Below are 56394 nucleotides of genomic sequence, written 5' to 3'. Positions count from 1 at the left end.
CGAGGCGGTCGACGCGGCCGGGCAGCCAGAGCCCCCGGTTGCTGGCGACCAGTACGCCGTCGTTGCCGCCCTCACCGGTGCCGGCGGCGGCCCAGGCGAGCACCCGCTCGTCGGCGGCCAGCGGCGGCCGGTCGGCCGAGGGCAGTTTCGGCCGGCGGTTGAACAGACCCATCACAAACCTCCGGCGGCCTGCTCGCGCAGTGCCCGTGCGTGCTGTTCCAGCGAGAGCAGTTCCCCGAACAGGGCGAAGTACTCGTCCTTGTTGCTCACCGGATTGATCCGCTGGATCTTCGACTTCAGGTCACGGATGCGGCCGGTGACCGAACTCCACTGGAGCCGGGCCATGGTGATCGAGACGTACCGCGGGTCGGGCTCGCCGTCGATGCGCAGCGGTTCCACCGCCAGCTCACCGACCAATGCCTGCCCGGCCAGGTCGTCGCAGGCGTCGCGGACCCGCTCGATCCAGACCGCGCCGCCGGTGGCGCCGGACGCCCCGCCGGCCGCGGCCACCGCGGCGCGTACCGCGACGTGCACCGGGTGCTGGTAGTCGGTCGCCTCGACCGCGTCGAACATCGGGCCGGCCAGGACCGGCTCCTGCAACGCCAGCTTCAGCGCCTCCCGCTCCACCATGGACCGGGGGCTGTCCACCGAGGGCACCCCCGGGCGAGCGGGCGCTGCGTGCGCACCGGCCGCCGGCTGCCCGTTCCCGGCGGCGAGCACCGCGCGCTGCACCGGCTCGATCTCCATGCCGAGGTCGCCGGCGAGTTTGCGCACGTACTCCGGGCGCTTCTCCCGGTCCTTGATCTTCGCGACCAGAGGCGCGGCGCGGCGCATGGCCTCGACCCGGCCGTCGACGGTGTCCAGGTCGAACCGGTTGATCACGTGCCGGAGCGCGAAGTCGACGAGCGGCTCACGGCGGGCCACCAGGTCGCGCACGGCCAGGTCGCCCTTTGCCAGGCGCAGGTCACACGGGTCCATGTTGTCGGGGCTGACCGCGATGAAGGTACGCCCCACGAAGCGCTGGTCGTCCTCGAAGGCGCGCAGCGCGGCCTTCTGCCCGGCCGCGTCGCCGTCGAAGGTGAAGATGATCTCCCCGGCCCGCTCGTCGCTGTCGAACAGCACTCGGCGCAGCACCGAGATGTGGTCGCCGCCGAACGCGGTGCCGCAGGTCGCCACCGCTGTCGGCACGTCGGCGAGGTGGCAGGCCATCACGTCGGTGTAGCCCTCGACCACCACCACCTTGCCCTGCTTGGCGATCTCCCGCTTGGCCTGGTCGATGCCGTAGAGCACGTGTGACTTCTTGTAGATCGGCGTCTCGGGGGTGTTCAGGTATTTCGGGCCGTCGTCGTCGTCGAAGAGCTTGCGGGCGCCGAAGCCGATCACGTCGCCGGTGATGTCCCGGATCGGCCACATCAGGCGCCGGCGGAACCGGTCGATCAGCGAGCCGGAGCGGGCCGGGCGGGACAGGCCGGCGGTGACCAGTTCGTCGTGGGTGAAACCATGCTGGCGCAGGTGCTTGGTGAGCAGGTCCCACCCGTCGGGGGCGAAGCCGCAGGCGTACCGCTCGGCGGCGGCCCGGTCGAAGCCGCGCCCGGCGAGGAACTCCCGGGCCGGGCGGGCGCCGGCGGTGGTGAGCTGGGCCCGGTAGAACTCGACGGCGGCGGCGTGCGCGGCCACCAGGCGCTGCCGCTGCCCCTGCTGCGGGCGGGGACGCGGCGCGGACCTGTCGTCCTCGACGTAGCGCAACTGGATGCCGGCGCGGGCGGCGAGCCGCTCGACGGACTCGACGAAGCTGAGGTGCTCGGCGTCCATCAGGAACTTGATCGCGTCGCCGCCGACCCCGCAGCCGAAGCAGTAGAACACGTTGCGGGCGGGCGAGACGTTGAACGACGGGCTCTTCTCGTCGTGGAACGGGCAGAGCCCCTTGAGGTTGCCGCCGCCGGCCGACTTGAGCGTCACCACCTCGGAGATGACGTCCGCGATGGCGGTGCGCTCGCGGACCAGCGCGATGTCCTCGTCCCGGATCCGCCCCGCCATGACCGCCACCCCCTCGGCGTACATCCTGCCCTGCCGGACCGACGTTGCGGCGGCCGGGGGGACGGGCGTGTGGCCGGCCACGCCCGTCCCCGCCGGCTCAGGCCGAGCGGGCCGTCGCGGGGTCGCCGATGCGCGGGAACGGCTCGATGGAGAAGACCACCTCGACCGGCACCTCGAAGTACGCGGCGATGCGCAGCGCCAGGTGCAGGCTGGGCCGGAACTCGCCGCGCTCCAGGTAGCCGACGGTCTGGTAGTGCACACCGAGCGCGTCGGCCAGTTGCCGCCGGGAGATGCCCCGTTCGGCGCGCAGCACCGCGATGCGGTTGTGCACGGTCTCGCTCATCGACGCCCTCTCATCCGACCCGCTGCATGGCCCGCTCCCGCCGGGCCGCGACCCGCGAGCCGGACTCCCGGCGGGCCATCCGGCGCAGCACCACCGGGGCCAGCACCAGCCCGAGCACCGCCCAGGCGCCGAGCACGCCGACCGTCTCCAGGTGCCTCCAGGAGCCGCCCAGTTCGACCGCCGCCAGATCGCCCGGGAGCAGCGCCGAACGCATGCCCAAGCCTAGCCAGTAGAGCGGGAAGACCTGGGCGACGCCCTGGAGCCAGCCGGGCAGGCCGTTGATCGGGTAGAAGATGCCGGACAGCGCGATCAGACCGAAGATCGGCATCACCACCAGGCCCATGTTGCGCGGGTTCTCCACCAGCGAGCCGATCACCGCGCCCAGCGGCAGCGTCGCCACCAGCCCGAGCGGCACCACCCAGGCCAGCGTGAGCCAGGCGCCGGGGTCGCCGAGCCGCAGGCCGTCGAGGAAGAACAGCCCGGGCGTGAGCTGGATGACCACGCCGATCAGCGCCACCGCCGACACCAGCACGATCTTGCCGACCAGGTAGCCGAGCATGCCGTCCGGGATCGCCTTGGCGCGCAGCAGCGTGCCGTCCTCCCGGTCGATGACGAGCTGGTTGGCCAGGCCGAGCAGCCCGCCGAAGAGCAGGCCCATGCCGAGGGCGCTGGGCAGCGTACGGGCGCCGAGGGAGAAGTCGGTGCCGGGGACCGTCGAGCCGCGCATCCAGAACACGGCGATCAGCAGCACCACGGTGGGGAAGAAGTAGGTCCAGAGATCCTGGCCGTTGGTGAACGTGGCGCGCAGCTCGATCGCGCCGCGCCGCAGCCCGGCCCGCAGCGCGTTGGTGGTCGGGTTCATCGGTTCGCCTCCTGCTGCCACACCCGCTCGGCCCGGCCGGTACGGATGCCGGTCTCCTCCTCGTGCACCAGCGCCAGGTACGCGTCCTCCAGGCTGGCCCGGCGTACCTCCAGCTCGCGTATCCGGTCGCCGTGCTCACGGAGCAGGTCGCGCAGGAAGGCGGTGGCGTCGGCGGTGGCGTGCACGTACCGCTCGCCGTCGCGGGCCCAGCGCACCTCGGCGTCCCCCGCCACACGCCGGGCGAGCTGGTCGGGCGACCCCTCGGCGATGATCCGGCCGCCGGCCAGGATGAGGATGCGGTCGGCCAGCTTCTCCGCCTCGGCCAGGTCGTGCGTGGTCAGCACGATGGTGGTCTCGTCCAGGTCGGCCAGCCGGTGCACCAGCTCGTGGAACTCGCGCCGGGCGGCCGGGTCGAACCCGACTGTGGGCTCGTCCAGGAACAGCAGTTCCGGCCGGCCGACGATGCCGACCGCGACGTCGAGCCGGCGGCGCTGGCCGCCGGAGAGCCGGGCCACCCGGCTGCCGGCGTGCGCGCTCAGCCCCACCGTCTCCAGCAGCTCGTCGACCGGCCACGGGCGCGGGATCCGGTCGGTGGCGTACGGCGCGTAGAAGTCGCCGAGGTGGGCCAGCAGCTCCCGCACCCGCCACTTGCCGTGGTCGCGCCAGGACTGGAGCACCACGCCCAGCCGCGCGCGCCAGCGCTCGTCGCCCCGGGCCGGGTCGGTGCCGAGCACGCGCACCGTGCCGGCCGAGGGCAGCCGGAAGCCTTCGAGGATCTCGATGGTGGTGGTCTTGCCCGCGCCGTTGGGCCCGAGCAGTGCCACCACCTCGCCCCGCCGGGCGGTCAGGTCGACGCCGCGCAGCACGTCGACGGCGCCGTAGCGCATGCGCAGATCCCGCACGTCGAGGACGAGATCCTCGTCGGGAGGTCGGGGGGACGCGGCGGCCCCCGGAAGTTCGACCACAGTCATACCGCGAAATGTAGCATCCCTACTACGAAATGAGGTACCCCCGCTCAGGGGCGAGGGCGATGGAACCAGCGCGTGACGGGAGCCGGATCCTCCTCCTCGTACGACCGCGCCGCGTTCACCGCGGCGGCCAGGCCGGAACGGCGGGGCCGGGGCCCGGCGCGCAGCATCGGATCGGCCGCCATCTCCCGGAGCACCGCGACGGCCAGGCCCAGCATCACCACGACGAACGGCAGCGCGACCAGGATGGTCGCCTGCTGCAGTGCGGCCAGGCCACCGGCCAGCAGCAGCGCGGCCGCGACCGCGCCGATCAGCACGCCCCAGAGCACCACCACCCCGCGATGTGGCCGTAGCGCGCCGCGCGAGCAGAGCGAGCCGAGCACCAGCGACGCCGAGTCCGCGCTGGTGACGAAGTAGAGCGCGATCAGCACCATGGTGAGCACGCTCGTCAGCGTGGCCAGGGGCAGCGCGTCGAGCAGCCCGAACAGCGCCTGCTCGGAACCGGCGCCCACGTCCGCCACCAGGTCCCGGGTGCCAGTGGTCTGCGTACGCAGGGCGGTCCCGCCCATCACCGCGAACCAGACGGTGCTCGCGCCGCTGGGTATCAGCAGCACCCCGACGAGGAACTGACGGATCGTACGGCCGCGCGAGATGCGGGCGATGAACGTGCCCACGAACGGCGCCCAGGAGATCCACCACGCCCAGTAGAAGACGGTCCACGAGCCCAGCCAGGCCGGGTCGGAGAACGCCCCGGTACGCGTCGACATGCGCACCAGGCCGCTCAGATAGTCACCGACCGAGGCCGGCAGCACCTCCAGCGTGTAGACGGTCGGACCGACCACGAACACGAACAGCATCAGCGCGACGGCGATCAGCACGTTCGTGGTGGACAGCCACTTGACGCCCCGGTGCAGTCCGGAGAAGGCGGACACGACGAAGGCGAGCGTGAGCGCGCCGATGATCGTCAACTCGACGGTCCGGCTGTCCGGCACCCCGACCACCAGGTCGAGACCGGCCGCCACCTGGAGCGCACCCAGCCCCAGACTCGTGGCGGAGCCGAACACGGTGGCGAAGACGGCGAGCAGGTCGATCCCACGGCCGAGCGGGCCGTCGGTCCGGTCCCCGAGCAGCGGCGCGAACGCGGACGAGATCCGGTTGCCCCGCCCCTTGCGGAACGTCGAGTACGCCAGGGCCAGCGCCGCGATCGCATAGATGCCCCACGGGTGCAGCGTCCAGTGGAACAGCGTGTACTGCATGGCCGCCGAGGCGGCGGCGCCGGTCTGCGGCTCGACACCGGAGGCCGGCGGCGGCGTGGCGTAGTGCTGCATCGGTTCGGCGACGGCGAAGAACACCAGGCCGATGCCCATGCCGGCGCTGAACATCATGGCGACCCAGGCCAGGGTGTTGAACTCCGGCCCGTCGTCGTCGGCGCCCAGCCGGATCCGGCCGAACCGGGAGGCGGCCACGACGACCGCCAGCACCAGGAAGGCGTCGGCCGCGACCACGAAGAACCAGCCGAACGTGCTCACGGCCCAGGCCAGGCCGGACTCGCCGAACCGGGCCAGTGAACCCCGGGCGAACACGCCCCACAGCACCACCGCCAGCACACCGGCGACCCCGGCGCCGAGCACCACCCGGTCGACCTGCTGGGCCACGGCCCGCCGCCCCGATTGTCCCGTCATGCCCCCATCGTCGGCGGGCCGGGCGCACCGCCGGGCCGGAATGCCGCAGGAACCGCGTCAGGACACGACGGCGGCTGCCTCCTCGGCCTCCACCGCGGCGTTCCAGGCCGGCTTGGTGGACCGCCAGCCCTCGTCGTCCATGCCGCGCCGCCAGTAGCCGGAGATGGACAGATCACCCCGAGGCACGCCCCGCTCGACGCGCAGCAGCCGCCGCAGTTCCTTCATCGCGCCGGCCTCCCCGTGCACGAACGCGTGCACCCGGCCGGGCGGGAACTCCAGCGCCCGGACCGCCTCGACCAGCGGCTCGCCGAACGGGCGCCCGTCGCGGTGCAGCCAGCACACCTCGACCACACCCGCGCTGGTCAGGGGCAGCTCGTCGGCCGGGCCGCCGACCTCGACGTACACCTTGGCGGGCGCTCCCGCCGGCAGCCGTTCCAGGGCGGCGGCGATGGCCGGCAGCGCGCTCTCGTCGCCCGCCAGCAGGTGCCAGTCGGCGGCCGGGTCCGGCGCGTACGCGCCGCCCGGCCCGGCGAACAACACCCGGTCGCCGGGACGCAGCGCCGCCGCCCACGGCCCGGCCACGCCCTCGTCGCCGTGGTGCACCACGTCCACGGTCATCTCACCGGCAGCGGCGTCCCAGGCCCTGATCGTGTACGCGCGCAGGCGCGGCCACTGCTCCGCCGGGAACTCGAGCTTGATCGTGGCCAGGTCGACCGGGTACGGGTAGGTCACCCCGGCCGGCGGGAAGACGAACTTCACGTAGTGGTCGGTGTACGCGCCCACCGGCAGCCCGGCCAGCTCGGCGCCGCCCAGGACCAGGCGGATCAGGTGTGGGGTGGGCCGCGCGGTCCGGACGACCGTGGCGGCGGTGAACGTCTTCGGGCGATCCGTCATGCCGCTTAGGCTAGCCTAAGCTCCGCACGAGTGATCCGGTCAGTTCGGCGACACCAGCCGGGCGTGCCAGGCCAGCGCGGCCGGATCGGTGAGCGAGGCGACCTGGTCGATCACCACGCGCAGCCGCGTGGCGTCGTCCCCCGCGTCCCGCCACAGCGGCGCGAACACCGGGTCCAGCGCGTCCGGCGCCCGGTCCAGCAGCGCCGCGACCAGCCCGCACAGGACGTCGCGCTGCCGCGCGTACCGGTCCTGGGCGCCTGGGCGGCGCATCACGTACCGCAGCGCGATGCCCTTGAGCAGCGCGCACTGCGCCCGGATCCGGCGCGGCACCACCAGGTCGGCGTCGTAGCGGCGGTGCGGACCGGGACCGTGACGCTGCTCGGTCGCGGCCACCACCCCGGCGGCGAACCGGCCGGTGAACACGCTCGTGGTGGTCTTCAACGCGGCGAGCGCGCGATGGCTGCCGTCGTACGCGGCCAGCGGAGCGAGCACCGGGTCGGCCAGCAGGTCGGCGAGCACCTCGCCCAGGTCCTCCGGCGCCTCACCCGAGTAGGCGGCGGCCACGTCCGCGCAGAGTGCCCGCCGCTCGTCCGCGTCGACCAGCAGCGGACGCAGGTCGACGTACCCGCCGTGGATGCCGTCCTCGACGTCGTGCACCGAGTACGCCACGTCGTCGGCCCAGTCCATCACCTGGGCCTCCAGGCAGCGCCGGGCACCGGGCGGGGCGCCCGCGCGCAGCCAGTCGAAGACCGGGCGGTCGTCGGCGTACACGCCGAACTTGCGCTCGCCGGGCCGGCGCGGCCACGGGTACTTGCTGACCGCGTCCAGCGCGGCCCGGGTCAGGTTCAGCCCGGCCGAGCGCCCGTCCGGGGTGAACACCTTCGCCTCCAGCCGGGTGAGCACCCGCAGCGTCTGCGCGTTGCCCTCGAAACCGCCGCAGTCGGCGGCCAGCTCGTCCAGGGCGTACTCGCCGTTGTGCCCGAACGGCGGGTGCCCCAGGTCGTGGGCCAGCCCGGCGGTGTCCACCACGTCGGGGTCGCAGCCCAGCCGGGCACCCATCTCGCGGGCGATCTGCGCGACCTCCAGCGAGTGGGTCAGCCGGGTACGCAGGAAGTCGTTCGTCCCGGCGGTGTGCACCTGCGTCTTAGCCGCGAGCCGGCGGAACGCCGCCGAGTGCAGGACCCGGGCCCGGTCCCGCTCGAACGGCGACCGGCCGTACCCGGTGTCCTTCGGTGCCTCGTCGACGAGCCGGGCCGCCGCGTCAGCCCCGGTCACCGTTGCCGCGTTGGCGCAATGGCCGGAGGTCACGACTGCGGGGCTCGCAAGACCGGCTCACTCCTCGCGCTCCCGGAGAACGCAGAACTCGTTGCCCTCCGGGTCGGCCAGCACCGTCCACTCCACGTCCCCCTGCCCGATGTCGACGTGCCGGGCACCCATGTCGACCAGGCGCTCCACCTCGGCCTCCAGGTCGGCCGGGCGCAGGTCGATGTGCAACCGGTTCTTTCCCTTCTTCGGCCCGGCGACCGGGACGAAGACGAGACCGGGCCTCGTGTCGGGGGTCCGGCGGATCTCCACCTCGTCCAGCTTGTCGGTGATCACCTGGTAGCCGAGCGCCTCCGCCCACCAACTGGCGAGCCGGGACGGATCCCGGGCGTCGATGGTCAGGTTCTCCCAGACGGCGGTCATGCGGCCACCCCTCCTGATCGACACGTGGCGGAAGCTCAGGTTACGCCGGGAAGGCCGGAAAGGCGCGCCGGGCGGGCGCGGGGCCGCCGGTGTCCACCGGCGGCCCCGCGCCCGCTCAGCGGGAGTCCGAACCGGTGGTGGTGATGGCCGCCCGGCCGGCCTCCAGCCGGGCCACCGGCACCCGGAACGGCGAGCAGGAGACGTAGTCCAGTCCGACGGAGTGGAAGAAGTGCACCGAGTCCGGGTCGCCGCCGTGCTCGCCGCAGACGCCGAGCTTCAGCCCCGGGCGGGCCGCCCGGCCCTCCTCGGCGGCGATGCGGATCAGCCGGCCGACGCCGTCGGTGTCGATCGACTCGAACGGCGAGATGCCGAAGATGCCCAGCTCCAGGTAACGCCAGAAGAACGCGCCCTCCACGTCGTCGCGGGAGAAGCCCCAGCCCATCTGGGTCAGGTCGTTGGTGCCGAAGGAGAAGAACTCGGCCGCCTCGGCGATCTGCCCGGCGGTCAGCGCCGCCCGGGGCACCTCGATCATCGTGCCGATCAGCACCTCGACGCCGCTGTCCCCGACCACCTCGGCGATGATCCGCTCGGCCTCGGCGCGTACCGTCTCCAGCTCCTGCACGGCCCCCACCAGCGGCACCATGATCTCCGGGCAGGCGGTGCCGCCGTCGCGGACGACCGCGACGGCGGCCTCCGCGATCGCGCGGACCTGCATGGCGAACAGGCCGGGGATGACCAGACCGAGCCGGACGCCGCGCAGGCCCAGCATCGGGTTCTCCTCGTGCATCCGCCGAACGGCGGCGAGCAGCGCCTCCTCCTTCGCCACGTCCTCGCCGCGTTCCTGGGCCACCGCGACGTTGACCGCGAGCTGCTCCAGCGGGGGCAGGAACTCGTGCAGCGGCGGGTCGATCAGCCGCACGGTGACCGGCAGGCCGTCCATCTCCCGGAAGATCTCGATGAAGTCGGCCCGCTGCAGCGGCAGCAGCGCGGCGAGCGCGTCCTCCCGCTCCCGTTCGCCGGAGGCGAGGATGAGCCGCTCGACCAGCTCCCGGCGGTCACCGAGGAACATGTGTTCGGTGCGGCACAGGCCGATGCCCTCGGCACCGAAGCGCCGCGCCCGGGCCGCGTCCGCGCCGGTGTCGGCGTTCGTGCGTACCCGCAGCCGCCGCGCCGCGTCGGCGTGCGTCATGATCCGGTGTACGGCCCGGACCAGCGCGTCGTCGGTGGTCTCCGGATCGAGTTCGCCCTCGAAGTACTGCACCACCTCGGACGGCATGACCGGCACCTCGCCGAGGTAGACCTTGCCGGTGGTGCCGTCGATCGAGACCACGTCGCCCTCGTTCACCACGTGGTCGCCCACGGTGAACCTCTTCGCCGGCACGTTAACGTCCAGCTCGTCGGCGCCGGAGACGCAGGTCTTGCCCATGCCGCGGGCCACCACCGCGGCGTGGCTGGTCTTGCCGCCCCGGGAGGTGAGGATGCCCCTGGCGGCGATCATGCCGTTGAGGTCGTCCGGGTTGGTCTCCCGGCGGACCAGGATCACCGCCTCGCCCTCGGCGGCCAGCTCGACCGCCCGGGCCGAGGTGAAGACGACCTTGCCGGACGCGGCGCCCGGCGAGGCGCCGATGCCCTTGGCCACCGCCTCGAACTCGTGGTCGAGCTGGAAGCGGGGGAACATCAGCTGGGCGAGCTGCGCACCGTTCACCCGGTGCAGCGCCTCGTCGAGGTCGATCAGCCCCTCGTCGACGAGTTGCCCGGCGATGACGAACGCGGCGGCGGCGGTGCGCTTGCCGACGCGGGTCTGCAGCATCCAGAGCTTGCCGCGCTCGATGGTGAACTCGATGTCGCAGAGGTCCTTGTAGTGCTCCTCCAGCCGGGCCATGATGCCGAGCAGCTGGTCGTAGGAGGTCTTGTCGAGCTGCTCCAGCTCCTGCAACGGCACCGTGTTGCGGATGCCCGCGACCACGTCCTCGCCCTGGGCGTTGGCGAGGTAGTCGCCGTAGATGCCCTGCGCGCCGCTGCCCGGGTCGCGGGTGAACGCGACTCCGGTACCGGAGTCGGGCCCGAGGTTGCCGAAGACCATGGCCACCACGTTGACGGCGGTGCCCAGGTCGGCCGGGATGCGCTCCTGGCGGCGGTAGAGCACCGCCCGCTCCGCGTTCCACGAGTCGAAGACCGCGCGGATGGCGAGGTCGAGCTGCTCGCGCGGCTCCTGCGGGAACTCGCGGCCGGTGTGCTTGGCGAAGATCTTCTTGTACGCGCCGACCAGCCCGCGCAGGTCGTCGGCGTCCAGGTCGAGGTCGTCGTGCGTACCCTTGGCGCGCTTGATCTCGTCGAGCGCGTGCTCGAACTCCTCGCCCGGCACCTCGCAGACGGTCTTGCCGAACATCTGGATCAGCCGCCGGTAGGAGTCCCAGGCGAACCGGTCGTTCCGACCGGCCTGGGCGCTCAGGCCGACCACGCTGCGGTCGTTGAGACCCACGTTGAGGACGGTCTCCATCATGCCCGGCATGGAGAACTTGGCGCCGGAGCGCACCGAGACCAGCAGCGGGTCGTCCGGGTCGCCGAGGCGCCGGCCCATCTCGCGCTCCAGGGACTCAAGGTGCGCCTCGATCTGCGCGGCCAGGCCGTCCGGCTCGCGCCCGGTCGTCAGGTATGCCTTGCAGGCCTCCGTGGTGATCGTGAAGCCGGGCGGAACCGGTAGACCGAGATTCGTCATCTCGGCCAGGTTGGCCCCCTTGCCGCCGAGCAGATCCTTGAGATCCTTGTTGCCCTCGGCGAAGTCGTAGACGTACTTCCGCTCGACCGAATCGTGCGCTGCCACCAGAGCCTCCCACGCGCGCCATTGACACTTAACGAAGGTTCAATTCGGACATACCCCGGTAGCGACCACCGGCAATCCCGGCTCGTCAGCGTCGGTGGGCCGAAGGCTAGGCGAACTTCGCGAAACCTGGGAGCGTTCGGTGACTTTCGGCACAACAGCCACCACGATCCGCGTTCGTACGGGTCTCTGGGAACGCTTCCACGAGCACGATCACGCAAGTCGGATTCCCCTCGTACCCTTGACGTCACTGCATCTCGCGGAACCTGACCTTTGCCATATCCCGCGCGAATACACCCCTCGGAGCGTCGCCGTGCCGACCAACCCCGCCGCCCCGGAGACCGGGCCGCAGCCGTCCGACACCCGTTCCACCAGCCCTTCCCGCCACGTACCCGCCGTGCCACTGCCCGGCGTGCCGGCACCCGCCGCCGAACTGGCCCGGGCCGCGGAGGGCCGGGCCGCCGGGACGCTGGCCGGACCGGCGCCGGTCCGGCTGGGCGACCTGGTGCCGGCGCCCGAGCAGGTACGCCCGGACCCGGCCGGTGACTTCACGCTGAGCGCGGACGCGGTGCTGCGGGTCAGCCCCACCGGGCGGGACGTGGCCGAACAACTCGCCGGCTGGCTGCGCCCGGCCACCGGCTTCCCGCTCCCGGTCACCGACACCACCGAGGACGGCCCGCTGACGCTCACGCTCTCCCCGGCGGACGTCGCCGGGCCGGCGGACGCCGTTCCGGCCGCCACCTCCGGCGCGGCGGACGGTGCGCGCCTCGGGGACGAGGGCTACCGCCTCGACGTGACCACCGGCGGCGTCCGGGTCACCGCCCTCACCCCGGCCGGGCTGTTCCACGGCGCGCAGACGCTGCGGCAGCTGCTGCCCGCGCCGATCGAGAGCCCGACCGCCGTCGCCGCGCGCTGGGCGGTGCCCGGCGGCACGATCGTCGACCGGCCGCGCTTCGCCTACCGGGGCGCGATGCTCGACGTCGCCCGCCACTTCTTCGCGGTCGAGGACGTGCTGCGGGTGGTCGACCACCTGGCCCGCTACAAGCTCAACCACCTGCACCTGCACCTCACCGACGACCAGGGCTGGCGGATCGCCGTGGACTCCTGGCCCCGGCTCACCGAGGCCGGCGGCGCGACGGAGGTCGGCGGCGGCCCGGGCGGCTGGTACACCCGTGACGACTACCGCCGCATCGTCACGTACGCCGCCCGCCGCCACGTGACAGTGGTGCCCGAGATCGACCTGCCCGGCCACACCAACGCGGCGCTCGTCGCGTACCCCGAACTGGCACCCACCAAGATCGCGCCGCCGCCCTACACCGGCACCGAGGTCGGGTTCAGCTTCGTCGACCCCGCCGACGAGCGGACGTACGCCTTCGTCGCGGACGTGGTCGGCGAGGTGGCGGCGCTGACCCCCGGACCCTGGCTGCACCTCGGCGGCGACGAGGCGTTCAAGGTGCCGGCCGGCAGCTACCGCGCGTTCGTGGAGCGGGCGCAGCGGCTGGTCGCCGCCACCGGCAAGACCGTCGTCGGCTGGCACCAGCTCGCCCCGGCCGCACACGTCGACGGGCGCGTCCTGCAGTGGTGGGGCACCGACGGTGACGACCCGCAGACCGCCGACGCGGTACGCCGGGGCGCCCGGCTGATCCTCTCCCCCGGCAACCACGCGTACCTGGACATGAAGTACGCCCCGGACACCCCGATCGGGCACGACTGGGCCGGTCTGATCGACGTACGCCGGGCGTACGAGTGGGATCCGGGCAGCCACGTGCGGGGCGTGCCGGCCGAGGCGGTGCTGGGGGTGGAGGCCCCGCTGTGGACCGAATCGGTCACGACGCTCACCGAGGTCGAGTACATGTTCTTCCCACGCCTGCCCGCCGTCGCCGAACTCGGTTGGTCGCCGCGCGAGACGCACGACTGGTCCGGGTTCCGCAGCCGGCTGGCCGCCCACGGCCCGCGCTGGACCACCGCCGGCATCAGCTTCCACCCCTCCCCGGAGATCCCCTGGCCCCACAAGAACCCAGGCATCCCCACCCAGCCCACCCCCCACACGCGCCGTACCACCCCCACCCCCTGACCGTGGTTTGGGTGGGGTCGATGTCCGGAATCGGGGTGGCCGGGGTCACCGGTGGGGTGGAATCGGGGGCGGGCGCGGGGCGTTGTACATGGCAGACCGCGCCGCACCCGCCGACCGCCCGCCCCGTGGGCCGGGAATCAGGCCGCGACGCCGGTCGTTACATCCCCCGGAGCCGCCGAGCAGGCCAACCCCCTGGCCGCCCGAGCGAGCCGCCGGCCCGACGCACATCCCGGGCCACCTGATCTTTCTCCGCGGCATCCCCCATCGCCGCGAACCCCCGACAGAGAGGCAACTGATCATGGCTACCACTCTGCTGCGCAAGACCGCTCTGACCGTCGCCGGCATCGCCGCCACCGCCGGCGGCATCGCCGGCCCCGCCATCGCCGCCCAGGCCACCCCGGCCGAGCGCGCCGCCCAGGTCGTCACCACCGATCGCGAGCACGGCGAGCGGGAGCTGGACGTGCGCTACGAGGCGCAGCCCAACTTCTACTTCTGCGGCCCGGCCGCGGCCCGTAACGCGCTGAGCGTGCAGGGCAAGAACATCGACGTGCACGCCATGGCCGAGGAGATGGGCACGACCGAGGCCGGCACCAACTCCATCAACGACATCACGCCAGTGCTGAACAAGGAGACCGGCAAGGACGTCTACAAGTCGACCGAGATCCCGGTGGACGAGGTCGGCGACAAGGTGGAGAAGCTGCGCGCCGACGTGGTGCGCACGGTGGACGACGGCCGGGCCGTGGTGGCGAACATCGCCGGCACCGCGACCGACACCGACGGCAACACCCACGCGTTCGAGGGTGGCCACTACATCAGCGTGGTCGGCTACCGCGACGGCGGCAAGGTCGTGACGATCGCCGACTCGGCGAACCCGGACCAGGCCTCCTACCGGATGGACGTGGACGAGCTCGCCCGCTGGATCGCCAGCCGCGGCTACAGCTCCTGACCGAACACCGAAGGGCCCGACCCCACTGCGGGGGTCGGGCCCTTCGGCGTGTCCGGGGTCAGGCGTGTCCGGGATCAGCCGCCGGAGTCGTCCAGTTCGGCGCCGTCGGGCGGGGTGTCGTCGTCGCGGCTGGCCAGCCAGCCGTCGGGCAGGAAGACCTTGCCCGGGGAGTTGGTGCGGCCACGCGGCTGCCCGAGGTTCTCCACCGGGAACGGTACGGCCGGATCCAGCTTGCCGAGCAGGTCGTCGAGCTGCGCCAGGCTCTCGATCATGGCGAGCGAGCGGCGCAGCTCGCTGCCGATCGGGAAGCCCTTCAGATACCAGGCGACGTGCTTGCGGAAGTCGGTGCAGCCGTCCCGCTCCCCCCGGGCCGGGTTGCGGGCACCCGCCACGAACTGCTCCACCAGCAGCTCGGCGTGCCGGCGCATGGTCACCGCCACCTCACCCAGGCTCGGCAGCCACCGCTCGGGTCTCCCGTTGAACGCGGCCTCCAGGTCGGCGAACAGCCACGGCCGGCCCAGGCAGCCGCGCCCGATCACCACGCCGTCCACGCCGGTGTGCGCGACCATCCGCAGCGCGTCGTCGGCCTCCCAGATGTCGCCGTTGCCGAGCACCGGCACGTCGAGCGCCGACTTGAGCGTGGCGATCGCGTCCCAGTCGGCGGTGCCGGAGTAACGCTGCGCGGCCGTACGCCCGTGCAGGGCGACCGCCGCCACGCCCGCGTCCTGGGCCGCCAGCCCCGCCTCGACGTACGTCAGATGGTCGTCGTCGATGCCCTTGCGCATCTTGACGGTGACCGGCACCCCGGCGGGCGACGCGGCGTCCACGGCGGCCTTTACCAGCCGGGCGAACAGGCGGCGGCGCCACGGCAGGGCCGAGCCGCCGCCCCGGCGGGTCACCTTGGGCACCGGGCAGCCGAAGTTGAGGTCGATGTGGTCGGCCAGGTCACGCTCGACCACGATCCGCACCGCGGCGGCGGTGATCTCCGGGTCGGTGCCGTAGAGCTGGAGGCTGCGGGGCTGCTCCTCGACGCCGAAGGCGATCATGCGTAGCGTCTTCGGGTTCCGCTCGACGAGCGCCCGGGTGGTGATCATCTCGCACACGTAGATGCCACCGCCCTGCTCACGGCAGAGCCGGCGGAAACCCACGTTGGTGATCCCGGCCATCGGCGCGAGCACCACCGGTGGCCAGACCTGGTGCGGCCCGATGGTCAACGCGGGCAGGGTCGGGGCAGTCACCGCCCAAGTGTAAGGAAGGGCCCCCTCTTAACGTCTCCGGTAGAGCAGGGGCCCCTTTTTAACAGGGCACATATCACAGCCGGCCCGCCACGCGGACGTTCTCCACAACGGGGTCCGCTGTCCACAGGCCGGGCCGGCGGGCAGGAAGGGGACGGGCCGAGCGCGCAGGCTGCCCGGCATGCGCGAACAACCACCCGAACTCAGCGACCTGGCGGAACGCCAGCAGCAGATCGTCACCCGGACGCAGCTTCTCGGCGTCGGATACGACGACATGTACCTGTACCGGCAGACCCGGCGCGGCCTGTGGCAGCGCGTCCTGCCGGCGACGTACGCGCTCGTCACCGGCACCCTCACCGACGAGCAGCGACGCATCTCGGCGGCGCTCTACGCGGGCGCCGACGCGCAGCTCACCGGTCTCGCCGCCTTGATCTGGTACGGCTTCCGGCACAGCCCGCGCACCGCTGACGTACACCTGATCCTGCCGCACCACGTGCGGCGCCGATCGGCCGGTCACGCGGTGATCGCGCGGGCCCTGGAGCTTGATCCGCGGGCCCGGCGGACCGCGCTGTACCCGGTGTGCTCGCCGGCCCGGGCGGTGGTGGACGCCGCTCGCGACCTGCGCCGGCTACGGCCGGTACGGGCGACGGTGGCCGAGGCCGTGCAGCGCGGGTTCACCGACCTGGACGCCCTGGACGCGGAGATCCGCCGGGCCCGGCGTAGCCGCACCGCCCTGATCCGGAAGGCGTTCGCGGAGATCACCGACGGGGTCCGCTCGGCGCCGGAGACGGAGCTGCGGGAGTGTCTGAGCAGCAGCGGGGTGCTCGGCGGAATCCTGTGGAACCCACGGCTGTCGGCGGCCGACGGCGCCCGGCTGCCGACGCCGGACGGCTACCTCGCCGACTGCGCGGTGGCGCTGGAGGTCGACTCGCGGGAGTACCACCTCAGCCCGGACGACTGGGCGCGGACGCTGGACCGGCACAACGAGCTGAGCCGGCACGGGGTGCTCATCCTGCACTTCACGCCGGCGCAGATCCGCCGGGAGCCGGGCCGCGTGCGGCGCACGGTGGAGGACGCGTACGAGGCCCGGCGCGGGCTGGGCGCCGCGACCGGCGTACGGGCGGAGCCGATCTCCCCCGGCGACGGGTGTTAATAAGGGGCCCCTTCTCTACGCGAGACGTTAAGAAGGGGCCCTTCCTTACATCGAGTCAGCAGCCGGGGAGGCGCTCGATCAGGTAGCGCTCGACCTGGTCCAGCGAGACGCGCTCCTGGGCCATGGTGTCCCGGTTCCGGACCGTGACGGCGTTGTCGTCGAGCGTGTCGAAGTCGACGGTGACGCAGAACGGCGTGCCGATCTCGTCCTGCCGGCGGTAGCGGCGGCCGATCGCCTGCGAGTCGTCGAACTCGACCACCCAGCGCTTACGCAGGTCGGCGGCGAGCTGCTTGGCCTTCGGCGACAGCGCCTCGTTGCGCGACAGCGGCAGCACGGCGACCTTGACCGGGGCCAGCCGCGGGTCGAAGCGCATCACGGTGCGCTTGTCCACGCCGCCCTTTGTGTTCGGCGCCTCGTCCTCGTCGTACGCCTCGAGCAGGAACGCCAGCACCGCGCGGGTGAGGCCGGCGGCCGGCTCGATCACGTACGGGATCCAGCGCTCGCCCTTGCCCTGGTCGAAGTACGACAGGTCGACGCCGGAGTGCTTGCTGTGCGTGGACAGGTCGAAGTCGGTGCGGTTGGCGATGCCCTCCAGCTCGGCGAACTCGCTGCCACCGAACCGGAACCGGTACTCGATGTCGACGGTGCGCTTCGAGTAGTGGGAGAGCTTCTCCTTGGGGTGCTCGTAGAAGCGCAGGTTCTCCTCGGACAGGCCCAGGTCGAGGTACCAGTTCCAGCGCTCGGAGAGCCAGTACTCGTGCCACTGCTCGTCGGTGCCCGGCTCGACGAAGAACTCCATCTCCATCTGCTCGAACTCACGGGTCCGGAAGATGAAGTTGCCCGGGGTGATCTCGTTGCGGAACGACTTGCCGGTCTGCGCGATGCCGAACGGCGGCTTCTTCCGGGCGACCGTCTCCACGTTCTTGTAGTTGACGAAGATGCCCTGGGCGGTCTCCGGGCGCAGGTAGTGCATGCCCTCGTCGCTCTCCACCGGGCCCAGGTAGGTCTTCATCAGGCCGTTGAACATCTTCGGCTCGGTGAAGGTGCCCTTGTTGCCGCAGTTGGTGCAGTTCAGTTCGGTCAGCGACGTCAGCGGCTTGCCGTGCTTGGCCTCGTACGCCTCTTCCAGGTGGTCGGCCCGGAACCGCTTGTGGCAGGACTGGCACTCGGTGAGCGGGTCGACGAACTCGGCGATGTGGCCGCTGGCCTCCCAGACCTTGCGGGCCAGGATGACCGCCGAGTCGAGGCCGACGACGTCGTCGCGCTGCTGCACCATGGTCCGCCACCACTGCCGGCGGACGTTCTCCTTCAGCTCGACGCCGAGCGGACCGTAGTCCCACGCCGACCGGGTGCCCCCGTAGATCTCGCTGGAGGGAAAGACGAAACCCCGGCGCTTGGCGAGGCTGGTGACGGCGTCGATACGGTCGGCTGGCATGTTTCCTCCTACGCCGGCTGGCGGTCGGCGCGGTCGAGATGGATGGAACCGGGCTGTTCGGGACAACGGTACGGTCGTGTCCGTCCCGAGCCCAGCAGAATACCGGGGCCCGGTCAGCTCACCCCGCAGACCTCCACGCCGCCCGTCTGCTGGTCCGGCGCGAGCGTCACGGTCTGCGCCTCCCGCCGGCCGCCGGCGAGCGTGACGTCCACCGGCACGGTGAGCGTGGCGAGGTCGACATCGCCCACCCGGTAGCCGGAGACCTGCGGCTCGGTGGCCACCCGCCGCTCGAACTCCCGCCGGGGCTCACGCCGGCGGAGGTCGTCGCAGAGCGTGTCGTACGCCTTCGACCACTCCCGGGCCACGAGCGCCTGGTAGTAGTCGTTCGTGACCGCCCGGCCCTGCTCGCCGATCGCCTGGGCGTTGCTCACCGCCAGGCCGACCACCGCCGTGCCGCCCCCGCCGCAGCAGATCAGCACGGCGAGGGCACCCGCGCCGAGGCCGAGCCAGAGCCGGGTCCGCCCACCCTCGGTGGGTGGGGCGGCGAACGGCGGCGCGGCGCCGGGCCCCTGCGGCGGCGCGGGCACCCCGGGTTCCGCCGGCAGCGCGGGCGGAACTGATGACGGGGGCGGCGCGGCCGGTCCGGGAGCGGTCATACGCGCCAGGGTAGTGCCCCGGCACTCAGCGGTACGGACCTGCGGCACGATCGCTGGCGGCGACGACGATCTCACCGTCGGGGGCGGCGCTGGCGAGTGTCTCGTACGCCGACGGCTCGTCCATCGATCGGGCGAGCAGCGGCACGGCGGTGACCTTGACGTCGAACCCGCCGAGTGCCCGCCGGTACGCCCCGACCGACTCCCACTCGGTGACCAGGAGCCAGTGGTCCGGGTCGTCGAGCGCCCGCAGCAGTTCACCGCGCAGGTAGCCGGGGCGGGCGGCGAGCGCGGCCAGCGCGTCGTGCGCCGCACGGGTGAACTCGTCCACCGTTTCGGCTTCCACCACGAAGCGGTTGGTGACCAGCACGGGGTTCCTCCTCGTAGAGTCTGTGGCATGCAGCGTACGCAGAGTCCCGGGCTGGCCCGGTTGGCACGGCTCAACCCGACGGTGGTGTTCCTGGCCGCGCTGGCCCTGGTGCTCGTCGGCCTGTTCGCGCCCGGCCCGGCGGGTGGCGGCCTGCTGCTCGTGCTGGCCGGCGGGCTGGTCTGGCTGATGTCGGTCACCTGGCCGGTGCAGGCCCCGGCGACCCGGATGCTCCGGCTGGTGATGCTCACCTTGTTGGTCGCGGTGGCGCTGGCGAAGCTCACGGTCGGCTGAGGCGCGGACGGATCTCATCTGCGCTGACATGCAATCATGCGTTTTTGACAATAATTTTCGTTGTCACGGACAGTTGAGTCCATGACCGTACGCACATCCCGCCGCATCCTGACCACCACAGCCGCCGCCCTACTCGCCGCCGCCGGCCTGACCGCCTGTGCGGACGACTCAGGCGACGTGAGCCAGCCGGGCGAGGTCGGCGTGGTGGCCGCGTTCTACCCGCTCCAGTTCCTCGCCGAGCGGATCGGCGGCGACGCGGTCACGGTCAGCAACCTGACCAAACCCGGCGCCGAGCCGCACGACCTGGAACTCAACCCACGACAGGTCGGCGAGGTCGTCGACGCCGACCTGGTCGTCTACCTCAGCGGCTTCCAGCCGGCGGTGGACGAGGCGGTGGAGCAGAACGGCGGCGACCACGCGTTCGACGTGGCGGGCGTGACGCCGCTGCGGGACGCCGCCGCCGGTGACCACGACCACGACCATGAGGGCGAGGGCGAGGGCGAGCACGCCGAGGACGAGCACGCCGAGGACGAGCACGCCGAGGACGAGCACGCCGAGGACGAGGGCGGCAAGGACCCGCACGTCTGGCTCGATCCGACCCGGCTGGCCACGATCGGCGACAAGCTCGCCGAACGCCTGGGCAAGGCCGACCCGGACCACGCCGCCGACTACACCGCGCGGGCCGGCGCGCTGCGCACCGAGCTGACGAAGCTGGACACCGAGTACGCCGACGGCCTGCGCACCTGCCAGCGCCGGGAGATCGTCACCAGCCACGCCGCGTTCGGCTACCTGACCGACCGCTACAAGCTGGAGCAGATCGGCATCAGCGGGCTCACCCCGGAGGCCGAGCCGTCTCCGCAGCGGCTCGCCGAGGTCGCCGAGGAGGCCCGGGAACACCAGGCCGGCACGATCTTCTTCGAGACGCTGGTCAGCCCGAAGGTCGCCGAGACCATCGCGCGTGAGGTCGGGGCGAAGACGGCCGTCCTGGACCCGCTGGAGGGCCCGCCCGCCGACGGCGACTACCTCTCCGCGATGCGCACCAACCTGCAGACCCTGCGAACCGCGCTGGGCTGTTCGTGACCCCACCCGTGATCGAGATCGCGCACGCCACCGTCGGCTACGACGGCCGCCCGGTGCTGCGTGACGTCTCGTTGACGGTGACCGCTGCGGAGGTGGTCGCCGTGCTCGGCGCCAACGGCTCCGGCAAGTCGACCCTCGTGCGCGCCGCACTCGGCCTGGTGCCGGTCGGCGCCGGGTCGGTCGCCCTGTTCGGCACGCCGCAGCGCCGCTTCCGGCAGTGGCACCGCATCGGGTACGTGCCGCAGCGGCTCGGCGCGGGCAGCGGGGTGCCCGCCACGGTGCGCGAGGTGGTGGCGTCCGGGCGGCTGGCCCGCCGGGGCGTGCTGCGGCCCGCCGGCCGGGCGGACCGGGAGGCGGTGGCGGCGGCGCTGGACGCGGTCGGGCTCACCGACCGTGCCGGTGACCCGGTGTCGACGCTCTCCGGCGGCCAGCAGCAGCGCACCCTGATCGCCCGCGCGCTGGCCGGCGGGCCAGAGCTGCTGGTGCTCGACGAGCCGACCGCCGGGGTGGACGCGGCCAGCCAGGAGGCGTTCTCCTCGGCGCTGCGCGCGTTCCGCGACGGCGGGGGCACGGTGCTGCTCGTCGCGCACGAGCTGGGCCCGCTGCGCCCGCTGATCAGCCGGGCCGTGGTGGTGCACCAGGGCGGGATCGCCCACGACGGTGCGGTGCCCGAACCGGCCGGCCACCACGCCGACCCGGGCCACGAGCACGTGCACCCGCACTGCGACGAGGAGCCGGCCCGGCTCTGGACAGGCATCTGAGATGGACCTCTTCCAGTACGACTTCATGCTCCGCGCCCTGGTCGGCGCGCTGATCATCGGGCTGGCCGCCCCGGCGCTCGGCATCTACCTGGTGCAGCGCCGGCTGGCGTTGATCGGCGACGGGCTCGGGCACGTGGCGCTCACCGGCGTCGGCGCGGGACTGCTGCTCAACCACTCCCCCGTGCTGGTGGCGGTGATCGCCGCGACGCTCGGCGCGGTGCTTATCGAGTTGGTCCGCGCGTACGGGCGCACCTCCGGTGACCTGGCGCTGGCGTTGCTGTTCTACGGCGGCATCGCCGGTGGCGTGATGCTGGTCGGGCTCTCCGACGCCAGCACCGGGTCGCTCAACGCGTACCTGTTCGGGTCGCTGACCACCACCTCCCGCACCGACCTGATCACCATCGGCGTGCTCGGCGTGGTGCTGCTGGTGACCATGCTGGTGCTGCGCCCGGCCCTGTTCGCGGTGTGCCACGACGAGGAGTACGCCCGGGTGTCCGGCCTGCCGGTGCGGGCGCTGAACCTGCTCATCGCGGTCGGCACCGCGGTCACGGTGACCATCGCCATGCGGGCCGTCGGGGTGCTGCTGATCAGCGCGCTGATGGTGGTGCCGGTGGCCACCGCGCAGCAGGTGACCCGGGGCTTCCGGTCGACCATGACGGCGGCCATGGCGCTGGGCCTGTTCGCCGCCGGCACCGGGGTCTGGGTGGCCGCCACCGCCGACACCGCGCCCGGCGCGTCGGTGGTGCTCGTGGCGATCGGCTCGTTCCTGCTGGTCGCGCTCGCGGCGGCGGGCCTGCGGGCGCTGCGGCGGCGGACCCGGACCGACCGGGCGACGCCGCCGGCCGAGCCGGCCGAGCACGAGGTGCTGCTGCGATGAGGCCCTAGCCGCCGACGCGCCTGGGATTGGTTACCGTTACGGGGTGACGACCGGCACGAACGGGTACGACGCCTTCGAGGGCGCGGGCGACCTGCTGCGCGCGCTCTCGGCCCCGATCCGGCTCGCGATCGTGAGCGAGCTGGCCGCGGGGGAACGCTGCGTACACGAACTGGTCGAGAAGCTCGGCGCGCCGCAGCCGCTGGTCTCCCAGCACCTGCGGGTGCTGCGCGGCGCCGGCGTGGTGCGCGGGTCGCGGCGCGGCCGGGAGATCGCGTACGCCCTGGTCGACGACCACGTCGCGCACATCGTGGCGGATGCGGTCAGTCACGCCGACGAAGGGTCGCACTGAGCGGGAAATCGGCCAGGTGCCGACGCGCCCGTGCCGTGGGACGCTGTCCGGCGTGAAGATCTACGCCGACCGTTTTCCCGTCGCCGTCCGCCAGTTCCTCACCGACCTGCTCGTGGTCGTCTGGGTGTACGCGGCGATCCGCTTCGCGCTGTGGCTGCACGACCTGGTCGAGAAGCTCGCCGTACCCGGGCAGAAGCTGGAGGGGGCCGGCGGCGGACTCGCCGACAACCTGGCCGACGCGGGCGGCAAGGTCGGTCGGGTCCCGATCGTCGGCGACGAGTTGACCGCGCCGTTCACCCGGGCCGCCGAGGCCGCCCGCTCGGTAGCCGAGGCGGGCCGCGACCAGCAGGAACTGGTCGGGCAGCTCGCGCTCGGGCTGACCATCGCGGTGCTGGTGTTCCCGCTCGGCCTGGTGCTGTTCGGCTGGCTGCCGCTGCGCCTGCGCTGGATGCGCCGGGCCGGCGCGGCGAAGGCCCTGGCCGGCGTGCCGGCCGGCCGGGATCTGCTGGCGCTGCGCGCGCTGGCCGGCCAGCCACTGTCGAAGCTGACCCGGATCGCGCCCGACGTCGCCGAGGCGTGGCGGCGCGGCGACGACGCGACCGTCGACGCGCTCGCCGCGCTGGAGTTGCGCGAACTGGGGCTGCGCGGAGGCCGCTGACCTCCCGGTTCCCGGGGCCGACGCACTCCCCGCGTTATGACTCCCAGTCCTATTCATGACCGAGGGTCATAACGCGGAGAAGAGTGTCCTTCCTCCACGCACCGACACACGACCGCCACCCCGGACGGCGGCCGTCCGGGCGGGACGACCGCCGCGCGGGCACAGCACGGGAGCGGCGGATGGTCAGCCGGTGGGCGGGATGCGACGGCGGACGTCCTGCTCGGTGGACGGCCCCGGTTCCCAGCGGGCGACCCAGGGGAGGTCGGCGGGTGGCGTGACGACACCCTCCTCCACCGAGGCGTACCGGCCGGCGACGATGCGCTTGGCGGCGGCCACGTCGACCGAGTCGGTGTTCGACCACAGCCCGGTGAACAGCTCGTCGACGCGCAGCCGCGCCTGCCGGCAGAACAGGTCGGCCAGCTCGACGTTCTCCGGGTGCGCGTCCCGCTCGGCGTAGGCCCGGACGCAGACCGCGCTCATCGCGAACAGCTCCGCGCCGATGTCCACCACCCGGCCGAGGAACGCCTGCTTGCGCTCCATCTTTCCCTGCCACCGCGACATCGCGTAGAACGTCGACCGGGCCAGCTTGCGGGAGGTCCGTTCGACGTGGCGCAGGTGCCCGGCCAGCGGCCCGAACTCCTGGTACGCCCCGGGCGTCTGTCCCTTGCCGACGGCGAGCGTGGGCAGCCACTTCGCGTAGAAGGCGCCGGCCCGCGCGCCCGCCCTGGCCTTGCGGCCCAGCCCGGCGTCGGGGTCGATGATGTCGCCCGCGACGGACAGGTGGGCGTCGACCGCCTCGCGGGCGATCAGCAGGTGCATGATCTCGGTGGAGCCCTCGAAGATCCGGTTGATCCGCAGGTCGCGCAGGAGTTGCTCGACGGCGGCCGGCCGTTCCCCCCGGGCGGCGAGCGAGTCGGCCGTCTCGTAGCCGCGGCCACCGCGGATCTGGATCAGCTCGTCGGCGATCCGCCAGGCCATCTCGCTGGCGTAGAGCTTGACCAGCGCCGCCTCGATCCGGATGTCGTTGCGGTCGTCGTCGGCGAGCATGCAGGACAGGTCGAGCATCGACTCCATGCCGTACGTGGTGGCGGCGATGAACGACAGCTTCTTCGCCACCGCCTCGTGCTCGCCCACCGGGCGGCCCCACTGGACCCGGTCCGCCGCCCACTCGCGAGCCACGTTGAGCGCCCACTTTCCGGCACCGACGCACATGGCCGGAAGCGAGAGCCGCCCGGTGTTCAATGTGGTCAGCGCGATCTTGAGGCCCTTGCCCTCGCCGCCGATCACGTTCTCCTTGGGCACGAACACGTCGTGGAACCGGGTGAGGCTGTTCTCCAGGCCACGCAGCCCGACGAAGGAGTTGCGCCGCTCCACGGTGATGCCGTCGCTGTCGCCCTCCACCACGAATGCGGTGATGCCGCCGCGCCGCCCCTCGCCGGCCGGCACCCGGGCCATCACCACCAGCAGCGTGGCGAGCGTGCCGTTGGTGGCCCAGAGCTTCAGCCCGTTGAGCCGGTAGCCGGTGCCGTCCGCCGTCGGCTCGGCGGTGGTGGCGAGCCGGGCCGGGTCGGAGCCGACGTCCGGCTCGGTGAGCAGGAACGCGGAGACCTCACCGGCGGCGAGCCGGGGCAGGAACCGTTCCTTCTGCTCGGGCGTGCCGAACATCTTCAGCGGCTGCGGCACGCCGATCGACTGGTGCGCCGAGAGCAGCGCGCTGACCGCCGGGTTCACCGAGCCGACGAGCATCAGCGCCCGGCAGTAGTGCAGGTTGCTCAGCCCCAGCCCGCCGTACTTCCGGTCGATCTTCATGCCGAACGTGCCGAGCCCGGCCAGGCCGTGGAACACCTCGTCGGGGATGCGCGCGTCCCGCTCGATCGCCTCGCCGTCCACCTCGGACGTCAGGTACGCGCGCAGCGCGCCGAGGAACTCGTCGGCGCGGGCCACCTCGGCCGGGTCGGGGCGGGGCCACGGGTCGATCAGGTCGAGCCGGAAGCGGCCGAGGAACAACTCCTTGCCGAAGCTCGGCCGGTCCCAGGCCGACTCGCGGGCCGCCTCGGCGACCTGCCGGGCCTCCTTTTCGGAGACCTGGCCCGCCTCGGTGGGCAGCGGCCCCGCACCGTCTGGTGACTCGGGCCGGCTGTTCTGTGTCGTGGTCACGGCTGCCTCCTCGTCGGTCCGGCTGCGTCGACGCGTGCGACGAAAACGACGCTACCCCCGGGTGTTACCCAGGGGTAGCGTCGCGTGCACGTCCGATTTGGCGGACCGTCAGTCGCCGGACAGCGTCTGCGGGTCATCGTCCTCGTCGTCGATGTCGTCCTCGCCCCAGTTACGGCGGCTGAACGGCAGGATCGCCCAGAAGGTCAGGAACCAGATCCCGGTAGCAGCGCTGAGCACGAACGCGACCGGCCGGGGCAGCACGAAGTCGGTGACCAGCAGGACCGCGCTGACCATCGCGATCAGCATGAAGAACAGGCCACCCGAGGCCATCCGGTGGGCGAAGCGGACCAGCTCCGGCTTGCGCCCCTGACGGAACAGAGCCCGGTGGAACGCGACCGGCGAGATGATCATCGCGGCCGCGGCGGCAGCGGCCAGCAACGCCACGATGTAGACGTCGCGCTGGAAGTTGGTGGTCCGGGTGAAGGCGTTGCTGAACGGCATCGTCAGCAGGAAGGCGAACAGGATCTGCACGCCGGTCTGCGCGACCCGCAGCTCCTGCAAGAGGTCGGCGAAGTTGCGCTGCCAGCGCTGCTTCTCGGATTCCTTGGACACCTCGTGAACCTCCGGTGAAGACGGCACGACCGGTGGGGAAACGCCCACCGGCAGGACCGCCTGTGCCCCGCAGGAGCGATCACGAAACCGGTTCAGGAACCGCGGCGGATCCGACCCGCGTACCGTGCCTCCAGCTCGGCGTTGTGCTCGTCGCCGCCGGTGATGTTCGCGGACAGGTAGACCGGCGGGCGCCGCCCCGCCGCGACCAGCCGGGCCACCACCTCGGCCACGATCTGCTGGGCGAGCAGCGCCGCGGTGATGGAGGAGACCGCGCCGACCGCGCCGCCGCCCGGCAGCGGCAGCGTGGCGTCGCCGTACGGGGCGCCGTTGTCCAGCACCACGTCGGCGAAGTCGGCGAGCTTGCGGCCGGACGGGTGCCGCGAGGTCATCCGGCCCGAGTGCTGCGCCGACGTGATCGCCACCAGGCCGTGCCCGCGTTCCTTCACCACGGACGCGAACTCGACCATCGCCCCGTTCACGCCCGAGTTCGAGGCCAGCACGAACACGTCCTGCGGCCGGATCGGCGCCAACTCGTACAGGCGGTGCGCCACGGCCGGGTCGCGTTCCAGCTTCGGGCCGAGCACGTCGGCCGGGTCGCCGCCGATCAGCACCAGGTCACGCAACGCGATCCGGTTGGTGGGCACCAGACCGCCGGCCCGACCGGCGATCTCCATGGCCAGCGCCTCGGAGTGCCCGGTGCCGAACGCGTGCACCACACCGTCGGCGCGCAGCGCCGCCGCGATCAGGTCGGCCGCGTCGGCCACGTTCTGCCGCTGCTCGGCCGCGACCCGGCCGATCGTCTCGGTCACCACCGCCAGGTACGCGTCGGCGCTCACCGTCATGCCTCCTCCGTTCCTGCGCACCGGGCGAGGATCGCCTCGGCCAGCGGGCCGGGTGCCTCGTCCGGGATCCAGTGGCTGACCCCTGGCAGCACCACGAACCGGTAGTCACCCGTGACGTGCGCGGCGCACGCCTGCGCGGCCGTCCGGCCGATCGCCACGTCCTTGTCGCTCCACACGAACGTGGTCGGCACCCCGACCGGGGCGACCCCCTTCATGTCCGCCCCGGTCATCGCGCGGTACCAGTTCAGTGCCGCCGTCAACGCCCCCGGCTCGCGCATCGGCTCGGCGTACCGGGCGACCGTACCGGCGTCGCCCACGCCGCTCAGCAGCTTGCGCAGCGTGGCGCCGTGCCACGCCAGCAGCACCTTCTCCGCCATACCGGGCTTGCGGAACAACGCGATGTAGGCGGACTTGACCTTCTGCCGCGGGTCGGTGGCCAGCGCGTGACCCATCGCCGAGGGGTGCGGCACCGACACCGCGGTGAGCGTCCGGACCCGCTCCGGGTGGGCCGCCGCCAGGCCCCACGCCACGATCGCGCCCCAGTCGTGGCCGACCACGTGTGCGCGTGCCACCCCGAGGGCGTCGAGCACCGCCGCCGCGTCGGCCACCAGCTCGGGGATCCGGTACGCCCCGACGTCCGCCGGGCGCGCGCCGGGCGAGTAGCCGCGCTGGTCGAGCGCGTACGTGCGCAGCCCGGCGGCGTGCAGCGCGGGCGTGACCGCGTCCCACTCGCCGGAGTGCTGCGGAAAGCCGTGCAGCAACAGGACGGGGTCACCCCCCTCGGGGCCGCCAGCGCGCACCTCGAACGTCAGTCCCCGCGCATCCACCTGCATGATCGCCACCATACCGACACTCGCCCTACTGGGCCGGAGACCGTCGTCGGTGCTAGCGTCTGCGACGAGACAACTTCACATCCGACAGGGGAGCGCACAGCGCTGAGAGTGCGGGCCGGTGCCCGCAGACCCTCGAACCTGATCTGGGTAATGCCAGCGCAGGGAGTTCGGTCGACCTCCAGCCGCGTCGCCGTCCGGTGACCACCGGGCGCGGCGTGCGTCTTCTCCTGGTTCACCTAGACGAACTGGGAGCCATCCGTGAACCACACCGACAGCAACCGCTGGCGTACCGTCGACATCGTCGTCGCCTCTGTCATCGCCGTCGCCTTCGGCGTCGTGTTCCAGCTCTGGAACATCCTCTGGAAGGGCAGCGACGGGCCGTTCGCCTTCTTCGCCCCGCTCCAGTCGGTCATGTACGGCGTCTGGCTCATCCCGGCCGTGCTGAGCGCGCTGATCGTCCGCAAGCCGGGTGCGGCGCTGCTCACCGAGACCGTCGCCTCGACCGTCTCGGTGCTGCTCGGCTCCCCGTACGGCGCGATGGCGATCCTCCAGGGCGCGGTGCAGGGCCTGGGAGTGGAGAGCGTCTTCGCGGCCACCCGGTACCGCAGCTACCGGCCGGTCACGGCGGCGCTGGCCGGGGCGGCGGGCGGCCTCTTCGCCACCGTGTTCGACGTCCTCTACTGGTACCCGGCCACGAGCTGGACCACGTTCCGGCTGCCGTACATCGCGTTCGGTGTGCTCAGCTGCCTGCTGGTGGCGGGCCTGGGCGCCGTGGTCCTCACCCGCGCGCTGGCGAACACCGGCGTCCTGGACCGCTTCCCCGCCGGCCGCGACCGGGCCCTGGTCTGACGGCTCACTCCGCCCCGGTGATCAAGGAGTTCGCGTCCGTCGGGCATGGTTTCCCGGACGCGAACTCCTTGATCACACGAGCTGGGCCGGGAGAGGGGGTGGGTGGTTCGTGAGCGCTGTGGTGCTGCGGGGGTTCGGGTGGCGGCACGGGGGACGGAAACGTTGGGCTCTGCGCGGCGTGGATCTGCGCGTGGAGAGCGGCGAGCGGGTGCTGCTGCTCGGGCCCTCCGGGGCCGGTAAGAGCACGCTGCTGGCCGCGCTGGCCGGGCTGCTGCCGGAGGACTCCGGCGAGCAGGAGGGTGCCGTCGAGATCGACGGGCTGGACCCGCGCAAGGCGCGTGAGCGCGTCGGCATCCTGTTCCAGGATCCGCAGACCCAGCTCGTCATGGCCCGCTCCGGCGACGACGTGGCGTTCGGGCTGGAGAACCGCGGCGTACCGGCCGGCGAGATCTGGCCCCGCGTCGACGAGGCGCTGCGGCGGGTCGGCTTCCCGTACGACAGGGACCGCCCGACCGCCGCGCTCAGCGGCGGCGAGCAGCAGCGGCTGGCGCTGGCCGGCACGCTCGCGCTGCGCCCCGGACTGCTGTTGCTGGACGAGCCCACCGCGAACCTCGACCCGGCCGGTGCCGCCCTGATCCGCCGGGCCGTCGCGAACGCGCTCGACCCGGACACCACGATGATCCTGGTCGAGCACCGGGTCACCGAGGCCCTGCCGCTGGTCGACCGCGTCGTGGTGCTCGAACCCGGCGGCGGGGTCCGCGCCGACGGGCCGCCCGAGACGGTCTTCGCCGCGCACGGCGACGCGCTGGCGGCCACCGGAGTCTGGGTACCCGGGCACGTCGCGCCACCCCGGCACGCCGCCGCGCCGCCCGGCGACGTGCTGCTCACCGCCGGCCGGCTCGGCCTCCCACCCCGGCTGGCCCCGACCGACCTTCGGGTACGCGCCGGCGAGGCGCTCGCCGTCCTCGGCCCGAACGGGGCCGGGAAGTCCACGCTGGCGCTGCTCCTGGGCGGCCTGCTGAAACCCGGCACCGGCACCGTGACTGCGTCGGCGGAACTCGCCGGGCGGGACGCGCGCACTCCCCCGCACCGCTGGCGTGCACCGGCGCTGGTCCGCCGGATCGGCTCGGTGTTCCAGGACCCGGAGCACCAGTTCGTCACCGCCACGGTCCGCGACGAGCTGGCGCTCGGCCCCCGCCGCACCGGTCAGCCCGACACGGCGGTGACCGCCACTGTCGACGGATTGCTGGAGCGGCTGCGGCTGGACAAGCTGGCGGGCGCCAACCCGTACACCCTTTCCGGTGGCGAGGCGCGGCGGCTGAGCGTGGCGACGGCGCTGGCCACCGCGCCCCGCCTGCTGATCTGCGACGAGCCCACGTTCGGCCAGGACCGGCGCACCTGGCTGGAGCTGGTCGACCTGCTCGCCGAGCTGCGCGACGCCGGTCACGGCGTCGTGGCGGTGACCCACGACGAGGACTTCGTCGCCGCGCTGGCCGACCGGACACTCACCCTGGACCGGTCACCGTCCGGCGCGGAACGCTCCCCCGACGGGCGGTCCGCGACCGGCGTGACCGAGGCCGCGCGCGCGGGCGACGACGGCCCGGCTGCCGGAGGTGTGCCGTGATCGGCCTCGAACTGGTCGCCGTACCCGGCGCCCCGCTGGCCCGCCGCAACCCGGTGGCGAAGCTGGCCGCCGCGCTGGTCTTCACGGTGATCCTGGTGGCGACGCTCGACCCGGTGGCACCGGCCATCGCCATCGCCGTCGAACTCGCGGTGCTGCCGCTGTTCGGTGTCCGCTACCGGGTGCTGGCCCGGCGGGCCTGGCCGCTGCTGGCCGGCGCCGTCGGCATCCTCGTCACACTCGTGCTCTTCGCGGCCGACCGCTCCGGCCCGGTACTGCTCCAGGCCGGGCCGATCCTGGTCACCGAGGGCGTGCTGACGACAGCGCTCGGGCTGGTGCTGCGGATGGTCGCGGTGGCCCTGCCCGGCATCGTCGTGTTCGCCACCACCGATCCGACCGACCTGGCCGACGCGTTGATCCAGAACGCGAAGGCGCCGGCCCGGTTCGCCATCGGGGCGCTCGCCGCGTTCCGGATGGTGCCGCTGCTGGAACAGGAGTGGCGGATGATCAGTCTGGCCCGCCGGGCGCGCGGCGTGGACGCCGGACGCAACCCGGTGGCGAAGCTGCGGCTGTTCGCGTCCACCGCGTTCACGCTGCTGGTGGGCGCGATCCGGCGGGGCACCCGGCTGGCGGTGGCGATGGACGCCCGGGGGTTCGACGCGGGCACCCCGCGCACTGTCGCCCGCCCCCAGCGCTTCACCCGCGCCGACACCCTGCTGGTCGCCGGAGCCGCCCTCCTGGCCGGAGCCGCCTTGGCGACAAGCATCGCCCTGGGCACCTTCCGCCCCTTGATCGGCTGACCCGGCCCACCCCGGCCAGCCCAGCGCCCACCCTCGCCCCGTTGACCATGAACTTGACGGCAAAGAGTGCCCGATTTGTCGCCGCCAACCTCATGGTCAACCACGACCGGGCGAGACCTTGGTACGGAGTGGCCCCCATAGGGTCGCCGGGGACCGCGGAAGGCGCAGGGCTGGCCCGCGGTGGGAAGGAGCGGGTGACGCCCGCCGGGGCAGGCTCCGTTGTCGGGCCCGCCCGGCGAGCAACGGCAGGGATCGGGCTGTAGGTCAGCTGCGGCGGAAGGCGTAGAACCGGGTCTGGCCGGCCCGCTGACTACGCCCGGTCAGCCGCGGCTGCCGTCCGGCCGGTGGACCGGAGCGGGGCGGCGTCGTGGACGCGCCGGGCGGGACCGCGATCTCCGGGGAACCGACCGGCGACCCGGGCTCGGTGGGAAGCACCACCGCTGGCGGCGTCGCTGTGAGCACGTCGAGGTTCGGCGCGGTCACCTGCGGCGCGGACTGCTTGCGGGATTTCTTTGGGTTACGCTTCGCTGGCATGCGCGGGCCTCCTGTCGTACGGGCGCGCCGATCGGGACGCGCCGAGCGAGGGCTCCGGTGCGATCCGATCGCGACAGACACCGCTACCGACGGTGGCGGAAAGGGATGCGGACGCCCGGAGCAGGACGGATCCACGGCACTGGCGGCAGTGGACCGGGCTCGGAGATGTGGCGTCACTTACGCATGCCGTCACGCTATCCCGCGGCCTGAGCGCCCCGCATCCGAATTAACGCGAGGGGACGCACTGCCACCCACCGGCGTCGTCGCATGAGGAGGGCGAGCTGTGGCACGCACCATCACCGGGTGGATCCACGCATCGTCGGGGAGATATCCGGCCGGACCGGTGTTGCCGCCACCTTCGAGTGACCACGCCGGCGTTCGTCAGGCGGGCCGCGGAACCGATCAGGGCGGCCGGCGGCAGCACCCTTGATCGGTTGCCGGACCGCAGCGACGGAACCGCCGGAGCCGAGGTACCGGACGCGCACCCGCAGCCACCGGGAACTCACCGCCCGTCGACGACCCGGTCCACCGCGTCGCCGATCGCGATACGGTCGCAGGCACAGCAGCACGAACGAGAGGTGGCGGTACGCATGGCAGAGCAGGCGACGGCGCAGATCGGAGTCACCGGTCTGGCGGTGATGGGCCGCAACCTGGCCCGGAACCTGGCCCGCAACGGTTTCGCCGTAACGGTGCACAACCGGTCGCCGGAACGTACCCGCAGCCTCGTCGCCGAGCACGGCGACGAGGGCACGTTCGTGCCGTCGGAGTCGCTCGCGGACTTCGTCGGCTCGCTGGAGCGGCCCCGCGCGGTGATCGTGATGGTGAAGGCCGGCGCGCCCACCGACGCCGTGATCGACGAGCTGGTCCCGCTGCTGGAGGAGGGGGACATCGTCGTCGACTGCGGCAACGCGCACTTCGCCGACACCCGCCGCCGGGAGGAGGCGCTGCGCGAGCACGGGCTGCACTTCGTCGGCACGGGCGTGTCCGGCGGCGAGGAGGGCGCGCTTCTCGGCCCGAGCATCATGCCCGGCGGGTCCGCCGAGTCGTACCGCAAGCTGGGGCCGATCTTCGAGCGGATCGCCGCGCAGGTGGAGGGTGAGCCCTGCTGCCGGCACATCGGGCCGGACGGCGCGGGCCACTTCGTGAAGATGGTGCACAACGGCATCGAGTACGCCGACATGCAGCTCATCGCCGAGGCGTACGACCTGTTGCGGGCCGGGCTGTCGGCGAGCCCGGCGGAGATCGCGGAGATCTTCCGGGAGTGGAACGGCGGCGAACTGGGGTCGTTCCTCATCGAGATCACCGCCGACGTGCTCGGCCACACCGACGCGGCCACCGGGCAGGCGTTCGTGGACGTGGTGCTCGACCAGGCCGAGCAGAAGGGCACCGGCCGCTGGACCGTGCAGAGCGCACTCGACCTCGGCATCCCGATCACCGGCATCGCCGAGGCCACGTTCGCCCGGTCGCTGTCCGGGCACGCCGACCAGCGGGAGGCGGCCCGCCGCGTGTTCGCCGACGCGGGCGACGAGTGGCAGGTGGACGACCGGGAGGCGTTCGTCGAGGACGTGCGCCGCGCGCTGCTGGCCAGCAAGATCGTCGCGTACGCGCAGGGGTTCGACCACATCCGGGCCGGCAGCCGCGAGTACGACTGGGACATCGACCTGGGCGGCACGGCCACCATCTGGCGGGGTGGCTGCATCATCCGGGCCGGTTTCCTGGACCGGATCCGGGAGGCGTACGACGCGGAGCCGGACCTGTCGACGCTGCTCGTCGCGCCCTGGTTCGCCGAGCGGGTCAGCGACGGCGTACCGGCCTGGCGACGGGTGGTGGCCGACGCGGCCCGGGCGGGCGTGCCGGCCCCGGCCTTCGGGTCGTCGCTGGCCTACTTCGACGCGCTGCGGTCGCAGCGGCTGCCGGCCGCGCTGATCCAGGGGCTGCGGGACAACTTCGGCGCGCACACCTACCACCGGGTGGACCGGGACGGCTCGTTCCACACCCTCTGGGCGGGCGACCGCTCCGAAGTGGAGGCGTGAGCCGCACCGACGTGGGCCGCATCGACCCCGGCCCCGGCCGCCCCAGCCCAGCCGGACGGCTCACCAGGCCCGCTGACCGTCCGGCTCGGGCGCCCAGCCGGCGGCCGGCTCCACCAGGTCGGCGACGGCCAGGGCAGCAGTCATCTCGTACCGGAGATCGCGCATCCTCCACCCCCGTGGCGGGCGCGCACCCGGCGGCGCGCCCTGCGCCGATCGTAGAGCGCGACGCCCCGCGCCCGGCGGGAAAGCCGGATGCGGGGCGTCATGCTCGGGCCGGACGGTGGCCGCGGCCACCTCGGCCGGACGTCGCGGTCAGAAGAACCGGCGACGCTTGGCCTTCTGCGGCCGGATCAGGTCGGCGCCCTTGGTCAGCAGACGGCTCACCCCGGACGGGCCGCGACGGGCCTCCAGGGTGTGGCTGAGCCGGCGCGCGCCGGCCGCCGCCAGCGGCACGGCGACCGCCATGACCGCCCACTGCGCGATCCGCTTCTGAATCATGTGGTTCACCTCCGCGTTTGCTGTCTATCCGTATCGGTACCCAGCGCGGCGCGTCGCTAAGCGTGACCTCAGGCGCCCGGGGCGACCGGGTTGGGCAGGGCACCGCCGAAGCGGCGGTCGCGCTGGGCGTACAGCTCGCAGGCGTACCACAGGTGGCGGCGGTCGAAGTCCGGCCAGAGCGTGTCCAGGTAGACCAGCTCGGCGTACGCGGTCTGCCAGAGCAGGAAGTTCGAGATGCGCTGTTCGCCGGAGGGACGCAGGAACAGGTCGACCTCGGGCACCTCGGGATGGTAGAGGTAACGCGCGATCGTCTTCTCGTTCACCTTGGCCGGGTCGAGCTTGCCTGCGGCGACGTCCCGGGCGATCCCGGCGGCGGCGTCGGCGATCTCGGCCTGACCGCCGTAGTTGACGCAGAACTGCAGCGTCAGCGTCGAGTTGCCGCGCGACATCTCCTCGGCGGTCTGCAACTCGGAGATGACGCTCTTCCACAGCCGGCCGGCGCGGCCCGACCAGACCACCCGGACGCCCAGGTCGACGAGCTGGTCGCGGCGGCGGCGGATGACGTCGCGGTTGAAGCCCATCAGGAAGCGGACCTCGTCCGGTGAGCGCCGCCAGTTCTCGGTGGAGAACGCGTACGCCGACAGGTAGGGGATCCCCATCTCGATCGCGCCCTCGACGGCGTCGAACAGGCTGTGCTCGCCCTGCTCGTGCCCCTTGGTGCGGGGCAGGCCGCGCTCCTTGGCCCAGCGGCCGTTGCCGTCCATCACGATGGCGACGTGCCGGGGCACAGCGGCGGGCGGCAGCGCCGGCGGACGGGCGCCGGAGGGGTGCGGGGTCGGCGGCACCGGCTCGCGGCGGGTCGCCCTCGTCGATCGGATCACTCGGTCATCTCCCTGTTCACACCGGCGACGGGCCCGGCGCCGGAGCGCGGCGGGACCACATCCGGCCCCGCACCGCCGGGCGGCGGGACCGCGCCGGACGCCGGGGCACCCCGGTCGACCAGCGGCAGCGAGCGTAGCGCGCGCTCCAGATGCCATTGGAGGTGCGCCGCGACCAGCCCGCTGCACTCGCGGCGCACGCCGGTCTCGGCGGCGTCGGCGTACCCCCAGTCGCCGGAGGTCAGCGCGGACATCAGCTCCAGCGTGGCGGGCGCGGGGTGGGCGGCGCCGGGGGGTCGGCAGTCCGGGCAGACCGCGCCGCCGGCCGGTACGGAGAACGCGCGGTGCCGGCCCGGCTCGCCGCAGACCGCGCAGGCGGCGAGCGCGGGCGCCCAGCCGGCGAACGCCATGCCGCGCAGCAGGTACGCGTCGAGCACGAGCGTGGTGGCGTGCTCGCCCCGGGCCAGCGACTTCATCGCGCCGAGGGTGAGCTGGAACAGCCGCAGCGACGGTTCCCGCTCGACCGGGGTGAGCCGCTCGGCGGTCTCGGCGATCGCGCTGGCCGCCGTGTAGCGGGGGTAGTCGCCGAGGAACCGCTTGCCGTACAGCTCGATCGCCTCGACCTGGCTGACGGTGTGCAGCGAGCTGCCCTGGTTGCCCTTGGGGTCACCGGCGAGCTGGAGGTCGACGTGCCCGAACGGTTCCAGCCGCGCGCCGAACCGGCTCGTGGTGCGCCGGACGCCCCGGGCCACCGCGCGCAACCGGCCGTGCCGGCGGGTGAACAGCGTGATGATGCGGTCCGACTCGCCCAGCTTCTGCACACGCAGCACCACCGCGTCGTCGCGGTAGAGCTGTCGGCGGTACCCGGCCATCAGGCCATTCTCCCTCCGGGTGCGATCTCAGGGTCGGCTCGGGGTGCACGGTCGGGCGATCCCCGATGTGCCGGGCGCCGGGCCGGACCTAGTGTGCTGGCATGGCTTCGCTCCGCACCGCTCCCCGGCCGCGCAATGTCTTCCGGGCACGTGGCGTGCTGGCCGCCGCCACGGCCACCGCCCTCATCGTCCTCGCCGGGTGTGACACCCTCTCGTTCCGCCGCCTCGACTTCGACCAGACCGAGCGGACGAAGATCACGAAGATCACCGTGGACGACGACGGCGCCGGCGACGTCGTGGTCCGGGCCAACGGCCCCGCCGACCAGGTACGCGTCAAGCGCGTGGTCCGATACCAGGGCGATGAGCCGAACAGCCGGTACGAGATCACCGGCGACGAACTCGTCCTGCCCACCGACTGCGGGCAACGGTGCAGCATCTCCTGGGAGGTGACCGCGCCACCCGGCGTGGTGGTCCGCGGCGGGACCGGCTCGGGCAACGTCGACCTCAGCGACGTGGGCGCGGTGGAGTTCACGCTCAGCTCCGGCGACCTGACCATCCGGGGCGTCACCGGCGAGGTCCGGGCGTCCACCACGTCGGGCAACATCCGGGTGGTCGAGGCGGCCGGCCCGGTGCGGCTACGGGCCCGCTCCGGCGACATCGAGGCTCGCCGGCTCGAGTCCGCGATCGACGCCGAGACCACCTCCGGCAACATCGTCGTCGAGCTGGACGAGCCGGCTCCGGCCCGGGTGCACGCCACCAGCGGAGACGTCGACCTGGCCGTACCGGCGGGCCGCTACCGGGTGCGCGCCACCGCGACCTCCGGCGACACCGACGTGCGCGTCACCGACGACCCGGCCGCCTCGGTGCAGCTCGAAGCATCAGCCACCAGCGGCAACGTCACGGTCAGCACCCGCTGAGCGGGCCGCCCCCGGTGGTCGCTCAGTCGCCGCCGGGCGGCCGGGACGCCGTCGCCCCGGCCGGGTCCTCGGCCGGGCGGCGCGGCGCCGGCACCCCGGCACCGACGCTCACCAGCGCGTCCCCCGCCCCCGCGGGGGCCGGACTCGCCGGGGCCGCCGCCCGGCCGGCCACGGTCCGCCGCGGTTTGCCCGGAAGCAGTTCGGGGCTACGCCGGGCCGCCACGTCCTCGACCCAGCCGACCATGAGCGTCACCACGCCGACGAGGGCGAAGACCAGCCCCACCCGCAGCCACAGGCCGACCGGATCGCGCGGGGACCAGCCGACCAGGCCGACGAGCGGGGTGAGGAGCACCACGAACGGCATGTGCCAGAGGTAGACGGTCAGCGCGCGCCGGTTCACCACGGTGACCGCCCGGCCGAGCACCGGCACGCGGTCGACCCAGGTCACCCCGGCCGGCGCGCGGCCGATCGCCACCAGGATGAACGCGGCGGACCAGAGCGCGTTACCGAGCGGGATGTCGTTGATGTCGTACCCGCGCGGGCCCGGGTGGGTGACGATCCAGGCCAGCCCGGCGGCGCCGACCACAGCGGCCACCGGCAGCAGCACCCGGTTGCGCATCCGGCGCAGCATCCCGTCGTGGTGGGCGAAGCCCAGCAGCCAGGCGCCGAAGTAGAGCCCGAACTCGCGCAGCACCCTCGGCGGGTTCGCCAGGACACCGGCCTCGATCGCGACCAGCAGCAGGTACGGGGCGACGAGCGTGGGCAGCGGCGCCCGGCGGAACAGCCGGAGCACGAGCGGCGAGGCCAGCACGAACCACAGGTAGTCCCGCAGGTACCAGATCGGGCTGAGCGCCAGCCCACCCCAGTAGTTGGCCGGCGGGTCGCTGATCGGAAAGAGCCAGAGCAGCACCTTCGGGCCGAACGCCAGCCCGGTGAGCAGCATGGCCGGCACGAAGACCGCGGCGACCACCCACAGCGACGGCAGGAGGCGGCGCAGCCGGCGCCCGACCGCGCGTACGCCACTGCGGTCCAGCGACGCCGCCATCAGCGACCCGGCCAGGGCGAACATCACCGACATCGCCGGGAACACCAGCGTGAGCGTGGCGTAGCCGGTGACGTGGTAGATGACCACGCGCAGGATGGCCAGGAAGCGGAGCAGGTCCAGATAGCGGTTTCGCATCAGCTCGCGGCGGGGTCCGGGGACAGAGACAACGATCCCTACCCTGCTCCCGGTCGCTGTGAAACAGCCGAGAATGCCTGTGGAAAGTGAGATGTTCCATAGGCCTGGCTGATCCTGATCAGCCGTCGCCGGGAGGCCGCCCGGCCGCCCGGTCAGAAGCCCAGCTTGCGCAACTGCTTCGGGTCGCGCTGCCAGTCCTTCGCCACGCGTACGTGCAGGTCGAGGTAGACCCGGGTGCCGAGCAGCTCCTCGATCTGCCGCCGGGCGGTGGTGCCCACGTGCTTGAGGCGACTGCCCCGATGGCCGATGACGATGGCCTTCTGGCTCGGGCGCTCCACGTACACGTCGGCGTAGATCTTGGTGAGGTTGCCCTCCGGGATCATCTCCTCGACCACCACGGCGATGGAGTGCGGCAGCTCGTCGCGTACGCCCTCCAGCGCCGCCTCACGGACCAGCTCCGCCACGAGCACCTGCTCCGGGTCGTCGGTGAGCATGTCGTCCGGGTAGAGCTGCGGCGACTCGGGCAGGTAGCCGGTCATCACGTCCACGAGCGTGTCCACCTGGTGGCCGGAGACCGCGCTGACCGGCACCACGTCGGCGAACTCGCCCAGCTCGCTCACCGCGAGCAGCTGCTCGGCCAGCCGCTTCCGGTCGACCAGGTCGGTCTTGGTGACCACCGCCAGCACCGTGGCCTTGAGGCTGGCCAGCTCGCCGGTGATGAAGCGGTCCCCCCGGCCGATCGGCTCGTTCGCCGGGACGCACAGGCCGATCACGTCGACCTCGCTCCAGGTCTCCCGGACCAGGTCGTTGAGGCGCTCGCCGAGCAGCGTGCGGGGCCGGTGCAGACCCGGGGTGTCGACGAGCACGAGCTGTGAGTCCGGCCGGTGCAGCACCGCCCGGATGATGTGCCGGGTGGTCTGCGGCTTGTTCGAGGTGATCGCGATCTTGGTGCCGACGATCGCGTTCGTCAGCGTCGACTTACCGGCGTTCGGCCGCCCGACGAAACAGGCGAAACCGGCCCGATACGGGCGCGGCTCGGGCGTGGTCACTCGACCACCGTGCCGAGGACGGTGCCGTCCGGCGCGGCCACGTGGACCGGCGCGTCGGCGGACAGGTCACGCACCGCGGCGTGCCCGGCCCCGTCCAGCGTCGACGCCTCGGTCACCACCACGGCGGCCTCCAGCCGGCTCGCGCCCGCCGCCACCGCCGAGGCGACAGCGAGCTGGAGCGCGGTCAACGTCAGCGACGGCATCGCCACGCTCGCCGCCGCGTACGTCCGGCCGTCCTGGTCGCGGACCGCGGCGCCCTCCACGGCCGCCACCCGGCTCCGCGCGCCCCGGGCCAGGACGACCAGCTTGGCGTCCTCGGCGCTCAGCTCGGCCGGGTCAGCGGGGGTGGGCAGGGCGGCCGGTACGGCGGGTGACTCAGGCATCGGCGGGTTGCCTCTCCTCGGAACGGTTGTTGTCGCCACGGGAATCGGGCGGATCGCTTCGGTTGGTGCCCTCCGGCGCGTCGCCCCGGCCGACCCGGCTCACCAGAACCGTGTCGATCCGGTTACGCCGGCCGGTCGTGCCCTCGGCCACCAGCCGCAGGCCGGCCACCTCGGCCTCGGCGCCCGGGATGGGCACCCGGCCGAGCGCCTGGGCGAGCAGACCACCGACCGTCTCCACCTCGTCGGTGGGCAGCTCGGTGTCGAACAGCTCGCCCAGATTCTCCACCGGCAGCCGCGCGGTCACCCGCACGGCCCCGTCCGACAGGTGCTCGACCGGCGGACGCTCGACATCGTACTCGTCGGTGATCTCCCCGACGATCTCCTCCAGGATGTCCTCGATGGTGACCAGCCCGCCGGTGCCGCCGTACTCGTCGACCACGATGACCAGGTGGTTACGGGCCGCCTGCATCTCCGAGAGGAGGTCGTCCACCGGCTTGGACTCCGGCACGAACGTGGCCGGGCGCATCAGCTCGGCCACCGGCATCTGCCGGGCGGCCTGGTCGCCCTGCACCCGCCGGATCAGATCCTTGAGGTAGAGCACACCGAGCACGTCGTCGACGTTCTCGCCGATCACCGGGATCCGGGAGAACCCGGAGCGCAGGAACAACGCCAGCGCCTGCGCGAGCGTCTTGCGTTCCTCGATCCACACCATCTCGGTACGCGGCACCATCACCTCGCGGGCGATGGTGTCGCCGAGCGCGAAGACCGAGTGGATCATCTGGCGCTCGCCGTGCTCCACCACACCGCGCTGCTCGGCCAGATCGACCAGCTCCCGCAGCTCCACCTGGGTCGCGAACGGCCCCTCGCGGAAGCCCTTGCCCGGAGTGACCGCGTTGCCGATCAGGATCAGCAGCGACGCCAGCGGGTTGAGCGCGCGGCCCAGCCAGCGCACCAGCGGCGCGACCGCGCGGCCGACCGCGTACGCGTGCTGGCGGCCGATCGTCCGCGGACCGACGCCGACCACGACGAAGCTCACCACCGTCATCGCGCCGGCGGTCACCAGTGCCGCCCGCCAGCCCGCGCCGAACGTGTCCACAGCCACCAGTGCGACGAGCGTGGTGGCGGTCAGCTCGGCCAGCAGACGCAGCAGGAGCAGCAGGTTCAGATGGCGGACCACGTCACCGGCGACCGCCTGGAGGGCACGCCCGCCGCGCGCGCCGTCCCGGGTCAGCTCGGCGGCGCGAGCCGGGGAGACCGCGGCCAGCGCCGACTCGGTCATCGCGATCAGGCCGGCGAGCACCACCAGCCCGGCGGCGAAGACCAGGAGTTGGAGATCAGGCAGACCGGCGGGGGCACGGACCGCCGCCAAGGCGTCCATCACCGCGACCGGGTCGACCGCCAGCTGGCCAGCAGCCGGGCCTGGAGACCGAACATCTCCCGCTCCTCCTCGGGCTCAGCGTGGTCGTAGCCGAGCAGGTGCAGCACGCCGTGCACGGTGAGCAGGTGCAGCTCGTCGGCGGCCGCGTGCCCGGCGGCGGCGGCCTGCTTGGCCGCCACCTCCGGGCAGAGCACGATGTCGCCCAGCAGGGCCGGTTCACCGCCGGCCGGGGCACTCTCCCCCGGGCCGTGGTCGACGCTGCCCTCGTCCATGGGGAAGGCGAGCACGTCGGTCGGGCCGTCGCCACCCATCCAGCGGTGGTTCAGCTCCGACATGTACTCGATGTCGACGAGCAGCACGGACAGCTCGGCGAGGGGGTTGACCCCCATCTCGTCGAGGGCGTGCCGCGCGACGGCGAGCACGGCGTCGGTGTCGACGTCGACACCGGACTCGTTGGCGATCTCGATGGACAACTGTCTTCCTCTGATGATGTGACGGCTTCCGCGGGTGGGTCAGCGGCGCCGGCCGGCCCGGCCGCCCTGGGCGGTCCGCCCCGGTACGGCGTGCACGCTCTGCGCCTGCTGGTTCTCCCGCTCGGCGTCCCAGCGGGCGTACGCGTCGACGATCTCGCCCACCAGCTTGTGGCGCACCACGTCGGAGCTGGACAGCTGGGCGAAGTGCACGTCCTCGACGTTGTTCAGGATCTCCCGGACCACCCGCAGGCCACTCGTCGTCCCACCGGGAAGGTCCACCTGGGTGACGTCACCGGTGACGACGATCTTGGACCCGAAGCCGAGCCGGGTGAGGAACATCTTCATCTGCTCGGGCGTGGTGTTCTGCGCCTCGTCCAGGATGATGAACGCATCGTTGAGCGTGTTGTGAGTCACCAGGAAGTCGTCGGTGACGTAGAGCGAGTCCTCCGCCGCGACCTGGATGCACATCGTCTCCCGCACCCCGGCCGGGATGATCGAGTCGATGAACCGCATCGGCCGGCCACCGCCGTGCTCGTCGTAGAGCCGGCGCTTACGCGACAGGCGGAACGGCGCGACACCGGCGGGTAGCCGGATCTCCACGATGTAGGCGTCGGACCGGTACGGAACCGGCCGCCCCTTCGCCAGACCGGGCTTGCGTCCCTCGGCCGGACGAACCCGCGCCGTGGCCACCCCTCCGAGCGACTCGACCAGGTGGACCACGTCGTCGCACAACCGGGGGGAAGTGGTCGAATACTGCACACGGCACGTGCGCCCGGCCTGGGTGACCGGCCCGCCGTCGGTGTCCAGCAGCCCTTGCAGGACCGCCAGCCGGACGCCGACGCTGTTGTTCTTGTAGACCTCGGGGACGAACTTCGTGCCCGAGGTGGCCCCGGCCAGCCCCAGTTCGCGGACGGCCACAGTCACCGGGTTCGCCACGATCACGCCGCCGCGGTGCCCGTTGACGTGCCGGAGGACGTAGTCGTCGTCACCCTTGCGGACCAGTCGGATGCCGACGAGCGCCTCCTCCAGCGCGGTCGCCAGCTCCGGGTCGGCGGTGCAGAAGGCCGGCGTGGCGCGGGACGAGATCGCGCCGTCGCCGAGCAGCAGCCCGAGCGCGTACGGGTCGAGCGGAACCGCGCGCGGCTCCATCTGCACCGGCGCGACGAGCGGGAGTTCGTAGCGACGGGTGTGGCCCCGCCACTCCTTGCCGATCATCTCCTGCGTCTCGATCGTGCGCCGGCGCCCACGCCGCTTGTCGTCCGGCGTGGCGACGGTCCACAGGTGCTCACCACAGCAGAGCGTGGACGCGCCGTCCTGCGTGGTGACCCGGTAGGTCTGCTTCGGCCCCTGCGGGTAGATGCCGATCACCGGTGTGGGCGTCCCGTTCGAGCCGATGACCAGGTCGCCGACCTGGAGCGAGCCGAACGACCGGAAGCCCTCCGGCGTCAACACCCGGGCGTCGTACGGCTGGGCCCGCCCGCGCATGTAGGCCAGCGGCGCGACCTCGATCGTGCCGGCGGCCATCAGCTTGGGGATGGTCTCCGGGTCGAGCATGTCGTGCAGCGCGTCGTAGAGCGGGCGCAGGTAGGGGTCGATCTTCTCGTTCAGGGTGCCGGGCAGGAAGCCCAGCCGCTCCCCCGCCTCGACCGCCGGCCGGGTCAGGATGATCCGGTTGACCTGCTTGGCCTGCAGCGCCTGCACGGCCTTCGCCATGGCCAGGTACGTCTTGCCGGTACCCGCCGGGCCGATGCCGAAGACGATGGTGTGGGCGTCGATCGCGTCGACGTACTTCTTCTGCCCCAGCGTCTTGGGACGGATGGTGCGGCCGCGACGGGAGAGGATGTTGAGCGTCAGGACCTCGGCGGGCCGCTCGGCGCCGCCCTGTTCGAGCATGCCGACGGTACGCCGTACCGCGTCTGTGGTCAGGGTCTCGCCTTTCTCGATCAGTTCGAGCAGCTCACTGAAGAGGCGCTCGGCGAGGGCGTTGTCGGCGGGAGCGCCGGTGATGGTGATCTCGTTGCCACGGACGTGGACGTCGCTGTCGATCGAGCGCTCGACGAGGCGCAGGATCTCGTCGCCCGCGCCGAGCAGGTTCACCATGATCTTCTGGTCGGGAACCGTGATCCTGGTCTGCACACGCGGCGTGCCGGGAGGTGGGGTGCCGGTCATAGGTCGGGCCCTCGGGCCCTGCGCCACCTGCTCTCCGCTTCTCGGGCGCCGGGCCCTGCCGGCACGGCGTTCGGTTACCTCCATCGTATCGGGTCGGCACCGTACGCACCGCGCCCATTTCCGGTGCCCCGGCGCTCAACCACCGACGCGGAAGTCGTACCCGTCGAAGGTCTCCTGGGCGCGGGTGAAGCGGTAGGTCGCCCAGTGCATCCGGACCACCACGCCGCGCTCGTCGCGGGTCAGCCGCAGCAGCTCACCCACCTCGCGGCCGGAGACCGTGCGGAACACGTCCGGCCGGTCCGGCAGTGGCGCGAAGACGGCGGGCGGCTTCCCGGCCGGGTCGTCCACGCCGCGTGCCCGCAGCGTCCCGTCGTGCCAGGAGAAGACGTACTCGAAGCCCTCGCCCCACCATCGGCCCGGCACGCCGCGCAGGTGGTCCGGAGCGGGCGGGCCGGGACGCCACGGCTCGATCTCCGCCGGGTCGTGCTCGGCGGCGGCGGCGAGCAGCCGGTGGGGCAGGTCCAGCACCTCCACCCCGGTGCCGGACGAGCCGAGCACCGCGCAGCCCATCGCCCCGGCGGTGCCCTGTCCGCCGCGCCGTCCGTAGACGGCGGCGAGGAATCCGGGCATCGCGCCGTCGTGGCCCACGTGGGTCACCCGGTCCGGCTGCGGGATCAGGATCAGCCCCAGCCCGAAGCCGGCCGACCAGACCGACTCGTCGGTGGGCGTGAGCGGCCAGCGCATCTCCTCGACCGTCGCCGCGGCGAGCACCGCGCCGTCCGGGTCCACCGCCGCCGGGTCGGCCAGGAACGCGGCCCAGCGGGCCATGTCCGTCGCGGTGCTCCAGAGCTGCGCGGCGGGGGCCACCGCGCCGAAGTCGGCGGGTGGTTCCGGGTGGGCCTCGTCGGAGTACGCGTCGACCAGGAACCCGGTCGCCGCGCGCCCGGTCGGGTACGGCCCGGTGGCGGTCAGCCCGAGCGGGGTGAGGACCCGGTCGGCCAGCACCTCGGCCCAGGTGCCGCCGCGCAGCCGGGCGACCGCCTCGCCGAGCAGTGCCAGGCCGAGGTTGGAGTAGTGGAAGCGCCGGCCGGTGGGCAGCACCCGCTCGACCCGGGCCAGGTCGGCCAGCATCTCGCCGACGGCCGGGGCGCGCAGGCTGTCCCATACGTCGCCGTGCGGCTCGCGTTGCAGGCCGGCGGTGTACGACAGCAGCCGGCGTACTGTCGCGTCGCCGTGCGCGGGCAGGTCGAGGTGCCGCCCGATCGGGTCGTCCAGGTCGAGCAGGCCGTCGTCGCGGCACTGCATGACGAGCGCCGCGGTGAACGTCTTGGTGACCGAACCGATCCGGAACACCGTCTCCGGCCCCAGCGGGGTGTCGTTGCCGGTATCCCCCACGGTGCAGGTCCAGAGCGGCCGATCGGCCCGGTGCAGGGCGGCGGACACCGCCGGGATCCGCCCGGTGGCCTGTGCCTGGCGCACCATCCGGCCGAGCCGGTCGGAGACGTCGGTCATCGGCAGAGCATCGGGCCGAGCGGCGCGCCGCCGAGCAGGTGGGCGTGCACGTGGAAGACCTCCTGGCCGCCGTACGGGCCGGTGTTGAACATCAGCCGGAACCCGTCCACGGTCAGGCCCTCCTCCTCCGCGACCACGGCGGCGGTCTGGAGCACCTCGCCGGCCAGTTCGGGCGCGCCCTGGGCCAGCGTGGCCACGTCCGCGTAGTGCTCCTTCGGGATCACCAGCACGTGGGTCGGCGCCTTCGGGTCGATGTCCCGAAAGGCCAGGGTGGTGGCGGTCTCGCGGACGATGGTGGCCGGAATCTCCCCGGCGACGATCCGGCAGAAGAGGCAGTCCATCGCAGCAGTGTAAGGAAGGGCCCCCGCTTAACGCCTCGGGTAGGTGAAGGGGCCCTTCTTAACACCGGGCCCCGATGCGGCAGGATGGCCGCCATGTCGGGACGGGCGGTGCTGGTGACGGGGGCCTCGCGGGGCATCGGGCGGGCGGTGGCGCGGGCGTTCGCCGCCGGTGGGGACCGGGTGGCGATCCACCACCGGGACTCGGCCGGGCTGGCGGAGCGGCTGCGCGCCGAACTGCCCGGCGAGGGGCACGCGGTGGTACGCGCCGACCTGGCCGACGCCGACGCGGTGCGCGCGATGGTGGACGAGGCGGCCCAGCGGCTCGGCGGGCTCGACGTCCTGGTGAACAACGCCGGTGTGTTCGGACCGGCCGATCCCCCGCACCCGGTCTTCGAGAGCAGTTACGAGCAGTGGCGGGCGCGGTGGCGGGAGGTCCTGGACACCAACCTGGTCGGCGCCGCGAACGCCGCCTGGTGCGCCGCGCAGCACATGCGCGAACGCGGGGGCCGGATCGTGAACGTGTCGTCCCGTGGGGCGTTCCGGGGCGAGCCGGCCAACCCGGCGTACGGGGCCAGCAAGGCCGGGATGAACGCGATGGCCCAGTCGCTGGCGGTGGCCCTGGCGCCGTACGGCATCGCTGTGGCGTGCGTGGCGCCCGGCTTCGTCGAGACCGACATGACGAACGAGCACCTGAAGAGCGAGCGGGGCGAGGCGGTACGTGCCCAGTCCCCGTTCCACCGGGTGGCCCGGCCGGAGGAGATCGCCGCGGCGGTGCACTGGCTGGCGAGCCCCGAGGCCGAGTGGGCGGCGGGAACGATCATCGACCTCAACGGCGCTTCCTACCTCCGCTCCTGACCCCCGCTCCCCCGCCCTTGACTCCCGGCGATCTTGCACTCTCGGCCCCGGCCAAGCATCACGAAAGCGGCACAACATGGGCCGAAACTGCAAGATCAGCGCGGAAGGGGCCGGCGGGCTACCAGTGGGTCAGGCGGGTGGCCAGGACTGTCAGGGCGGTCACTCCTGCCGTCGACGTGCGCAGGACCGACGGGCCCAGGCGGACCGTCCGGGCTCCGGCGTCGGCGAAGGTGGCCAGCTCGTGGTCGGCGATGCCGCCCTCCGGGCCGACCACCAGCACGATCTCCCCGGCGGCCGGCAGGTCGACTGTGGTCAGCCGGTCCTGTGCGCCCTCGTGCAGCACGAACGCGCCGGCCGACCCGGCGATCCGGCGGGCCACCGAGGCGGTGGACTCGTCCGGCGCGCCGGCCACCACGGGCAGCCACGGGCGGCGGGCCTGCTTGGCCGCCTCCCGGGCGGTGGCCACCCACTTCTGCCGGGCGCGTTCGCCCCGCTCGCCACGCCACTGCGCCACCGAGCGGGACGCCGCCCAGGGCACGATCTCGTCCACGCCGACCTCGGTCATCGCCTGCACGGCGAGTTCGCCCCGGTCGCCCTTGGCGATGCCCTGCACCACGACCAGCCGGGGCACCGGCGCGTCCGCGTACCCCCGGCTGGTGACCCGCAGGTCGAGCGTGCCGCGGCCGGCGGCGGTGACCACGGCGGCGGCCGTGCCGCCCCGGCCGTCGGCGAGCACCAGTTCCTCGCCGACGCGCAGCCGCTGCACGGTGGCCGCGTGGTGGCCCTCCGGGCCGTCGAGCGTCAGCGTGTCACCGGTGGGCAGCGCCTCGACCAGGAACAGCGGCGCGGACACCTCAGGCGTGCCCGTTGAAGGCGTCGCGCATCCGGGAGAAGAAGCCGCCCTGCTTGGTCAGCTCGGCGACCTCCTCGCCGCGCGTCTTGGCGAAGTCGCGCAGCATCCGCTCCTGGTCGGCGTCGAGCTTGGTCGGGGTACGCACGTCCAGGTGCACGTAGAGGTCGCCCCGTCCGGTGCCGCGCAGGTGCGGTACGCCCCGGGCGCGCAGCCGCAGCGTGCTGCCGGGCTGGGTGCCGGGCTTGACGTCGACCACCTCCTCGCTGTCGAGCGCCTTGATGGTCAGCCGGGTGCCGAGCGCGGCGGCGGTCATCGGCACCGTCACCCGGCAGTGCAGGTCGTCGCCCTTGCGGGAGTAGACGTCGTGCGGCCGCTCGTGGATCTCGACGTAGAGGTCACCGGCGGTGCCGCCACCCGGGCCGACCTCACCCTGCTGGGCCAGGCGGATCCGCATGCCGTCCTCGACTCCGGCCGGGATCTTGACGGTCAGCGAACGGCGGGTGCGCACCCGGCCGTCACCGGCGCAGGTCGGGCAGGGGTGCGGGATGGTGGTGCCGAAGCCCTGGCAGACGGTGCACGGCCGGGCGGAGACCACCTGACCGAGGAACGTCCGCTGCACCGACTGCACCTCGCCCCGGCCGCCGCACGCCTCGCAGGTGGCCAGGTGGGTGCCGGCGGCGGTGCCGGCGCCGGAGCAGGTGGTGCAGAGCACTGCGGTGTCGACGGTGATCGGCGCCTCGACGCCGAACGCGGTCTCGTTGAGGTCCAGTTCCAGGCGCAGGATCGCGTCCGCGCCGGGGCGGGTGCGCGGGCGCGGCCCACGGCTGCCGCCGGCGGCGCCGCCGAAGAACGCGTCCATGATGTCCTGGAAGCCGACGAACGGACCGGCGCCGCCCGGGCCCCCGGGACCGCCCATGCCACCGCCGCCCGGGGCGAGCGGGTCGCCGCCGAGGTCGACGATCTGCCGCTTCCGGTCGTCCGAGAGGACCTCGTAAGCGGCGTTGATGTCCTTGAACTTCTCCTGGGCCTCCGGGTCCGGATTGACGTCCGGGTGGAACTGCCGCGCCAGCTTGCGGTAGGCGCGCTTGATCTCGTCGTCGGAGGCGTCCCGGCTCACGCCGAGAATGCCGTAGTAGTCCCTGGCCACTGGGTTAGGTGTCCTCATGTTCGTCTCGCGTCGCTCCGGTCGTCGGCCGGAACCGGCCGTCGGCCCTGACTGGTCAGTTCTGGGCCAGCAGTTCGCCCACGTAGCGTGCCACGGCCCTCACCATGGCGATATTGCCGGGGTAGTCCATCCGGGTCGGCCCGAGCACGCCGAGACCGCCGACGATGGTGCTGCCCGGTCCGTAGCCGGTGCTGACCACCGAGGCGGCCCGCAGGTTGTCGACTTCGTTCTCGTCGCCGATGAGCACCCGGGTGGTGCTCGGCTCGGTCTCGCCGATCAGCTTGAGCAGCACGACCTCTTCTTCGAGCGCCTCCAGGACGGGGCGCAGCGAACCCTGGAAGTCGAGCAGGCCACCCCGGGTGAGGTTGGCCTGCCCGGCCAGCGCGAGGCGCTCCTCGTGCCGTTCCACGAGCGTCTCCAGCAGCACGGTGGAGAGCGTGGTCATGGCCGGGCGCAGGCGCGGCGCCGACTCGTCGACGAGCGCCTGCACCAGCGGCGGCGTCTCGGCGAGCTGACTGCCGACGAGCTTCTCGTTCACCAGCCGGCGCAGGTCGGTTACGTCGTCGGCGGGCACCGGGGCGGGCAGCTCGACCAGCCGCTGCTCGACCCGGCCGGTGTCGGCGATCATCACGACCATGAGCCGGGTGGTGGAGATCGGCACCAGCTCCAGGTGACGCACCTTGGAGCGGGCCAGGCTCGGGTACTGCACGACCGCCACCTGCCGGGTGAGCTGGGCGAGCAGCCGGACCGTACGGTGCACCACGTCGTCTAGGTCGACGGCGCCGACCAGGAAGCGCTCGATCGCCCGGCGCTCGGCCGGGCTGAGCGGCTTGATCCGGGACAGCCGGTCGACGAAGAGGCGGTAGCCGCGGTCGGTGGGCACCCGGCCGGCGCTGGTGTGCGGCTGCCGGATGTAGCCCTCCTCCTCCAGCACCGCCATGTCGTTGCGCACGGTGGCCGGCGAGACGCCGAGCTGGTGCCGCTCGACCAGCGTCTTGCTGCCGACCGGCTCCTGCGTGGCGACGTAGTCCTCGACGATCGCGCGCAGCACGGCGAGTTTGCGGTCGTCGAGACCCATTCCCCACCTCCTGACGCACCTCGGTCGGCCGGCACGCGGCATCCGCCGGGCGGCTGGCACTCGACTGTAGCGAGTGCCAGTCTACGTCGGCACCCCCGCCGACGCGATGATCGCCCGACGGACCTGCGGTGCGGCCCACCACACACCGCGCCCCACCAGGGCCGAACAGCCGGTCATCGTCGGCCTGTGTCGCTCTGGTGCGAGTTGACCGGTGCACCTACCGTGGCGACCATGACTGAACCTCCTCGCCCTCCCGGGTCGGGGGACTCCGGCCCCCAGCCCGACCCGTCGGCCCCCTACGGCTCGTCGCCGGGCGACGAACCACCCACCGCTCCACTGTCCGGGGCGCCGGGCCCCGGCGGCTATCCCCCGCCCGGTGACTATCCGCCCCCGGGCGGCTACCCGCCCCCGGGTGGTCAACCTCCGCCGGGCGGCTACCCGCCCCCGGGTGGTTACCCCCCGCCGGGCGGCACGCCGGGCTACGGCGCCGGTGGCGGGTACGGTCCCGCCGCGTACGCCAACAACGACGAGAAGACGTGGGCCCTGGTGGCGCACTTCGGCGGTGCCGCGGGTGTCATCGTCGGCGGCGGCCTGCTCGGCTGGGTCGCTCCGCTCATCGCGCTGATGACCCGCGGTCAGCAGTCGCCGACGGTCCGCGCGCACGCGGTCGCGGCGCTGAACTTCCAGATCACCTGGACCGTCGCCAGCGTGCTCGCCTGGGTGATCACGGTCATCAGCTGCGGGATCCTGTTCTTCGTCCCGATGCTGGTCTGGCTGGTGCCGCTGATCTTCGGGATCATCGGCGGGATCAAGGCCAACGAGGGTGTGCTGTACCGCTACCCGTTGACCTACAACTTCGTCAAGTGACACCGCCGGCCGGCCGAGGGGGCGGCCGGCCGGCCCCGGTCACGGCAGCAGGTCGCGTACCACCGCGTCGGCCAGCAGCCGGCCGCGCAGCGTCAGCACCACCAGCCCCCGCGCGTACGCCCCGGCGTCGAGCAGCCCGGCGTCGCGGGCCCGCTCGGCGCCCGCCCGGCCGGCGGCGTCCAGCACGTCCAGCGGCAGCCCGGAGGCGAGCCGCACCCGCAGCATCACGTCCTCCATGTGCTGCTCGTCCGGGGTGAGCTGCTCCCGGGCCAGCGCGGGCGAGGCGCCCTCGGCCAGCCGCGCCGCGTACGCGCTCGGGTGCTTCACGTTCCACCACCGCACGCCGCCGACGTGGCTGTGCGCCCCCGGGCCCAGGCCCCACCAGTCGGCGCCGGTCCAGTAGAGCAGGTTGTGCCGGCACGCCGCCGCCGCCGAACGGGCCCAGTTCGACACCTCGTACCAGGAGAACCCGGCCACGCCGAGCACGGCCTCCGCGGCCAGGTAGCGGTCCGCCGCCACGTCGTCGGAGGGGTACGGCAGCTCCCCCCGGCGCATCCGCGCGGCCAGCCGGGTGCCGTCCTCCACGATCAGGGCGTACGCGCTGACGTGGTCCACGCCCGCGTCGACCACCTGGGCCAGCGAGGCGGCGAAGTCCTCAGCCGTCTCGCCCGGCGTGCCGTAGATCAGGTCCAGGTTCACGTGCGCGAACCCGGCGTCACGCGCCTCCAGGGCGGCGGCGGTGGCCCGGCCCGCGCTGTGCCGCCGGTCGAGCACCGCGAGCACCCCCGGCGCGGCGGACTGCATGCCCAGCGAGATCCGGGTGTAGCCGGCCGCCCGCAGCGTCTTGAGCGACTCCGGGCTCACCGACTCGGGGTTGGCCTCGGTGGTCACCTCGGCGTCGGCGGCCAGCCCCCAGACGCGGTCGATGCCGTCGAGGATCCGGGCCAGATCGTCGGCGGGCAGCAGGGTGGGCGTGCCACCGCCGACGAAGACGGTGTCGACCCGGGGCGGCGGCGAGTCGCCCAGCACCCGGGCGGCCAGCGCCAGCTCCGCCAGCACCGAGTCGGCGTACGTCTCCCGGCTCACCCCGCCACCCAGTTCCGAAGCGGTGTACGTGTTGAAGTCGCAGTAACCGCACCGGCTGGCACAGAACGGCACGTGGACGTACACGCCGAAGCCGCGGGCACCGACGGCGCGAGTGGCGGTGGCGGGCAGCGATCCGTCGCGCGGGACGGGTTCGCCTTCTGGAAGGACGCCGGGCATGGCCACTAGTGTGCCCGGCATGACCTCTCCGGACGCTCTCGTGCGAGTCGCCACGGCCCGTGGGGTGACCACCCTCACCCTGGACAGCCCGCACAACCGCAACGCGCTCTCCACGCCCCTGATGACCGAGCTGCTGGCCGGGCTGGCCGACGCGGTCGCCGACGACGCCGTCCGCGCGATCGTGCTCGACCACACCGGCCCGGTCTTCTGCTCCGGCGCCGACCTGAAGGAGACCGCCGCCGCGTACGCCAGCGGCACCGTGCCCGCCGGGATGCTCGGCGACGTGCTGGTGGCGGTGCGGGAGTGCCCGAAGCCGGTGGTCGCGAAGATCGCCGGGCCGGCCCGGGCCGGCGGGCTGGGCCTGATCGCCGCCGCCGACCTGGCGGTCTGCGCGCAGGAGGCGACGTTCGCGTTCACCGAGGTGCGGATCGGGGTGATCCCGGCGGTGATCTCGGCGACCGTGCTGCCCCGGCTGGGCCAGCGGGCCGCCGCCGAGCTGTACCTGACCGGCGACACGTTCGACGGCCGCCGGGCCGCCGAGATCGGCCTGGTCACCGCCGCGGTGCCCGGCGACGAGCTGGACGCCGCCGTCGGGCGCTACTGCGCCTCGCTGGTCAAGGGCGCGCCGGGGGCGCTGGCCGGGGCGAAGGAGCTGCTGCGCCGGCCCGCCGGTACCGACCTGCGGGGCGAGATCGGCGAGTTGGCCGCGCTGTCCACCGGGTACTTCCTCTCCGACGAGGGGCGCGAGGGCGTGCTGGCGTTCCGGGAGAAGCGTCCCGCCGCCTGGGTGCCCGCCGGGGAATGAGGTGCGCGGCCGGCCCCGCCGGAGCCGCTCCGGCCGACGTGGGGCCCGCCGGTCGGCCGAGACCCGCCGGTGCGGGTGGGAAGTACGCTTGTCGGACTGTCGGGACAGGGGGTGCGGGTGCGGACGCGAGCGGCGATCGTGGCATCTGGGGTGGCGGTGTGCGTGCTGGCACTGCTCGCGGTCTACGTCGTGACCAAACAGTTCGGTGAGCACCTGCGGCTCCCCCTGTCCAGCCGGACCTGCACCGTGCAGGCGGACGGCGAGGTGGTGCTCGGTGCCGACCAGATGGCGAACGCGGCCACCATCGCGGCCATCGGCATGCAGCGCCGGATGCCCGACCGCGCGGTGGTGGTGGCGCTGGCGACCGCGTACCAGGAGTCGCACCTGCGCAACATCGCCCACGGCGACCGCGACTCGCTCGGCCTGTTCCAGCAGCGCCCGAGCCAGGGCTGGGGCACCCCGGAGCAGGTCCAGGACCCGCGGTACGCGGCGAACAAGTTCTACGCCGCGCTGAAGAAGGTGCAGGGCTGGGAGCGGATGCGGGTCACCGACGCCGCCCAGCGGGTGCAGCGGTCGGCGTTCCCCGAGGCGTACGAGAAGTGGGCGGACGAGTCGGAGGTCCTCACCCGGGCGCTGCTCGGCCACGCGACCGGCGCGGTGGCCTGCACCGTCTCCTCGCCGCCGACGATGCGGGGGCCGGCCGCCGCGAGCGCCGTGCTGGAGAGCCTGTCGCTGGACTGGGGGCTGCCCCGGCTGCCCACGGCGACGGACCTGACCGCGCTCACCGTGCCGGCCGGCGGCGACCGCAACGGCTGGCGGTATGCGCACTGGCTGGTCTCGCACGCCGACGACCACGGCGTGAAGAGGGTCCGCTTCGGCAACCTGGAGTGGACCGCCGAGCAGGGCTCCTGGGCCCGGGTGAAGGGCGACCCGGCCACCGAGGTGCGGGCCGAGGTGTTCGCCGCGGCCTGACGGCCGCCGGGTCGGCCCGCACCGGGTCAGCCCTTGACCGCTCCCGCCACCAGACCGGAGACCATCCGGCGCTGTACCAGCAGAAAGAAGACGATCACCGGCAGGGTGAACAGCGTGGACGCGGCCATCACCGAGCCCCAGGCGGTGTCGTCCCGGCCGAAGAAGAACGTCATCGCCACCGGCAGCGTGTACTTCTGCTGGTCGTTGATGAAGGTCAAGGCGAAGATCAGCTCGTTCCAGGCGGTGATGAACGAGAAGATGCTGGTGGCGACCAGGCCGGGCGCGACGAGCGGGAACAGCACCTTGCGGAACGTCTGGGCCCGGCTGGCGCCGTCGATGGCGGCGGCCTCCTCCAGTTCCTTGGGCACCGCGGCGACGAATCCGCGCAGCATCCAGACCGCGAACGGCAGCGAGAAGCCGAGGTACGTGAGGATCAGGCTGGGCAGCGTGTTGTAGAGGCCGAGCCGCTGGATCATCAGGAACAGCGGGATGACCAGCGCCTCCAGCGGGATCATCTGCACCACCAGCAGCATGATCAGGAACGTGGTGCGCAGCTTGAACCGGAACCGGGCCACGGCGGTCGCGGCGAGCAGCGCGACCAGCCCGCTCAGCAGCACCGTCGCCAGCGCGACGAGCACGCTGTTGAGGAAGAAGTCGGCGAACGTGACGCCCGGGATCAGGTTGCCGGTGAGGATCTCCCGGTAGTGCTCCAGCGTCGGCTCCGCCGGCACCGGCCGGGGGGTGGACGAGAAGATCTCCCGGTTGGGCTTCAGTGAGGTCGCCACCATCCAGTAGACCGGGAAGGCGGCGAAGAGCGCCACCAGCAGACCCGCGCCGTTGAGGGCGATCTTCTTCGTCATTCGTCCTCCTGCTTCAGCACCATGCGGACGTACAGGGCGGTCACCACGAGCAGGATCACGGTGAGGATGACCGCGATGGCCGAGCCGAGGCCGTACTTGGGCGGCGGCGAGAACGCCTCCGCGTACGAGTAGATCGACAGCATGAACGTCGTCCGGTCCTGGGTGCCGCCGGCCAGCACGAACTGCTGGGTGAAGACCTTGAAGTCCCAGATCGTGGAGAGCACCACGAGGATGCCGAAGACCGGCCGCAGCATCGGGAACGTGACCTTCCAGAAGACCTTCCACGGCCCGGCGCCGTCGACCCGGGCCGCCTCCTGCAGCTCCGTCGGTACGCTCTTGAGCCCGGCCAGGACGCTCACCGCGATGAACGGGAACGAGTGCCAGACCACCACGAGCGTCAGGATGGCGAAGAACAGCAGCGGATCGTTGAACCAGCCGTACCCGGTCCAGTCGCTGCGCCCGAACAGGGCCGTGGAGAGCCCGTCCGGAAGCTTGTTGAACAGCCAGGTGACCAGGCCGCTCGTGTCGTCGAAGATCCACTTCCAGACGATCGTGCCGGTCAGTGCCGGGGTGGCCCAGGCGAGCATCACGCAGCTCGCCACGAACGTGACCATCTTCTTGCCCAGGCGGTTGAGCAGCAGCCCGACCAGCGTGCCGAGGATCATCGTGAGCGCCACGTTGGCGAGCGCGAACAGCACGGTGTTGCGCAGCACCGTACGGAAGAACGGGTCGCCGAGGATCTGGGCGTAGTTGGCCAGGCCGACCCACGGCCACTCGCGGTCGCCGCGCAGCTGCCGGACGCTGTCCAGCTTGTGGAAGGACATCCACACGACCTGGCCGAGGGGCCAGAGCAGCAACACGGCGATGATCGCCAGGCAGGGCAGCAGGAGCAGATACGGAAGGTGGTCCACCCGGCGACGGCGCCGCCGCGCGGGGGTCTCCCGCGCGGCGGCCTCGCCGGGGCTCTTTGTCAGTAGGCTCACTTGCTGTTCAAAATGCCTTCCATCTCGGTGGCCGCGTCGGCGGTTGCCTTCTCGACCGTCTTCTGGCCCTTGATGACCGAGCTGTTCATCGCCTGGGTCACCGTCTTGGTCCGGCTGACCTCGACCCACTTCGGGGTGAGCGGGGTCAGCTTCGTGTTCTGGATGGCGGTGGCGAACGCGGCCATCACCTTGTCGTTGGCGTAGTCGCCGCTGCTCACCAGGTCCTGGTAGACCGGGAAGAAGCCGAGGCTGCTGGCGAACTCCTTGTCCTTCTGCTTGCTCAGCAGCACTGTCATGTAGTCCCAGGCCAGCGCCTGCCGCTCGCTGTCCTTCCAGATGGCGATGTCGGAGCCGCCGGCGAACGCCGGGGCGGGCTTGCCGTCCGGGCCGGGGATCGGGAACGTGCCCCACACCTTCTCGATGTCGGGGTTGTCCTTCTTCATCGCGCCACCCTGCCAGCTACCGGCGAACGCCATGGCAGCCTTGCCGGTGGCGAACTGGGTGCGGGCGTCGACCTCGTTCCACCCGGCGGCGGCCGGCGGGGCGACCTTGTGCACGGTCACCAGGTCGGTCCAGAACTTGACCGCCTTCTGCGCCTCGGGGGTGTTGTAGCCGGACTTCCAGCTGTCGCCCTCCTTGGTGGCGATCTCCCCGCCGGCACCCCAGAGGAAGGAGTAGAACGGCAGCTCGGAGTTGCCGGGCAGGGCGATGCCGTAGGTGCCGGGCTTCTTGGCCTGCACGGCCTTCGCGGCGGCGATCATCTCGTCCCAGTTCGTCGGCGGCTTGACGCCCGCCTCGGCGAACCAGTCGGTGCGGTAGTAGACGGCGCGGACGCCGGCGTACCACGGCACGCCGTACTGCTTGCCGTCGAGCTGGGCGTTCTTGACCAGGTCGGGCAGGATGTCCTTGCCCTCGGACCAGCCGTTGAACTTGTCCGAGACGTCGGCCAGGGCCTCCTGCGCGGCCCAGCCCTGGGTCTCGGTGTTGCCCAGCTCGGTGACGTCCGGGCCCTCCCCGCCGGCGAGCGCGGCCTGGAACTTCTTCGGCGCCTCGAGCCAGGGAATGTACTGCACCACGACGTCGGTCTCGGGGTGCTTCTTCTTGAACTCCGCCTCGACGCTGTCGAGGAACGTGGTCTGGGCGTCGCCGCCCTCACCCATCATCCACACAGTGAGCTTGCTGTTGTCGGCGGCCTTGTCGTCGTCGCCGGAGCCACCGCACGCGGTCAGCACCAACGCGGCCGACGCCACGATGGCGGTGACCGGAGCCAGCCGCTTCCACCTGTTCACGCCATATCTCCCTCAGGGCCGTTTGGCACTAACCTTCTCTGCCGCACCTTAGTAGGAAAATTTCCTTTACAACAGGGGGAGTTCGTGGCGGAGGCACAGGCGACCGTATCGCAGCCTGAGGCCCGGCCGGCATCGACGCCGTCCGGGCAGCTCAGGGCACACATACGCCGACGGGCGCCCGGCCGGTGAGGCCGGGCGCCCGTCGAGGCGCGTGGTGCGGGGTCAGTAGCGCGAGACGCCGCGACGGCGGCCGACACCGGCCACCAGGGCCACGCCGATCGCGGCGAACAGCACCTGC

The 56394-nt window shown here is 72.7% G+C and carries 55 protein-coding genes, 3 pseudogenes and 1 riboswitch (2 of these 59 running past the window's edge); of the genes and pseudogenes, 18 read left to right on the top strand and 40 right to left on the bottom strand.

What is annotated here, in order from left to right; translation table 11 throughout:
- The 10 genes from C569_RS0119075 to ppdK form a co-directional block, all read right to left on the bottom strand.
- Nucleotides 1-172: the 5' portion of a hypothetical protein gene (locus C569_RS0119075; protein WP_018787375.1), read on the bottom strand. The gene continues 371 nt to the left of window position 1, outside the view; only the first 172 of its 543 coding nucleotides appear in the window; it begins with the start codon at nucleotides 170-172; its stop codon lies beyond the left edge, outside the window.
- Nucleotides 172-2061, bottom strand: a complete 1890-nt coding sequence (dnaG, locus tag C569_RS0119070; RefSeq protein WP_018787374.1) for a DNA primase — start codon at nucleotides 2059-2061, stop codon at nucleotides 172-174. Before dnaG ends, C569_RS0119075 begins: the two co-directional genes overlap by 1 nt.
- A 73-nt stretch (nucleotides 2062-2134) precedes the next feature.
- On the bottom strand, nucleotides 2135-2380 hold the full coding sequence (locus C569_RS0119065) for a helix-turn-helix transcriptional regulator (RefSeq protein WP_018787373.1): 246 nt from the start codon (nucleotides 2378-2380) through the stop codon (nucleotides 2135-2137).
- A 10-nt stretch (nucleotides 2381-2390) separates the two neighbouring features.
- Nucleotides 2391-3242: an ABC transporter permease gene (locus C569_RS0119060; RefSeq protein ID WP_018787372.1), complete on the bottom strand. Its 852-nt coding sequence runs from the start codon at nucleotides 3240-3242 to the stop codon at nucleotides 2391-2393.
- Nucleotides 3239-4213 carry an ABC transporter ATP-binding protein gene (locus tag C569_RS0119055; RefSeq protein WP_026268355.1) on the bottom strand — a complete coding sequence of 325 codons (975 nt, stop codon included), beginning with the start codon at nucleotides 4211-4213 and terminating at the stop codon, nucleotides 3239-3241. The genes C569_RS0119060 and C569_RS0119055 overlap by 4 nt, the downstream gene beginning before the upstream one ends.
- 44 nt (nucleotides 4214-4257) lie before the next feature.
- Nucleotides 4258-5892 carry a BCCT family transporter gene (locus C569_RS0119050; protein ID WP_026268354.1) on the bottom strand — a complete coding sequence of 545 codons (1635 nt, stop codon included), beginning with the start codon at nucleotides 5890-5892 and terminating at the stop codon, nucleotides 4258-4260.
- Nucleotides 5893-5949: 57 nt separating this feature from the next.
- Nucleotides 5950-6786, bottom strand: a complete 837-nt coding sequence (locus C569_RS0119045; protein ID WP_018787369.1) for a siderophore-interacting protein — start codon at nucleotides 6784-6786, stop codon at nucleotides 5950-5952.
- Nucleotides 6787-6825: 39 nt separating this feature from the next.
- Nucleotides 6826-8061, bottom strand: coding sequence for a deoxyguanosinetriphosphate triphosphohydrolase (locus C569_RS0119040; RefSeq protein WP_018787368.1), 1236 nt, complete (start codon nucleotides 8059-8061; stop codon nucleotides 6826-6828).
- Between the two features lie 57 nt (nucleotides 8062-8118).
- Complete coding sequence (locus tag C569_RS0119035) at nucleotides 8119-8472, bottom strand: VOC family protein (protein WP_018787367.1); 354 nt, start codon at nucleotides 8470-8472, stop codon at nucleotides 8119-8121.
- Nucleotides 8473-8587: 115 nt separating this feature from the next.
- Nucleotides 8588-11296, bottom strand: coding sequence for a pyruvate, phosphate dikinase (ppdK, locus tag C569_RS0119030; protein WP_018787366.1), 2709 nt, complete (start codon nucleotides 11294-11296; stop codon nucleotides 8588-8590).
- A 310-nt stretch (nucleotides 11297-11606) separates the two neighbouring features.
- Here ppdK and C569_RS0119025 point away from each other — a divergent pair, with 310 nt between their 5' ends.
- Together C569_RS0119025 and C569_RS0119020 are read left to right on the top strand one after the other, a co-directional pair.
- Nucleotides 11607-13367, top strand: a complete 1761-nt coding sequence (locus C569_RS0119025; RefSeq protein WP_018787365.1) for a beta-N-acetylhexosaminidase — start codon at nucleotides 11607-11609, stop codon at nucleotides 13365-13367.
- A gap of 298 nt (nucleotides 13368-13665) precedes the next feature.
- Nucleotides 13666-14313 carry a C39 family peptidase gene (locus C569_RS0119020; protein WP_018787364.1) on the top strand — a complete coding sequence of 216 codons (648 nt, stop codon included), beginning with the start codon at nucleotides 13666-13668 and terminating at the stop codon, nucleotides 14311-14313.
- Between the two features lie 74 nt (nucleotides 14314-14387).
- On the opposite strand, the gene dusB is transcribed toward C569_RS0119020, so the two are convergent.
- Nucleotides 14388-15551 carry a tRNA dihydrouridine synthase DusB gene (gene dusB / locus C569_RS0119015; protein WP_018787363.1) on the bottom strand — a complete coding sequence of 388 codons (1164 nt, stop codon included), beginning with the start codon at nucleotides 15549-15551 and terminating at the stop codon, nucleotides 14388-14390.
- A gap of 178 nt (nucleotides 15552-15729) precedes the next feature.
- Between dusB and C569_RS0119010 the strand changes: the two genes are divergently transcribed.
- A complete protein-coding gene (locus tag C569_RS0119010) occupies nucleotides 15730-16701 on the top strand; it encodes a type IV toxin-antitoxin system AbiEi family antitoxin domain-containing protein (protein ID WP_018787362.1) in 972 nt (323 codons plus the stop codon).
- A gap of 55 nt (nucleotides 16702-16756) precedes the next feature.
- Here the strand turns inward: C569_RS0119010 and C569_RS0119005 are convergent, their stop codons facing one another.
- From C569_RS0119005 to C569_RS0118995, 3 genes are all read right to left on the bottom strand, one after another.
- A complete protein-coding gene (locus C569_RS0119005; protein ID WP_018787361.1) occupies nucleotides 16757-18136 on the bottom strand; it encodes a glycine--tRNA ligase in 1380 nt (459 codons plus the stop codon).
- 113 nt (nucleotides 18137-18249) lie between these two features.
- Nucleotides 18250-18723 carry a hypothetical protein gene (locus C569_RS0119000; protein WP_018787360.1) on the bottom strand — a complete coding sequence of 158 codons (474 nt, stop codon included), beginning with the start codon at nucleotides 18721-18723 and terminating at the stop codon, nucleotides 18250-18252.
- Between the two features lie 94 nt (nucleotides 18724-18817).
- Nucleotides 18818-19159, bottom strand: coding sequence for an antibiotic biosynthesis monooxygenase (locus C569_RS0118995; protein ID WP_018787359.1), 342 nt, complete (start codon nucleotides 19157-19159; stop codon nucleotides 18818-18820).
- 27 nt (nucleotides 19160-19186) lie between these two features.
- On the opposite strand from C569_RS0118995, the gene C569_RS0118990 reads away from it, so the two are divergent.
- The 6 genes from C569_RS0118990 to C569_RS0118965 all read left to right on the top strand — a co-directional run bounded on the left by C569_RS0118990 (nucleotide 19187) and on the right by C569_RS0118965 (nucleotide 23175).
- A complete protein-coding gene (locus C569_RS0118990) occupies nucleotides 19187-19450 on the top strand; it encodes a DUF6703 family protein (protein WP_018787358.1) in 264 nt (87 codons plus the stop codon).
- A gap of 81 nt (nucleotides 19451-19531) precedes the next feature.
- Nucleotides 19532-20530: a metal ABC transporter substrate-binding protein gene (locus C569_RS0118985; RefSeq protein ID WP_018787357.1), complete on the top strand. Its 999-nt coding sequence runs from the start codon at nucleotides 19532-19534 to the stop codon at nucleotides 20528-20530.
- Entirely contained in the window at nucleotides 20527-21291 is a 765-nt protein-coding gene (locus tag C569_RS0118980; RefSeq protein WP_026268353.1) for a metal ABC transporter ATP-binding protein, read from the top strand. Before C569_RS0118985 ends, C569_RS0118980 begins: the two co-directional genes overlap by 4 nt.
- Before the next feature lies 1 nt (nucleotide 21292).
- Entirely contained in the window at nucleotides 21293-22168 is an 876-nt protein-coding gene (locus C569_RS0118975; protein ID WP_018787355.1) for a metal ABC transporter permease, read from the top strand.
- Between the two features lie 43 nt (nucleotides 22169-22211).
- Entirely contained in the window at nucleotides 22212-22517 is a 306-nt protein-coding gene (locus C569_RS0118970; RefSeq protein WP_018787354.1) for a metalloregulator ArsR/SmtB family transcription factor, read from the top strand.
- Between the two features lie 52 nt (nucleotides 22518-22569).
- Nucleotides 22570-23175 (top strand): hypothetical protein, encoded by a 606-nt coding sequence (locus C569_RS0118965; protein ID WP_018787353.1) that lies wholly within the window; start codon nucleotides 22570-22572, stop codon nucleotides 23173-23175.
- 183 nt (nucleotides 23176-23358) lie between these two features.
- On the opposite strand, the gene C569_RS0118960 is transcribed toward C569_RS0118965, so the two are convergent.
- The 4 genes from C569_RS0118960 to C569_RS0118945 all read right to left on the bottom strand — a co-directional run bounded on the left by C569_RS0118960 (nucleotide 23359) and on the right by C569_RS0118945 (nucleotide 27619).
- Nucleotides 23359-25332 (bottom strand): acyl-CoA dehydrogenase family protein, encoded by a 1974-nt coding sequence (locus tag C569_RS0118960; protein ID WP_018787352.1) that lies wholly within the window; start codon nucleotides 25330-25332, stop codon nucleotides 23359-23361.
- 108 nt (nucleotides 25333-25440) lie between these two features.
- Nucleotides 25441-25944: a DUF6328 family protein gene (locus C569_RS0118955; protein ID WP_018787351.1), complete on the bottom strand. Its 504-nt coding sequence runs from the start codon at nucleotides 25942-25944 to the stop codon at nucleotides 25441-25443.
- Between the two features lie 92 nt (nucleotides 25945-26036).
- Nucleotides 26037-26786: a sugar isomerase domain-containing protein gene (locus tag C569_RS0118950; RefSeq protein WP_018787350.1), complete on the bottom strand. Its 750-nt coding sequence runs from the start codon at nucleotides 26784-26786 to the stop codon at nucleotides 26037-26039.
- Nucleotides 26783-27619 (bottom strand): alpha/beta fold hydrolase, encoded by an 837-nt coding sequence (locus C569_RS0118945; RefSeq protein WP_026268352.1) that lies wholly within the window; start codon nucleotides 27617-27619, stop codon nucleotides 26783-26785. The genes C569_RS0118950 and C569_RS0118945 overlap by 4 nt, the downstream gene beginning before the upstream one ends.
- A 76-nt stretch (nucleotides 27620-27695) precedes the next feature.
- Nucleotides 27696-27802, top strand: a riboswitch (TPP riboswitch).
- A gap of 75 nt (nucleotides 27803-27877) precedes the next feature.
- Between C569_RS0118945 and C569_RS0118940 the strand changes: the two genes are divergently transcribed.
- The 3 genes from C569_RS0118940 to C569_RS0118930 all read left to right on the top strand — a co-directional run bounded on the left by C569_RS0118940 (nucleotide 27878) and on the right by C569_RS0118930 (nucleotide 30889).
- Nucleotides 27878-28468: an ECF transporter S component gene (locus C569_RS0118940; protein ID WP_018787348.1), complete on the top strand. Its 591-nt coding sequence runs from the start codon at nucleotides 27878-27880 to the stop codon at nucleotides 28466-28468.
- Nucleotides 28469-28577: 109 nt separating this feature from the next.
- Complete coding sequence (locus C569_RS30580; protein ID WP_231394833.1) at nucleotides 28578-30092, top strand: ABC transporter ATP-binding protein; 1515 nt, start codon at nucleotides 28578-28580, stop codon at nucleotides 30090-30092.
- Nucleotides 30089-30889: an energy-coupling factor transporter transmembrane protein EcfT gene (locus tag C569_RS0118930; RefSeq protein ID WP_018787346.1), complete on the top strand. Its 801-nt coding sequence runs from the start codon at nucleotides 30089-30091 to the stop codon at nucleotides 30887-30889. The genes C569_RS30580 and C569_RS0118930 overlap by 4 nt, the downstream gene beginning before the upstream one ends.
- 264 nt (nucleotides 30890-31153) lie before the next feature.
- Here the strand turns inward: C569_RS0118930 and C569_RS0118925 are convergent, their stop codons facing one another.
- Nucleotides 31154-31423: a hypothetical protein gene (locus tag C569_RS0118925; RefSeq protein WP_026268351.1), complete on the bottom strand. Its 270-nt coding sequence runs from the start codon at nucleotides 31421-31423 to the stop codon at nucleotides 31154-31156.
- A gap of 590 nt (nucleotides 31424-32013) precedes the next feature.
- On the opposite strand from C569_RS0118925, the gene gndA reads away from it, so the two are divergent.
- On the top strand, nucleotides 32014-33456 hold the full coding sequence (gene gndA / locus C569_RS0118920; protein WP_026268350.1) for an NADP-dependent phosphogluconate dehydrogenase: 1443 nt from the start codon (nucleotides 32014-32016) through the stop codon (nucleotides 33454-33456).
- A gap of 312 nt (nucleotides 33457-33768) precedes the next feature.
- On the opposite strand, the gene C569_RS0118910 is transcribed toward gndA, so the two are convergent.
- The 3 genes from C569_RS0118910 to recO all read right to left on the bottom strand — a co-directional run bounded on the left by C569_RS0118910 (nucleotide 33769) and on the right by recO (nucleotide 35704).
- Nucleotides 33769-33954, bottom strand: coding sequence for a hypothetical protein (locus C569_RS0118910; RefSeq protein WP_026268349.1), 186 nt, complete (start codon nucleotides 33952-33954; stop codon nucleotides 33769-33771).
- Between the two features lie 68 nt (nucleotides 33955-34022).
- Nucleotides 34023-34799: an isoprenyl transferase gene (locus C569_RS0118905; protein ID WP_018787341.1), complete on the bottom strand. Its 777-nt coding sequence runs from the start codon at nucleotides 34797-34799 to the stop codon at nucleotides 34023-34025.
- A gap of 32 nt (nucleotides 34800-34831) precedes the next feature.
- On the bottom strand, nucleotides 34832-35704 hold the full coding sequence (gene recO, locus C569_RS0118900; protein WP_018787340.1) for a DNA repair protein RecO: 873 nt from the start codon (nucleotides 35702-35704) through the stop codon (nucleotides 34832-34834).
- Between the two features lie 101 nt (nucleotides 35705-35805).
- Here recO and C569_RS0118895 point away from each other — a divergent pair, with 101 nt between their 5' ends.
- Entirely contained in the window at nucleotides 35806-36621 is an 816-nt protein-coding gene (locus tag C569_RS0118895) for a DUF4097 family beta strand repeat-containing protein (RefSeq protein ID WP_018787339.1), read from the top strand.
- Nucleotides 36622-36643: 22 nt separating this feature from the next.
- Here C569_RS0118895 and C569_RS0118890 read toward each other — a convergent pair whose 3' ends face one another.
- From C569_RS0118890 to C569_RS0118855, 10 genes and pseudogenes are all read right to left on the bottom strand, one after another.
- Nucleotides 36644-37801 carry an acyltransferase gene (locus C569_RS0118890; RefSeq protein WP_018787338.1) on the bottom strand — a complete coding sequence of 386 codons (1158 nt, stop codon included), beginning with the start codon at nucleotides 37799-37801 and terminating at the stop codon, nucleotides 36644-36646.
- Between the two features lie 152 nt (nucleotides 37802-37953).
- Nucleotides 37954-38850: a GTPase Era gene (gene era / locus C569_RS0118885; protein WP_018787337.1), complete on the bottom strand. Its 897-nt coding sequence runs from the start codon at nucleotides 38848-38850 to the stop codon at nucleotides 37954-37956.
- Entirely contained in the window at nucleotides 38847-39233 is a 387-nt protein-coding gene (locus C569_RS0118880) for a hypothetical protein (protein ID WP_018787336.1), read from the bottom strand. The genes era and C569_RS0118880 overlap by 4 nt, the downstream gene beginning before the upstream one ends.
- Entirely contained in the window at nucleotides 39226-40635 is a 1410-nt protein-coding gene (locus tag C569_RS0118875; RefSeq protein ID WP_026268347.1) for a hemolysin family protein, read from the bottom strand. Before C569_RS0118875 ends, C569_RS0118880 begins: the two co-directional genes overlap by 8 nt.
- Nucleotides 40611-41084: an rRNA maturation RNase YbeY gene (gene ybeY, locus C569_RS0118870; protein ID WP_018787334.1), complete on the bottom strand. Its 474-nt coding sequence runs from the start codon at nucleotides 41082-41084 to the stop codon at nucleotides 40611-40613. Before ybeY ends, C569_RS0118875 begins: the two co-directional genes overlap by 25 nt.
- Nucleotides 41085-41123: 39 nt before the next feature.
- A pseudogene (locus C569_RS34400) lies at nucleotides 41124-41486 on the bottom strand (PhoH family protein); the annotation flags it as partial.
- A gap of 264 nt (nucleotides 41487-41750) precedes the next feature.
- Nucleotides 41751-42233 (bottom strand): annotated as a pseudogene (locus C569_RS34395) (LAGLIDADG family homing endonuclease); the annotation flags it as partial.
- A gap of 273 nt (nucleotides 42234-42506) precedes the next feature.
- A pseudogene (locus tag C569_RS34390) lies at nucleotides 42507-43253 on the bottom strand (PhoH family protein); the annotation flags it as partial.
- Between the two features lie 135 nt (nucleotides 43254-43388).
- Complete coding sequence (locus C569_RS0118860) at nucleotides 43389-44765, bottom strand: serine hydrolase (protein ID WP_018787332.1); 1377 nt, start codon at nucleotides 44763-44765, stop codon at nucleotides 43389-43391.
- Nucleotides 44762-45106: a histidine triad nucleotide-binding protein gene (locus C569_RS0118855; protein ID WP_013475524.1), complete on the bottom strand. Its 345-nt coding sequence runs from the start codon at nucleotides 45104-45106 to the stop codon at nucleotides 44762-44764. The genes C569_RS0118860 and C569_RS0118855 overlap by 4 nt, the downstream gene beginning before the upstream one ends.
- A gap of 93 nt (nucleotides 45107-45199) precedes the next feature.
- Between C569_RS0118855 and C569_RS0118850 the strand changes: the two genes are divergently transcribed.
- Nucleotides 45200-45961, top strand: coding sequence for an SDR family NAD(P)-dependent oxidoreductase (locus C569_RS0118850; RefSeq protein ID WP_026268346.1), 762 nt, complete (start codon nucleotides 45200-45202; stop codon nucleotides 45959-45961).
- Nucleotides 45962-46079: 118 nt separating this feature from the next.
- Here the strand turns inward: C569_RS0118850 and C569_RS0118845 are convergent, their stop codons facing one another.
- From C569_RS0118845 to hrcA, 3 genes are all read right to left on the bottom strand, one after another.
- The gene (locus tag C569_RS0118845; RefSeq protein ID WP_018787330.1) at nucleotides 46080-46814 is read right to left on the bottom strand and encodes a 16S rRNA (uracil(1498)-N(3))-methyltransferase; all 735 of its coding nucleotides are present in this window, start codon (nucleotides 46812-46814) and stop codon (nucleotides 46080-46082) included.
- Between the two features lies 1 nt (nucleotide 46815).
- A complete protein-coding gene (gene dnaJ, locus C569_RS0118840; protein WP_018787329.1) occupies nucleotides 46816-47961 on the bottom strand; it encodes a molecular chaperone DnaJ in 1146 nt (381 codons plus the stop codon).
- A gap of 73 nt (nucleotides 47962-48034) precedes the next feature.
- Nucleotides 48035-49057, bottom strand: a complete 1023-nt coding sequence (gene hrcA, locus C569_RS0118835) for a heat-inducible transcriptional repressor HrcA (RefSeq protein ID WP_018787328.1) — start codon at nucleotides 49055-49057, stop codon at nucleotides 48035-48037.
- A 231-nt stretch (nucleotides 49058-49288) separates the two neighbouring features.
- Here hrcA and C569_RS32455 point away from each other — a divergent pair, with 231 nt between their 5' ends.
- Nucleotides 49289-49924, top strand: a complete 636-nt coding sequence (locus C569_RS32455) for a DUF4870 domain-containing protein (RefSeq protein WP_081635977.1) — start codon at nucleotides 49289-49291, stop codon at nucleotides 49922-49924.
- 39 nt (nucleotides 49925-49963) lie between these two features.
- Here the strand turns inward: C569_RS32455 and hemW are convergent, their stop codons facing one another.
- Complete coding sequence (gene hemW, locus C569_RS0118825; RefSeq protein ID WP_018787326.1) at nucleotides 49964-51187, bottom strand: radical SAM family heme chaperone HemW; 1224 nt, start codon at nucleotides 51185-51187, stop codon at nucleotides 49964-49966.
- Between the two features lie 19 nt (nucleotides 51188-51206).
- Here hemW and C569_RS0118820 point away from each other — a divergent pair, with 19 nt between their 5' ends.
- Both C569_RS0118820 and C569_RS0118815 read left to right on the top strand, forming a co-directional pair.
- Nucleotides 51207-51992: an enoyl-CoA hydratase-related protein gene (locus C569_RS0118820; RefSeq protein WP_026268344.1), complete on the top strand. Its 786-nt coding sequence runs from the start codon at nucleotides 51207-51209 to the stop codon at nucleotides 51990-51992.
- A 111-nt stretch (nucleotides 51993-52103) separates the two neighbouring features.
- Nucleotides 52104-52964, top strand: a complete 861-nt coding sequence (locus tag C569_RS0118815; protein WP_026268343.1) for a hypothetical protein — start codon at nucleotides 52104-52106, stop codon at nucleotides 52962-52964.
- 26 nt (nucleotides 52965-52990) lie between these two features.
- On the opposite strand, the gene C569_RS0118810 is transcribed toward C569_RS0118815, so the two are convergent.
- The 4 genes from C569_RS0118810 to C569_RS0118795 form a co-directional block, all read right to left on the bottom strand.
- Entirely contained in the window at nucleotides 52991-53824 is an 834-nt protein-coding gene (locus C569_RS0118810) for a carbohydrate ABC transporter permease (RefSeq protein ID WP_018787323.1), read from the bottom strand.
- A complete protein-coding gene (locus tag C569_RS0118805) occupies nucleotides 53821-54807 on the bottom strand; it encodes a carbohydrate ABC transporter permease (RefSeq protein WP_018787322.1) in 987 nt (328 codons plus the stop codon). Before C569_RS0118805 ends, C569_RS0118810 begins: the two co-directional genes overlap by 4 nt.
- Nucleotides 54804-56096, bottom strand: coding sequence for a sugar ABC transporter substrate-binding protein (locus tag C569_RS0118800; protein ID WP_018787321.1), 1293 nt, complete (start codon nucleotides 56094-56096; stop codon nucleotides 54804-54806). Before C569_RS0118800 ends, C569_RS0118805 begins: the two co-directional genes overlap by 4 nt.
- 222 nt (nucleotides 56097-56318) lie before the next feature.
- Nucleotides 56319-56394: the 3' portion of a GlsB/YeaQ/YmgE family stress response membrane protein gene (locus tag C569_RS0118795; RefSeq protein ID WP_013287983.1), read on the bottom strand. It continues 209 nt past the right edge of the window; 76 of the gene's 285 nt are visible here — the last part of the coding sequence; the start codon falls outside the window, past its right edge; it ends in the stop codon at nucleotides 56319-56321.

The organism is Micromonospora sp. CNB394, assembly GCF_000374985.1.
GTDB lineage: Bacteria > Actinomycetota > Actinomycetes > Mycobacteriales > Micromonosporaceae > Micromonospora > Micromonospora marina.
Note: the sequence above shows the minus strand (reverse complement) of the source record. Positions and strands in the feature narration are given on the sequence as shown.

Coding starts and splice junctions, on each gene's coding strand:
- C569_RS0118990 (WP_018787358.1), top strand. CDS start 19,187: ATGCAGCGTACGCAGAGTCCCGGGCTGGCCCGGTTGGCACGGCTCAAC.
- C569_RS0118850 (WP_026268346.1), top strand. CDS start 45,200: ATGTCGGGACGGGCGGTGCTGGTGACGGGGGCCTCGCGGGGCATCGGG.
- C569_RS0118950 (WP_018787350.1), bottom strand. CDS start 26,786: ATGACGGTGAGCGCCGACGCGTACCTGGCGGTGGTGACCGAGACGATC.
- C569_RS0118910 (WP_026268349.1), bottom strand. CDS start 33,954: ATGATTCAGAAGCGGATCGCGCAGTGGGCGGTCATGGCGGTCGCCGTG.
- C569_RS0118860 (WP_018787332.1), bottom strand. CDS start 44,765: ATGACCGACGTCTCCGACCGGCTCGGCCGGATGGTGCGCCAGGCACAG.
- C569_RS0119045 (WP_018787369.1), bottom strand. CDS start 6,786: ATGACGGATCGCCCGAAGACGTTCACCGCCGCCACGGTCGTCCGGACC.
- dnaG (WP_018787374.1), bottom strand. CDS start 2,061: ATGTACGCCGAGGGGGTGGCGGTCATGGCGGGGCGGATCCGGGACGAG.
- C569_RS0119060 (WP_018787372.1), bottom strand. CDS start 3,242: ATGAACCCGACCACCAACGCGCTGCGGGCCGGGCTGCGGCGCGGCGCG.
- hrcA (WP_018787328.1), bottom strand. CDS start 49,057: ATGGGTCTCGACGACCGCAAACTCGCCGTGCTGCGCGCGATCGTCGAG.
- C569_RS0119050 (WP_026268354.1), bottom strand. CDS start 5,892: ATGACGGGACAATCGGGGCGGCGGGCCGTGGCCCAGCAGGTCGACCGG.
- recO (WP_018787340.1), bottom strand. CDS start 35,704: ATGGCCGGGTACCGCCGACAGCTCTACCGCGACGACGCGGTGGTGCTG.
- C569_RS0119010 (WP_018787362.1), top strand. CDS start 15,730: ATGCGCGAACAACCACCCGAACTCAGCGACCTGGCGGAACGCCAGCAG.
- C569_RS0119005 (WP_018787361.1), bottom strand. CDS start 18,136: ATGCCAGCCGACCGTATCGACGCCGTCACCAGCCTCGCCAAGCGCCGG.
- C569_RS0118925 (WP_026268351.1), bottom strand. CDS start 31,423: ATGCCAGCGAAGCGTAACCCAAAGAAATCCCGCAAGCAGTCCGCGCCG.
- hemW (WP_018787326.1), bottom strand. CDS start 51,187: ATGCCCGGCGTCCTTCCAGAAGGCGAACCCGTCCCGCGCGACGGATCG.
- C569_RS0118810 (WP_018787323.1), bottom strand. CDS start 53,824: ATGACGAAGAAGATCGCCCTCAACGGCGCGGGTCTGCTGGTGGCGCTC.
- C569_RS0119055 (WP_026268355.1), bottom strand. CDS start 4,213: ATGACTGTGGTCGAACTTCCGGGGGCCGCCGCGTCCCCCCGACCTCCC.
- C569_RS0118890 (WP_018787338.1), bottom strand. CDS start 37,801: ATGCGAAACCGCTATCTGGACCTGCTCCGCTTCCTGGCCATCCTGCGC.
- C569_RS0118945 (WP_026268352.1), bottom strand. CDS start 27,619: ATGCAGGTGGATGCGCGGGGACTGACGTTCGAGGTGCGCGCTGGCGGC.
- gndA (WP_026268350.1), top strand. CDS start 32,014: ATGGCAGAGCAGGCGACGGCGCAGATCGGAGTCACCGGTCTGGCGGTG.
- C569_RS0119065 (WP_018787373.1), bottom strand. CDS start 2,380: ATGAGCGAGACCGTGCACAACCGCATCGCGGTGCTGCGCGCCGAACGG.
- C569_RS32455 (WP_081635977.1), top strand. CDS start 49,289: ATGACTGAACCTCCTCGCCCTCCCGGGTCGGGGGACTCCGGCCCCCAG.
- C569_RS0119035 (WP_018787367.1), bottom strand. CDS start 8,472: ATGACCGCCGTCTGGGAGAACCTGACCATCGACGCCCGGGATCCGTCC.
- C569_RS0118985 (WP_018787357.1), top strand. CDS start 19,532: ATGACCGTACGCACATCCCGCCGCATCCTGACCACCACAGCCGCCGCC.
- C569_RS0118880 (WP_018787336.1), bottom strand. CDS start 39,233: ATGCCTGAGTCACCCGCCGTACCGGCCGCCCTGCCCACCCCCGCTGAC.
- C569_RS0118895 (WP_018787339.1), top strand. CDS start 35,806: ATGGCTTCGCTCCGCACCGCTCCCCGGCCGCGCAATGTCTTCCGGGCA.
- C569_RS0118820 (WP_026268344.1), top strand. CDS start 51,207: ATGACCTCTCCGGACGCTCTCGTGCGAGTCGCCACGGCCCGTGGGGTG.
- C569_RS0118855 (WP_013475524.1), bottom strand. CDS start 45,106: ATGGACTGCCTCTTCTGCCGGATCGTCGCCGGGGAGATTCCGGCCACC.
- C569_RS0118975 (WP_018787355.1), top strand. CDS start 21,293: ATGGACCTCTTCCAGTACGACTTCATGCTCCGCGCCCTGGTCGGCGCG.
- C569_RS0119020 (WP_018787364.1), top strand. CDS start 13,666: ATGGCTACCACTCTGCTGCGCAAGACCGCTCTGACCGTCGCCGGCATC.